The organism is Paenibacillus turpanensis (assembly GCF_011421635.1).
Classification (GTDB): domain Bacteria; phylum Bacillota; class Bacilli; order Paenibacillales; family YIM-B00363; genus Paenibacillus_AK; species Paenibacillus_AK turpanensis.
This window is the reverse complement of record NZ_WTLI01000010.1, coordinates 115,343-172,737: the sequence shown is the minus strand read 5'-3', so window position 1 is coordinate 172,737 and position 57,395 is coordinate 115,343. Positions and strand designations below refer to the sequence as shown.

At 50.8% G+C, this 57,395-nt stretch carries 60 protein-coding genes and 2 riboswitches (2 of these 62 running past the window's edge); of the genes, 48 read left to right on the top strand and 12 right to left on the bottom strand.

The window, feature by feature from the left end:
- Both zapA and GQS10_RS11395 read left to right on the top strand, forming a co-directional pair.
- Positions 1-554 carry the 3' end of a cell division protein ZapA gene (zapA, locus tag GQS10_RS11400; protein WP_166242153.1) on the top strand. It extends 562 nt beyond the left edge of the window, so the window shows 554 of its 1,116 coding nt (coding positions 563-1,116); the start codon falls outside the window, past its left edge; its stop codon occupies positions 552-554.
- Positions 551-1,084, top strand: coding sequence for a CvpA family protein (locus GQS10_RS11395; RefSeq protein ID WP_166242151.1), 534 nt, complete (start codon positions 551-553; stop codon positions 1,082-1,084). Before zapA ends, GQS10_RS11395 begins: the two co-directional genes overlap by 4 nt.
- A gap of 27 nt (positions 1,085-1,111) precedes the next feature.
- Here the strand turns inward: GQS10_RS11395 and GQS10_RS11390 are convergent, their stop codons facing one another.
- From GQS10_RS11390 to GQS10_RS11380, 3 genes are all read right to left on the bottom strand, one after another.
- On the bottom strand, positions 1,112-1,780 hold the full coding sequence (locus GQS10_RS11390; protein ID WP_166242149.1) for an SDR family NAD(P)-dependent oxidoreductase: 669 nt from the start codon (positions 1,778-1,780) through the stop codon (positions 1,112-1,114).
- A 218-nt stretch (positions 1,781-1,998) separates the two neighbouring features.
- On the bottom strand, positions 1,999-2,373 hold the full coding sequence (locus GQS10_RS11385; protein ID WP_166242145.1) for a cupredoxin domain-containing protein: 375 nt from the start codon (positions 2,371-2,373) through the stop codon (positions 1,999-2,001).
- A 344-nt stretch (positions 2,374-2,717) separates the two neighbouring features.
- Positions 2,718-3,077 (bottom strand): phage holin family protein, encoded by a 360-nt coding sequence (locus GQS10_RS11380; protein WP_166242143.1) that lies wholly within the window; start codon positions 3,075-3,077, stop codon positions 2,718-2,720.
- Between the two features lie 132 nt (positions 3,078-3,209).
- Between GQS10_RS11380 and GQS10_RS11375 the strand changes: the two genes are divergently transcribed.
- Positions 3,210-5,582 (top strand): endonuclease MutS2, encoded by a 2,373-nt coding sequence (locus GQS10_RS11375; protein ID WP_341805053.1) that lies wholly within the window; start codon positions 3,210-3,212, stop codon positions 5,580-5,582.
- A 60-nt stretch (positions 5,583-5,642) separates the two neighbouring features.
- Here the strand turns inward: GQS10_RS11375 and GQS10_RS11370 are convergent, their stop codons facing one another.
- Positions 5,643-6,524 (bottom strand): NAD-dependent epimerase/dehydratase family protein, encoded by an 882-nt coding sequence (locus GQS10_RS11370; protein WP_166242140.1) that lies wholly within the window; start codon positions 6,522-6,524, stop codon positions 5,643-5,645.
- A 184-nt stretch (positions 6,525-6,708) separates the two neighbouring features.
- On the opposite strand from GQS10_RS11370, the gene GQS10_RS11365 reads away from it, so the two are divergent.
- From GQS10_RS11365 to GQS10_RS11240, 26 genes are all read left to right on the top strand, one after another.
- Positions 6,709-7,383, top strand: coding sequence for a PspA/IM30 family protein (locus tag GQS10_RS11365; protein WP_166242138.1), 675 nt, complete (start codon positions 6,709-6,711; stop codon positions 7,381-7,383).
- Positions 7,384-7,453: 70 nt separating this feature from the next.
- Positions 7,454-7,873: a DUF350 domain-containing protein gene (locus tag GQS10_RS11360; RefSeq protein WP_166242136.1), complete on the top strand. Its 420-nt coding sequence runs from the start codon at positions 7,454-7,456 to the stop codon at positions 7,871-7,873.
- A 122-nt stretch (positions 7,874-7,995) separates the two neighbouring features.
- Complete coding sequence (locus tag GQS10_RS11355; RefSeq protein WP_166242134.1) at positions 7,996-8,508, top strand: hypothetical protein; 513 nt, start codon at positions 7,996-7,998, stop codon at positions 8,506-8,508.
- Positions 8,509-8,683: 175 nt separating this feature from the next.
- Positions 8,684-10,018, top strand: a complete 1,335-nt coding sequence (locus tag GQS10_RS11350) for an MFS transporter (protein WP_166242132.1) — start codon at positions 8,684-8,686, stop codon at positions 10,016-10,018.
- A 97-nt stretch (positions 10,019-10,115) separates the two neighbouring features.
- Positions 10,116-11,039: a cysteine synthase A gene (cysK, locus tag GQS10_RS11345; RefSeq protein WP_166242130.1), complete on the top strand. Its 924-nt coding sequence runs from the start codon at positions 10,116-10,118 to the stop codon at positions 11,037-11,039.
- 179 nt (positions 11,040-11,218) lie between these two features.
- A complete protein-coding gene (locus tag GQS10_RS11340; protein WP_166242128.1) occupies positions 11,219-11,506 on the top strand; it encodes a GNAT family N-acetyltransferase in 288 nt (95 codons plus the stop codon).
- Between the two features lie 86 nt (positions 11,507-11,592).
- The gene (locus tag GQS10_RS11335) at positions 11,593-12,084 is read left to right on the top strand and encodes an Lrp/AsnC ligand binding domain-containing protein (RefSeq protein ID WP_166242126.1); all 492 of its coding nucleotides are present in this window, start codon (positions 11,593-11,595) and stop codon (positions 12,082-12,084) included.
- 23 nt (positions 12,085-12,107) lie between these two features.
- The gene (locus tag GQS10_RS11330; protein ID WP_166242124.1) at positions 12,108-13,301 is read left to right on the top strand and encodes an aminotransferase class I/II-fold pyridoxal phosphate-dependent enzyme; all 1,194 of its coding nucleotides are present in this window, start codon (positions 12,108-12,110) and stop codon (positions 13,299-13,301) included.
- 85 nt (positions 13,302-13,386) lie between these two features.
- Entirely contained in the window at positions 13,387-13,587 is a 201-nt protein-coding gene (locus tag GQS10_RS23140; RefSeq protein ID WP_166242122.1) for a Spo0E family sporulation regulatory protein-aspartic acid phosphatase, read from the top strand.
- A gap of 38 nt (positions 13,588-13,625) precedes the next feature.
- Positions 13,626-14,171 (top strand): hypothetical protein, encoded by a 546-nt coding sequence (locus GQS10_RS11320; protein WP_166242120.1) that lies wholly within the window; start codon positions 13,626-13,628, stop codon positions 14,169-14,171.
- 68 nt (positions 14,172-14,239) lie between these two features.
- Positions 14,240-14,433, top strand: a riboswitch (cobalamin riboswitch).
- Positions 14,434-14,610: 177 nt separating this feature from the next.
- On the top strand, positions 14,611-15,582 hold the full coding sequence (locus GQS10_RS11315) for an ABC transporter substrate-binding protein (protein ID WP_341805052.1): 972 nt from the start codon (positions 14,611-14,613) through the stop codon (positions 15,580-15,582).
- A gap of 10 nt (positions 15,583-15,592) precedes the next feature.
- A complete protein-coding gene (locus GQS10_RS11310; protein ID WP_166242202.1) occupies positions 15,593-16,633 on the top strand; it encodes an iron chelate uptake ABC transporter family permease subunit in 1,041 nt (346 codons plus the stop codon).
- A 14-nt stretch (positions 16,634-16,647) separates the two neighbouring features.
- Positions 16,648-17,439: an ABC transporter ATP-binding protein gene (locus tag GQS10_RS11305; protein WP_166242118.1), complete on the top strand. Its 792-nt coding sequence runs from the start codon at positions 16,648-16,650 to the stop codon at positions 17,437-17,439.
- The gene (gene cobT, locus GQS10_RS11300) at positions 17,436-18,491 is read left to right on the top strand and encodes a nicotinate-nucleotide--dimethylbenzimidazole phosphoribosyltransferase (protein WP_166242116.1); all 1,056 of its coding nucleotides are present in this window, start codon (positions 17,436-17,438) and stop codon (positions 18,489-18,491) included. The genes GQS10_RS11305 and cobT overlap by 4 nt, the downstream gene beginning before the upstream one ends.
- A 54-nt stretch (positions 18,492-18,545) precedes the next feature.
- Entirely contained in the window at positions 18,546-19,124 is a 579-nt protein-coding gene (gene cobU / locus GQS10_RS11295) for a bifunctional adenosylcobinamide kinase/adenosylcobinamide-phosphate guanylyltransferase (RefSeq protein ID WP_166242200.1), read from the top strand.
- Positions 19,125-19,224: 100 nt separating this feature from the next.
- Complete coding sequence (gene cbiB / locus GQS10_RS11290) at positions 19,225-20,319, top strand: adenosylcobinamide-phosphate synthase CbiB (RefSeq protein WP_166242114.1); 1,095 nt, start codon at positions 19,225-19,227, stop codon at positions 20,317-20,319.
- Entirely contained in the window at positions 20,286-21,128 is an 843-nt protein-coding gene (gene cobS, locus GQS10_RS11285; protein WP_166242112.1) for an adenosylcobinamide-GDP ribazoletransferase, read from the top strand. Before cbiB ends, cobS begins: the two co-directional genes overlap by 34 nt.
- Before the next feature lie 82 nt (positions 21,129-21,210).
- Complete coding sequence (gene cobD / locus GQS10_RS11280) at positions 21,211-22,314, top strand: threonine-phosphate decarboxylase CobD (protein ID WP_166242110.1); 1,104 nt, start codon at positions 21,211-21,213, stop codon at positions 22,312-22,314.
- Complete coding sequence (locus GQS10_RS11275; protein ID WP_166242108.1) at positions 22,307-23,911, top strand: cobyric acid synthase; 1,605 nt, start codon at positions 22,307-22,309, stop codon at positions 23,909-23,911. Before cobD ends, GQS10_RS11275 begins: the two co-directional genes overlap by 8 nt.
- Positions 23,912-23,951: 40 nt before the next feature.
- On the top strand, positions 23,952-24,554 hold the full coding sequence (locus GQS10_RS11270) for a cob(I)yrinic acid a,c-diamide adenosyltransferase (RefSeq protein ID WP_166242106.1): 603 nt from the start codon (positions 23,952-23,954) through the stop codon (positions 24,552-24,554).
- On the top strand, positions 24,541-25,500 hold the full coding sequence (locus GQS10_RS11265) for an RluA family pseudouridine synthase (RefSeq protein WP_166242104.1): 960 nt from the start codon (positions 24,541-24,543) through the stop codon (positions 25,498-25,500). The genes GQS10_RS11270 and GQS10_RS11265 overlap by 14 nt, the downstream gene beginning before the upstream one ends.
- Positions 25,501-25,503: 3 nt before the next feature.
- Complete coding sequence (locus GQS10_RS11260; protein WP_166242102.1) at positions 25,504-25,860, top strand: arsenate reductase family protein; 357 nt, start codon at positions 25,504-25,506, stop codon at positions 25,858-25,860.
- Positions 25,861-25,894: 34 nt separating this feature from the next.
- Entirely contained in the window at positions 25,895-26,986 is a 1,092-nt protein-coding gene (locus GQS10_RS11255; RefSeq protein ID WP_341805051.1) for a site-2 protease family protein, read from the top strand.
- A 61-nt stretch (positions 26,987-27,047) separates the two neighbouring features.
- Positions 27,048-27,263 carry a small acid-soluble spore protein Tlp gene (gene tlp / locus GQS10_RS11250; RefSeq protein WP_166242100.1) on the top strand — a complete coding sequence of 72 codons (216 nt, stop codon included), beginning with the start codon at positions 27,048-27,050 and terminating at the stop codon, positions 27,261-27,263.
- Between the two features lie 186 nt (positions 27,264-27,449).
- On the top strand, positions 27,450-28,628 hold the full coding sequence (locus GQS10_RS11245; RefSeq protein WP_166242098.1) for an aminotransferase class I/II-fold pyridoxal phosphate-dependent enzyme: 1,179 nt from the start codon (positions 27,450-27,452) through the stop codon (positions 28,626-28,628).
- A gap of 20 nt (positions 28,629-28,648) precedes the next feature.
- Entirely contained in the window at positions 28,649-29,551 is a 903-nt protein-coding gene (locus GQS10_RS11240; protein ID WP_166242096.1) for a 5'-3' exonuclease, read from the top strand.
- 29 nt (positions 29,552-29,580) lie between these two features.
- Here the strand turns inward: GQS10_RS11240 and GQS10_RS11235 are convergent, their stop codons facing one another.
- Entirely contained in the window at positions 29,581-29,871 is a 291-nt protein-coding gene (locus tag GQS10_RS11235; protein ID WP_166242095.1) for a hypothetical protein, read from the bottom strand.
- A gap of 87 nt (positions 29,872-29,958) precedes the next feature.
- Positions 29,959-30,249, bottom strand: coding sequence for a DUF3055 domain-containing protein (locus tag GQS10_RS11230; RefSeq protein ID WP_166242093.1), 291 nt, complete (start codon positions 30,247-30,249; stop codon positions 29,959-29,961).
- Between the two features lie 192 nt (positions 30,250-30,441).
- Here GQS10_RS11230 and GQS10_RS11225 point away from each other — a divergent pair, with 192 nt between their 5' ends.
- On the top strand, positions 30,442-31,449 hold the full coding sequence (locus GQS10_RS11225; protein WP_166242090.1) for an HRDC domain-containing protein: 1,008 nt from the start codon (positions 30,442-30,444) through the stop codon (positions 31,447-31,449).
- A 36-nt stretch (positions 31,450-31,485) separates the two neighbouring features.
- On the opposite strand, the gene corA is transcribed toward GQS10_RS11225, so the two are convergent.
- Positions 31,486-32,421 carry a magnesium/cobalt transporter CorA gene (corA, locus tag GQS10_RS11220; RefSeq protein ID WP_166242088.1) on the bottom strand — a complete coding sequence of 312 codons (936 nt, stop codon included), beginning with the start codon at positions 32,419-32,421 and terminating at the stop codon, positions 31,486-31,488.
- A gap of 305 nt (positions 32,422-32,726) precedes the next feature.
- Positions 32,727-32,854, top strand: a riboswitch (SAM riboswitch).
- Between the two features lie 80 nt (positions 32,855-32,934).
- Here corA and metA point away from each other — a divergent pair.
- The 16 genes from metA (at position 32,935) to serC (ending at position 51,497) form a co-directional block, all read left to right on the top strand.
- On the top strand, positions 32,935-33,870 hold the full coding sequence (gene metA, locus GQS10_RS11215; RefSeq protein WP_166242086.1) for a homoserine O-acetyltransferase MetA: 936 nt from the start codon (positions 32,935-32,937) through the stop codon (positions 33,868-33,870).
- Between the two features lie 35 nt (positions 33,871-33,905).
- Positions 33,906-35,066, top strand: a complete 1,161-nt coding sequence (locus GQS10_RS11210) for a PLP-dependent transferase (RefSeq protein WP_166242084.1) — start codon at positions 33,906-33,908, stop codon at positions 35,064-35,066.
- 76 nt (positions 35,067-35,142) lie between these two features.
- Positions 35,143-36,279, top strand: a complete 1,137-nt coding sequence (gene mqnC, locus GQS10_RS11205) for a cyclic dehypoxanthinyl futalosine synthase (protein WP_166242082.1) — start codon at positions 35,143-35,145, stop codon at positions 36,277-36,279.
- 191 nt (positions 36,280-36,470) lie between these two features.
- On the top strand, positions 36,471-37,370 hold the full coding sequence (gene ytxC, locus GQS10_RS11200; protein WP_166242080.1) for a putative sporulation protein YtxC: 900 nt from the start codon (positions 36,471-36,473) through the stop codon (positions 37,368-37,370).
- A gap of 353 nt (positions 37,371-37,723) precedes the next feature.
- A complete protein-coding gene (gene thrS / locus GQS10_RS11195; RefSeq protein WP_166242078.1) occupies positions 37,724-39,661 on the top strand; it encodes a threonine--tRNA ligase in 1,938 nt (645 codons plus the stop codon).
- Positions 39,662-39,770: 109 nt separating this feature from the next.
- Complete coding sequence (locus tag GQS10_RS11190; RefSeq protein ID WP_341805050.1) at positions 39,771-40,502, top strand: 3D domain-containing protein; 732 nt, start codon at positions 39,771-39,773, stop codon at positions 40,500-40,502.
- Positions 40,503-40,594: 92 nt separating this feature from the next.
- Positions 40,595-40,726: a hypothetical protein gene (locus tag GQS10_RS23490; protein ID WP_279537983.1), complete on the top strand. Its 132-nt coding sequence runs from the start codon at positions 40,595-40,597 to the stop codon at positions 40,724-40,726.
- Between the two features lie 171 nt (positions 40,727-40,897).
- The gene (gene liaF, locus GQS10_RS11185) at positions 40,898-41,845 is read left to right on the top strand and encodes a cell wall-active antibiotics response protein LiaF (protein WP_166242076.1); all 948 of its coding nucleotides are present in this window, start codon (positions 40,898-40,900) and stop codon (positions 41,843-41,845) included.
- A 26-nt stretch (positions 41,846-41,871) separates the two neighbouring features.
- On the top strand, positions 41,872-42,285 hold the full coding sequence (locus GQS10_RS11180) for a YugN family protein (protein WP_166242074.1): 414 nt from the start codon (positions 41,872-41,874) through the stop codon (positions 42,283-42,285).
- Positions 42,286-42,393: 108 nt separating this feature from the next.
- The gene (locus GQS10_RS11175; protein ID WP_166242072.1) at positions 42,394-43,893 is read left to right on the top strand and encodes a S1C family serine protease; all 1,500 of its coding nucleotides are present in this window, start codon (positions 42,394-42,396) and stop codon (positions 43,891-43,893) included.
- A 196-nt stretch (positions 43,894-44,089) separates the two neighbouring features.
- Positions 44,090-44,791 carry a response regulator transcription factor gene (locus GQS10_RS11170; protein ID WP_166242070.1) on the top strand — a complete coding sequence of 234 codons (702 nt, stop codon included), beginning with the start codon at positions 44,090-44,092 and terminating at the stop codon, positions 44,789-44,791.
- A gap of 1 nt (position 44,792) precedes the next feature.
- Entirely contained in the window at positions 44,793-46,268 is a 1,476-nt protein-coding gene (locus GQS10_RS11165; protein ID WP_166242068.1) for a sensor histidine kinase, read from the top strand.
- A 52-nt stretch (positions 46,269-46,320) separates the two neighbouring features.
- Positions 46,321-47,262: a 4-hydroxy-3-methylbut-2-enyl diphosphate reductase gene (locus GQS10_RS11160; protein WP_166242066.1), complete on the top strand. Its 942-nt coding sequence runs from the start codon at positions 46,321-46,323 to the stop codon at positions 47,260-47,262.
- A gap of 247 nt (positions 47,263-47,509) precedes the next feature.
- On the top strand, positions 47,510-48,553 hold the full coding sequence (gene aroF / locus GQS10_RS11155) for a 3-deoxy-7-phosphoheptulonate synthase (protein ID WP_166242064.1): 1,044 nt from the start codon (positions 47,510-47,512) through the stop codon (positions 48,551-48,553).
- 266 nt (positions 48,554-48,819) lie between these two features.
- Entirely contained in the window at positions 48,820-50,244 is a 1,425-nt protein-coding gene (gene glnA / locus GQS10_RS11150) for a type I glutamate--ammonia ligase (protein WP_166242063.1), read from the top strand.
- Positions 50,245-50,402: 158 nt separating this feature from the next.
- Complete coding sequence (serC, locus tag GQS10_RS11145) at positions 50,403-51,497, top strand: 3-phosphoserine/phosphohydroxythreonine transaminase (RefSeq protein ID WP_341805049.1); 1,095 nt, start codon at positions 50,403-50,405, stop codon at positions 51,495-51,497.
- Positions 51,498-51,659: 162 nt separating this feature from the next.
- On the opposite strand, the gene GQS10_RS11140 is transcribed toward serC, so the two are convergent.
- A complete protein-coding gene (locus tag GQS10_RS11140) occupies positions 51,660-52,379 on the bottom strand; it encodes a response regulator transcription factor (protein ID WP_166242059.1) in 720 nt (239 codons plus the stop codon).
- Positions 52,380-52,506: 127 nt separating this feature from the next.
- On the opposite strand from GQS10_RS11140, the gene trmL reads away from it, so the two are divergent.
- Positions 52,507-52,971 carry a tRNA (uridine(34)/cytosine(34)/5-carboxymethylaminomethyluridine(34)-2'-O)-methyltransferase TrmL gene (gene trmL, locus GQS10_RS11135; RefSeq protein ID WP_166242057.1) on the top strand — a complete coding sequence of 155 codons (465 nt, stop codon included), beginning with the start codon at positions 52,507-52,509 and terminating at the stop codon, positions 52,969-52,971.
- A gap of 253 nt (positions 52,972-53,224) precedes the next feature.
- Positions 53,225-53,476, top strand: coding sequence for an AbrB/MazE/SpoVT family DNA-binding domain-containing protein (locus GQS10_RS11130; RefSeq protein ID WP_166242055.1), 252 nt, complete (start codon positions 53,225-53,227; stop codon positions 53,474-53,476).
- 369 nt (positions 53,477-53,845) lie between these two features.
- Here GQS10_RS11130 and GQS10_RS11125 read toward each other — a convergent pair whose 3' ends face one another.
- The 4 genes in view from GQS10_RS11125 to GQS10_RS11110 are tightly spaced (at most 6 nt apart) and all read right to left on the bottom strand, a layout consistent with a single transcriptional unit that may run on beyond the window.
- Entirely contained in the window at positions 53,846-54,925 is a 1,080-nt protein-coding gene (locus GQS10_RS11125; RefSeq protein ID WP_166242053.1) for a phosphodiester glycosidase family protein, read from the bottom strand.
- Positions 54,922-55,353, bottom strand: a complete 432-nt coding sequence (locus GQS10_RS11120; RefSeq protein ID WP_166242051.1) for a hypothetical protein — start codon at positions 55,351-55,353, stop codon at positions 54,922-54,924. The genes GQS10_RS11125 and GQS10_RS11120 overlap by 4 nt, the downstream gene beginning before the upstream one ends.
- A 6-nt stretch (positions 55,354-55,359) precedes the next feature.
- A complete protein-coding gene (locus GQS10_RS11115) occupies positions 55,360-56,976 on the bottom strand; it encodes a response regulator (RefSeq protein WP_166242049.1) in 1,617 nt (538 codons plus the stop codon).
- On the bottom strand, positions 56,973-57,395 hold the final stretch of the coding sequence (locus tag GQS10_RS11110) for a cache domain-containing sensor histidine kinase (RefSeq protein WP_166242047.1). Its footprint extends 1,410 nt past the window's final position; 423 of the gene's 1,833 nt are visible here — the last part of the coding sequence; its start codon lies off the right edge, out of view — the gene reads right to left on this strand; its stop codon occupies positions 56,973-56,975. Before GQS10_RS11110 ends, GQS10_RS11115 begins: the two co-directional genes overlap by 4 nt.

The following is a 57,395-nucleotide window of genomic DNA, read 5'->3' as shown; positions in this document are numbered from 1 at the left end:
CGGATCTGGAAGCGGTGCAAGCCAAGCTTCACAATCAGAAGCGGGAACGCGAGGCAACCGAGGCGAAGGCCAATGCGCTGCGGAACGAGCTGAACAAGGCGCAGGCTGGAGAGCAGGAATCGCGGGCGAAGCTGGAGCAGGTGCAGGCGAGCGCTCGTGCGCTGCGCGAGGAGATGGAGGCTTTGCATCTTAACGTAGTAAATCTTCAGGATGAGCGTGATACCGCGAGATCTGAGCTGGATTCCACACGCAAGACGCTGCAATCCCTCCAAGCTGAGCTGGAATTAGCACGGAGTGAAGAGGCACAAGCAAGGCGGCAATGCCTTTCACTGGAGGAACAGAACAAGCGGCTGCAGCAGCAGTTTGCTGCTTATCAGGAAGAGCAAAAAGCAAAGCAAGCGGAAGCTGCCGCGGCGCTGGAAGACGATTCCCTCGCTGAGAAGCTGCGCTTGCTGCAAATTGAATACGATAAATTAAAAGCAGAGTATAACGAATGGATTGAAATTTTAGAGAGCAGCAGCGCCCCGGGAGGCGGGCAAGGTGAGCCGTCTTGAACACGGTCGATGCGCTGCTCGCCGTTTTTTTCGCAGCGGCCTTTATCTTTGGCTTCCGCAAGGGCTTTATCGGGCAGCTCGTATCGGCGCTAGGCTCGGTGCTGGCTCTGCTGTGCGCCTACTTTTTTCATGACGACATCCAGCCTTGGACGTTGTCTTTTTTGCCTGATTTGGCGGCAGTCCCTGCGTTTCAGCCCTACGCACCGATCTACACCGGCCTTCGGCTGGATCATTGGATCGGAAACGCGTTGTCATTTGCACTCGTATTTTTCGCGGTGAAAATTGCTCTGCTGCTTGTCGGCGGCCTTCTTGAGCTGCTGGCCAAGGCGCCAGGACTTCGTTTGGCGAATCGATCGGCCGGAGCCGGCCTTGCTTTGCTGGAGGCGCTTATTATCAGCTGGCTGGTGCTGCATCTACTCGCTTTTATCCCTTCGGAAAGCTTACAAGAAAGTCTCGCCTTCTCAAAAGGTGCCGATTGGCTGCTGACGAAGCTTCCCACTTGGTTTTCTTTCGATTATTTCTTCCATTGAAGAAGACGGGCAGCCTCTCCCTTAGTGCTACGACGCTGCGTGAATTTGTTTACTCTGGGGCGCAGCAGCCAGCTCCAAGAGCGCTGGAACAACAGCTTCCGGATCTTGTCCGGTGGCGTGCATCCCCGATTTTACGGTACCCGGGTTAAATAATGCAGCGGTAATGCCATAATCGGCTTCTTCATCGATCGTCGTTCTTGTTAAAGACTCGACCCCCGCTTTGCTTACACTGTATGCCGCATATCCGCCAGCCCCGTTGGCCGCTAAGCCGGACGTAATATTAATGATTCGTCCCGCACGATGCTTTCTCATCACCGGAAGCACCGCTTTGGTGGCCAGGAAAACTCCTGTCAAATTCGTTCCAATTTGCGTATTCCATGCTTCAAAGGTTGTATCCGCCAGAGCATTCGTTTCTAAAACGGCTGCGTTGTTGATCAGTACATCAATCGTTCCGAATTGCTCAACAGCTTCCATTACAATCCGCTCTGAGGTTTCCGGTACCGAAATATCCCCTTGGACAATGATCGCCTTTCCGCCAAAATCCTCGATCAAACGTTTTACCTCAAGCAGCTTGCTTGATCTTCTTCCATTAAGTACGACTGAAGCGCCTTCCTTTGCAAATAAAGCTGCCGCCGCGCGACCGAGTCCTGTACCTGCTCCTGTAATAACGATAACCTTTCCGTCCCATGCTCCCATGAATTCCGACCTCCCGGGTGTGATTTATACGTAAGGATATCAGAAAGACTAGCTTGCAGGAAGGGGATTTGGCGGTTTTGAGCTATCAATTTTTCTTATGGGATTTCTCAGGCACGGCTCATAGAGCATGGAAATTCATGCTTATGAATGACAAAAAAACCGCCGAAAGGGCGGTTTTGCTAATAATTAGCTGAAAGCTAATAGAGTGTCGGGTTGAATTATTCAACGATAAGCTTGGACACCATCGTGCTGTGGCCGGCGCCGCACATTACGTTACATACGATTTGATAAGTGCCTGGCTTGTCCAATACGATCGATTTCGTTTGTCCCGCTTTCAGGCTCACGTTCAGGCCCTTGATATCAATGCCATGAACTCCTTCTTTATTTACGAGAGAAAGATTAACGGTATCGCCTTTTTTGAAGCGGTATTCTTCCTTATCGAACTTAAAGTTTGTCGCAGTAATCGGAACGTCAACGACGGTGCCGTTAGCTGCAGCCGCATTAGAAGGGGCCTCAGACGATGTACCGCCTCCGCAGGCAGCGAGAGTGAACATTAAAGCAGCAGTAATTACGGCAAGAAAATATTTTTTCATGAGAAAAGTACCTCCATGTAGAATGTGATTTTGTTTACACTAGTACTGATATCTTAACGTATCAGATGCGTTTGAAACGTGACAAAGCTGCAAACATTATGAACGTTTCAAGAACGATTGTTAACAATTTTGATTGTCTTTTCGTATTTCAGCAGCTTAGAAGTCGCGGCAGCTTCTAATCAATCGAAGGCAGGCGAAGAGAGATACATTTTTTTAATTGATGTTTAGTTAGTGAATTGCACTATGTATGTAGCGCGAAGGCATTAACAGTATGTACATGTATATATGTCCTAATAATTCAGAGAGAAAAATCAGCCCGCGGAACGGACTGATTTCCAAAAAAGTTATTTTGCCTCGCGGCGCCCGCCTTCAAACGGTGTGGCCACAGGCGTAAACAAATCGATAATGCCAATTACAAGAGCGGCCACAAGTGCCCCAAACAACGAAACATCTACACCGCCGACAATAAATTGCGCGGCCCAAATGACCAAGGCGCTAACAAGAAAGCCCACGATGCCTCTGCCAAAAGGGGAGATGCGTTTTCCAAAAATGCCCTCTAAGATCCAGCCGGCAACGGCAATAAATAAAGCAAGCATTAATGCGCTCCAGAAACCGCCGACCTCAAACTGCGGTACAACAAAACCGACGAGCATCAGCACTAGCGCTGATACGACAAAGCGGATTACATGTCCCAAAAAGCTCATGGATACACGGCCTCCTTTTCGTTTTAGTGGTGCATATTTTATTGTCCCCGTATGGATGCGGCGTATGAGTGGAAACTTTCTTACAAAGGCCTGTTTGGATATAATAGGGGACGACGAGAGGAGTGCCTGAAGTTGAATACAAAAGTCATGTCCGTATTGGAATACGATAAAATTATAGAACGCTTGCGGGAGCATGCAGCCACATCACTCGGAAAGGCGCATGTGGATGAACTGAGTCCGAGTGGGAATTTGGAAGAAGTGAAGCATCGTCTGAAGGCGACCGACGAGGCGGTGCTTGTGGAGCGGCTGAAGGGCAGCGTTCCGTTCGGAGGCATTCGTGATATTCGGGCTTCTCTTCATCGAGCCCGGATTGGCGGGATGCTTAATGCATCCGAGCTTCTGGATATTGGCACCACGATCGGCGGAGGGCGAAAGCTGAAACGGTTTTTACTGGCTATGGGGGAAAATGGCCACAGTCTGGACGTACTCGTTGCTCTTTCAGAACAAATTGAGGATTTAAAAACGCTGGAAGACGAAATCCGCCGCTGTATTGATGAAAACGCCGAAGTCGTGGATACGGCGAGTACAGAGCTTGCTTCAGTGCGCCGCGAGCTGCGAAACGGCGAAGCGCGTGTGCGGGAGAAGCTGGAGCAGATGGTGCGTACGCCATCGGTGCAGAAGATGCTGCAGGACGCTTTAGTCACGCTGCGTGGAGATCGCTATGTGCTGCCGGTGAAGGCCGAATACCGATCGCATTTTGGCGGTATCGTGCACGATCAGTCTTCCTCTGGAGCAACGATGTTTATTGAGCCGGAAGCGGTTGTGACGATGAACAACCGGCTTCGTGAGCTGCGGGGGCAGGAGCAGCGGGAAGTGGAAAAGGTTTTGTCCATGCTGACCGGCAAGGTCGCCGAGGCGGAACAGCCGCTGCTGATTAACGTCGATGTGCTGGCGCAGCTTGATTTTATTTTTGCTAAAGCGGGTCTGGCTCGAACCATGAAAGCGAGTTTGCCGATGATGAATGACCGCGGCTTTATGAAGCTGAAGAAGGGACGTCATCCTTTAATTAGCCTGGAGCAGGTCGTTCCGCTTGATGTGGAGCTGGGCGGGAATTATACGGCGATTATCGTGACAGGGCCGAATACCGGCGGGAAAACCGTCACGTTGAAAACGGTCGGCCTGCTTAGCCTGATGGCGATGTCCGGGCTGTTTGTTCCTGCAGAGGAAGGCAGTCAGCTATGCGTGTATGACGCAGTGTACGCGGATATCGGCGATGAGCAGAGCATTGAACAAAGCTTAAGTACATTTTCCAGCCACTTGAAAAATATTATTTCGATTCTGCGCGGGATGACGCCAAAAAGTCTTGTTCTGCTCGACGAGGTTGGAGCGGGAACGGATCCCTCCGAAGGCTCGGCCCTAGCTATATCGTTATTGGAATATATTTCGAATATGGGCTGCCGTTTAATTGCGACAACCCATTACAAGGAGCTGAAGGCGTATGCCTTCGACCGTAAAGGCGTCATAAACGCCAGCATGGAATTTGACGTGGCGACGCTGTCGCCGACGTATCGCCTGCTGGTCGGCGTGCCGGGGCGAAGCAACGCGTTTGCGATAGCCGAGCGTCTCGGGCTGCCGAAGCCGATCATCGAGCGCGCGAAGGGCGAGGTCGGCGAGGACGACCAGCGCGTCGAGTCGATGATCGCGTCGCTGGAGCAAAACCGGCTCGGCGCGGAGGCGGAGCGGGCGGAGGCGGAGAAGCTCCGCCGCGAGGTGGAGCAGCTGCGGCGCGAGCTTGCGCGCGAGCGCGAGAAGCTGGACCAGCAGCGCGATAAGCTGCTGGAGAAGGCGGAGCGCGACGCGGACGAAGCGGTCGCGAAGGCCCGCAAGGAGGCGGAGGAAATTATCGCTGATCTGCGTAAGCTCGCCCTCGAGGAAGGCGCATCCGTGAAGGAGCATAAGCTTATCGCCGCACGCAAGCGCCTCGAGGAGGCGTCGCCGAAGCTTCGTAAGAGCGGCTCCGGCGGTGCCGCCGCGAAGCGGGAAGCGGCGCAGGTGCAGCCTGGCGATGAGGTGCGGGTAATTAGCTTTAATCAAAAGGGCTACATCGTGGATGAGCCGAAAAATGGCGAGGTAACGGTTCAGCTAGGAATCCTGAAGACAAAGGTAAAACTAACCGATATTGAGCTTCAGCAGACTGCAGCTGCAGCAAAGCCAAAGCATCAGCCGGTGGCAGCGGGGGTAAAGCGTACGCGGGATGAAAATGTCCGCACCGAGCTTGACCTGCGCGGCGCAAATCTAGAGGAAGCGATGATCGAGGTCGATCGCTTCCTAGATGAGGCGATGCTCAGCAACATCGGCCAGGTTTACATCATCCACGGCAAAGGCACAGGCGTGCTGCGCACGGGGATTCAAGAATTTTTGCGCAAGCACAAGCACGTGAAATCGTACCGTTTGGGCAATTACGGTGAAGGTGGAGCGGGTGTCACTGTCGCTGAGTTTAAATAAGTGAAAATCCTGGAAACCCATCTCTTCCGCTGGAAGGGATGGGTTTTTTTCCGTTGCTGGCTACTTCAAATACTCACGAATCCCCTTCGCGAACGGAACAAGCTGCTCACCATACACATCAGGTGCAGTATTACGGCCGCGCACAATGTTTTCCTCCAGCAGCATCGTCAGTTGATGCCGCGTGATGGGGAAAAACGGGAAACGATCCATTGCATATATAACCGGCTTCATTATTGCAAGCGGAGCATGTACAAGCCTTACCTTTCGATTCAACGCCTCTCCGATTTCCCGAAGCATGGCGTTGTAGGTCAAAGCGTCCGGGCCGCCAAGCTCGTAGCACACATCGCTTGGCCCTCCTTCCGCCGCCTTCACAAAGAGACTGGCGACATTGCGTAAGGAAACCGGCTGAAGGCGGTAGTTTCCGTCTCCGATCACGGGAGTGAGCGGCATTCGAACCAATCCGGCCAGCATATTCACAAACTCGTCCCCCGGACCAAAAATGACGGATGGCCGAAATATGACATAAGGAATGCCGGAGCCTGAAACCATCCGCTCGGCTTCGTATTTGGTGCGGTGATACGCGCTAACCGCTCCTTCCCGTGCTCCAAGCGCGCTCATATGTACAAAGCGGCTAATTCCCGCTTTCTTTGCTGCCGCAGCAAGCTGCTTGGTGCCTTCCAAATGGATGCGCTCAAAGGTTACTCCCGCAGCTGGCTGCTCGCGGATAATTCCGACCAAATGAATGACGGCTTCGCATTTTTCCAAGGCTTGAGTATAGCTTTCTGGTTGTAACAGATCGCCGCATACTTCTGTAATGTTATGGCGTCCTGCCAAGGCCCCCGTTTTTCTTACGAGAGCATAGACGTTATGCCCATTTGCAACAAGTGCCTCCATCATGGCTGAGCCTACGAACCCGGTACCGCCCGTTACAAAAATGTTCATGTCGTCGTACTCCCTCCTGGAATCTCATCACATCGTTCATAGCGTTTTCGTTCATTCACACCGTTAGTATAGTCGAAAATACAAAGCATTTCGCGGCGCAAAGAACATTTTTTTCAATGATCTGAAACCTTCGCCAGACGTCTCCCGTAAGAAGCTGTGAGAAGATAATCGGGAGGAATACCAAATGGGCATTTTCAAACGTTTGCGTGATATGACAATGGCTTCGATTAATGATTTGCTGGATAAAGCAGAAGATCCGATCAAGATGCTTAACCAATACTTGCGTGATATGCAGGACGATATTCAGGATGCAGAAATTGCAGTAGCGAAGCAAATCGCGATTGAGAAGAAATTTAAGCAGCAAAAAGAAGAAGCGGCGGAAATGGTCGATAAGCGCGCGCAGCAGGCAATGACTGCACTTGAGCAGGGCAATGAGGATTTGGCACGCCGTGCACTGCAGGATAAGAAAGAGCATCAAGCTCGCTTAGACGAAATGACCCGCCAATACGACATTGCAAAGGCGAACGCGGATCAGCTTCGTGCACAGCTTCAAGAAATGAAAGATGAATTTACAAAAATGAAAAACAAAAAGGATCTGTTGGTTGCCCGTGCGGAAGCGGCTAAAGCGCAAAAGAGCATCAACCAAGCGATGTCCGGATTCGGTAAAGACAATGCAGCAAAAGGCTTCGATCGCATGAGCGAAAAAGTAATGCAGCTGGAAGCGGAGGCGGAAGCAAGCAAAGAGCTTCGCAGCGAAAGCAAGAGCTTGGACGACGAATTTGCATCTCTTAAAACAAATGACGGAATTGACGATGAGCTGGCCGCATTGAAGGCACAACTTGCCGCGAAGAAACAATAAATGGTTTAATAAAGAGACTGGAGGATAATTCCGACAGTCTCTTTCGGTGTGTAAAGGGGTGAGCGCTGGGATGAATGAAGAGGTGGATATTTTGATTTCGAATCCTTATGTAGAGACGCTGGCTTTCTTTTCGGTGGCAGTGCTCTCGCTGGTTGTGTTTCTTGCTGTCTTCGAATTCGTTACAAAATATAACGACTGGCACGAGATTAAGCGCGGAAACGTGTCGGTAGCTATGGCGGTAGGCGGCAAAATTTTCGGGATATGCAACATATTCCGCTTCGCGATTCAAAATAACGATACGATTTATCAATCCTTGCTTTGGTCCACCTTCGGCTTTATTTTATTGCTGGTTGCCTATTTCATCTTTGAATTTTTAACGCCGGTGTTTAAAATTGACGAGGAGATCCAAAAGGATAACAAAGCGGTCGGCTTGCTGGCCATGATGATTTCCATTTCCATTTCCTATGTCGTAGGGGCAAGTGTTTCTTAAAAAAGGTGGGCGAAAGTGAAATGAAATATTTATGGGGGACGCTGCTGGCCCTAGCAATTATTTTCATGGCGGCAGGCGTTTATTATTTTGTGAATCATGCAATGTAAAAGGGGGCTTTCAGGTTGGAATCGACAATTTGTCAATGGTGCGATACCGAAATCGTGTGGGACGAGGAAATCGGGCCGGAAGAAACCTGTCCTCATTGCTTTAATGAGGTAGGAAATTACCGGACTTTAAAGGTAAATGTAGACAATGACCGCGACGTGGAACGCGAAGAGGAGCCTGAGGATTCGTCTTGGAACTTCGGACCGGTTACATGGAACGAGGATGAGGACGAAGAACTTGCGGCGAAGCGTGCGGAGGATGAAAGATACCGCAAACTGCGCAGCGCAGCCAGGGAATATACCGAGTCGCAGGAAGAGGCGCCGGAGTGCGCGGAATGCCGCGAATTTATGGTACAAGCCGGGGTTCGTACGGTAGAAGGAAATGGGTTTACAGCGACTGTCCCGCCGGGGGTCAGCAAGCCTTTCTTGGAAACGCCGTTTGAGCTTGCAGTGTTTGTATGCCCTTCGTGCTTCCATGTTTCGGAAAAGCTTTCCCCAAAAGACCGTGAAAAGCTATTAAATCGTTTTTAAAGCTAAAAAACGAATGCTGTTTTAAGCCGATCGGATCGCCGATTCGGCTTTTTCCTTTTTTTAGACTGGGGTTTGGACCATTCGCAAGTTGGGTAGCTTAATGTAAAGCAGCAGTACGCGCAGTATTGACACAATTAGAGGTAGCACCAACTAGACCAGTCATAGGGTGAGGCGAATGCAGCAATCGAAACCGAAAAAATGGATTGGCACTCGTTCGGACTCGCAGCGTGCCTTTGTCTCAAGGAGTGTTTCCGAATCGAAACCCACCTCAAAAGCTTCGAGTTCTGCTCGTTCCTCTATCCAGCAGGAAGGAGCATTTGACGCACAAGTGAAGCTGCTTTTGGTGGTTCACGGCATGCTTGCGGCGGCCAACGCCTTGTCGGGAGCTTTTGTCAGCGTTTATTTGTGGAAGCAGACCAATGACTTTTCTCTCGTCGGATGGTTTGCTTTGGCTACTCAGGTAACGAATGCGCTCACGTTTTTTACTGCCGGAAAATGGGCCAAGGAAGGAAACAAAATGAATCTCCTTCGCCTTGGCATTGCGCTTTCGGCCTGCTTTTATTTCATCGTTCTTTATTTGGAAGAGGCGGCGGTACATTATGTATGGCTTCTCGGAGCGGTGCAGGGAATGGCCACCGGGTTGTTCTGGCTGTCGTTTAATGTGGTTTATTTTGAAGTAACGGACCGATTTACCAGAGACCGTTTTAACGGCTGGGCCGGTTTGCTCGGATCAGCATCGTCCATGATTGCGCCCTGGATTTCCGGCATGCTTATTGCCACATTGGGGAGCGAGTCCGGATACCGGCTTATTTTTTCCATTTCATTAGGAATTTTTGTGGTTGGCGTTTGTGTATCGTTCTTTTTGCATCGCAGACCTCCAGATACGGAATATGAATGGTGGTTTGGTTTTCAGAAGCTTCGGGAAAAAGGAAACCTGTGGCGGGTGCTTATTCCTGCTCTTGCAGCCCAAGGCGTACGCGAAGGGGTATTTGGGTTTGTTATCGGCATTTTGGTATTTATCGCGACACAAACTGAGCTTCAGCTCGGTAATTATTCGCTGATTACGTCAGCCGTTGCTTTACTGGCGTTCTGGATTACCGGCAAATTTTTGCGGCCGAAGCACCGCGGCTATTCGATGCTGATCGGCTCCGTGGCGATGACCGCAGTAATTCTGCTGTTTTTCTGGGAGCTAAATTATCTCACTTTAGTTATTTTTGGTATTGTTGTTGCGTTATTTTATCCAATGTATGGAATTCCGCTGACCTCTCAGGTTTTCGATTATATTGGAAAAGATGAAACGAGTGCCCGGCATCGAGTCGAGTATGTGGTACTAAGAGAAATTGGTCTGAATCTCGGACGAATTTTCGGCATCGTCGTTTTTATTGCGGTTGTAAGCTACACGGCGTCACCTTTAGCTTTGAACGGGCTTCTGCTCTTTGTAGGAAGCTTTCCGATTGTTGCATGGCTTTTTATGCGTAAAGCCCTTAAGCGGAGTGCGGAAGGCTCTTAGGGAAATCCAAAATATCAGCAGCTCGGGTTTCTCCACTTTGCTGTTCTTGGTATAATAGGGAACAGTGAATTGAGCAGCTAAGGAGCGTTAGAAGATCATGGCATCGAGAATCGTAAACAATGTAACCGAATTGATCGGAGGAACACCGGCTGTTCGGATTAATCGTTTGCTCGGCCCGGATGCGGCCGAGCTTTATGTTAAGCTGGAGTATTTTAATCCGAGCAAAAGTGTAAAGGATAGAGCCGCTTATAATTTGATCGTACAGGCGGAGCAGGAGGGGCTTCTCGTTCCGGGCTATTCCACGATCATCGAGCCGACGAGCGGCAATACGGGTATCGGTCTGGCGATGAATGCGGCAGCCAAAGGCTACCGAGCGATCTTGATCATGCCGGATAATATGACCAAGGAACGGATCAATATATTAAAAGCTTACGGCGCGGAAGTGGTGCTAACCCCTGCAGCCGAGCGGATGCCGGGAGCAATCCGCAAAGCCGAGGAGCTGCGTGAAACGATTCCTGGAGCGTTTATCCCGCAGCAGTTTGAGAACCGCGCGAATCCGGATATTCACCGCACGACGACAGCGCTCGAAATTATTGAGCAAATGGATGGGCGGCTCGACGCCTTTGTTGCAACGGCGGGAACCGGCGGGACGATTACCGGAACCGGTGAGGTATTGAAAGAAAAGCTTCCGGGACTGGAGGTACTCGTCGTGGAACCGCAGGGTTCGCCAGTGCTGTCAGGCGGCCAGCCGGGACCTCATAAGCTGGTGGGGACGAGCCCGGGCTTTGTACCGTCGATTTTAAATACAGAGGTTTATGATCAGATCGTACAAGTGTCGGACGACGACGCGCTGCAAACGACGAGAGACCTTGCTAGACTTGAGGGGATACTCGTCGGTCCGTCGGCTGGAGCCTCGGTGTGGGCAGGAATGCAGGCGGCTAAGCGGCTTGGAGCAGGGAAAAGAGTGTTATGCATCGCGCCGGACACCGGTGAGCGTTATTTGAGTATGGATATTTTTTAATAATAGGACAAGGTATCAATATGAGCTTGCTGGCATAGCGTAGATCTTGGAGCGGAAAAATGCGCCCGAGTGATACGCTATTTTTTTGTTATGAAATGAACCCAATGAAGGGGTTGCATAAAAATTCACGTTAGTGTATATTTATTACTAAGAAGACGGATTGTAAGGGAGAGATACAGGTGAAGATCGCATTTGATTGTCAGGCTCCTGTACGCGAACAGCTGGATGCTTTATTGACGAACAGCGGCATTGAAGCGGAAATGGCAAAGCCCGGTACAGCCCCAAAACATATAGAATGTGTAATATCTGCGTACGATCAGGGAAGATTAGTTGGAGTAGGGAGCCTGCTGGACGATGGTTCGATAGAAATCGTCGTAGCACGCGAATATCGTCACCGGGCGATCAGCGAGCCGCTGGGGAAGCTGCTGACGGCCCGCAGCAAAGCGGCAGTTAAAGTAACGTCATAAAATCAGCGTGAAGCTCCGGCTGGGGCTTCTTTTTGTTTGCATTTCGTTGTAATATGGGTAGATAACTGTGTAGGAGGTTTGATTTCGTGGACGGGTTAAAGCTGAAAATTCTAGAGCTGCTGAAAGAAGACTCTCGCCGGAGCGCCGGTCTCATCGCAACGATGCTGGGTGAAACGGAGGAGGCGGTACAGGCGGCCATTAGGCAGCTGGAGGACGACAAAACGATCGTGAAGTATGCGACAGTCGTGAACTGGAGCAAGGTCGACGACGAGAAGGTTACGGCCCTGATCGAAGTTCAAATGACTCCTGAACGCGGCCGCGGCTTCGATGCGCTGGCTGAGCGGATTTATTTGTATCCCGAGGTCCGCAGTCTGTACTTAATGAGCGGAGCATATGATCTGCTGGTAGAGATTGAAGGGAAGAACTTAAAGCAGGTCGCTTCTTTCGTTTCAAGCAAATTATCGACCTTGGAAGGCGTACTTTCGACCAAAACCTATTTTATTTTGAAAAAATATAAGCAGGACGGCTTCGTTTTTGAGGATCATGAAGGCGATCACCGTATGCTCGTTTCACCCTAAACCCCTGCAAAGGATGAGGAATAATGGGAACACAAAACCAAAGTGTGAAGCCCCGTGAGATGAAGGATTATTTGGCGCCGAGAGTCCGGGATATTCCTCCATCGGGCATTCGGCGGTTTTTCGATTTGGTAAGCGGCAGCAAGGATATTATTTCCCTTGGTGTCGGCGAACCGGATTTTGTTACTCCATGGAGAATTCGCGAGGCAAGCGTGTACGCGCTGGAGCAAGGAAGAACAACGTATACGCCGAATGCGGGTCTGCTGGAGCTGCGGGAAGAAATTGCGTCTTATTTGCATAACAGCTTTGAGCTAAACTATGAGCCGAAAAATCAGATTATCGTCACGGTCGGCGGAAGTGAAGCGATTGATCTTGCTTTGCGGGCGCTGATTGAGCCGGGGGATGAGATTTTGATTCCCGAGCCTTGCTACATTTCGTATTCGCCGATTGCCACGATTGGCGGCGGGGTCCCGGTAGGAATCGAAACCTTTGCCAAAGATAAGTTTAAGCTGCGTGCGGATGCGCTGGAGCGGGCGATCACACCGAAATCCAAGGTGCTGATTTTATGCTATCCAAGCAACCCGACAGGCGGCATCATGACGAAGGAAGACTGGGAGCCGATCGCAAAGCTGGTGGAGAAGCATGATCTCATCGTCATTTCCGATGAAATTTATGCGGAGCTTTCGTACTCTGGCAAGCATGTATCCTTTGCTGCAATGCCGGGTATGGCGGACCGGACTATTCTGGTCAGCGGTTTCTCCAAAGCGTTCGCGATGACAGGCTGGCGGATGGGCTACATGTGCGGGCATCCGGATTTGATTGCCGCAATGCTCAAAATTCACCAGTATACGGTAATGTGCGCGCCTGTCATGGGTCAGGTGGCGGCGATCGAGGCGCTCCGCAACGGGATGGAGGAGAAGGACCGAATGGTCGAATCCTATAATCAGCGCCGTCGTCTCGTTGTGCAGGGCTTCCGGGACATCGGGCTTGCCTGTCATGAGCCGGAAGGAGCCTTTTACGCCTTTCCTTCGATCGAGAACACGGGCCTGAGCAGCGAGGAATTTGCCAGCCGGCTGCTGCTGGAAGGCAAGGTTGCCGTCGTTCCCGGACACGTTTTCGGGCTTGGCGGGGAAGGATTTGTCCGCTGCTCCTATGCAACCTCGGTCGAACAGCTGACGCAAGCGCTTGAGCGCATCCAAAATTTTCTTAAAACAGTTTAAATGGTTTTACAGCAAAAAAAGAATCCGTTATAATAATAAGTATTAAGCGGGTTAAGTTCCGCAATACACCTAAGGAGGGGATCCAGTGACGCAAAGCTTTCAAACGAGGTCGTTCATGGTCAAGCCGGGCAAATATTCTCGGCAAAGTTTAGCTGATGAAATTTACGCAATGCGACTTGCACTCGAACAATTTTCGCTGAAAGAACGGTCGCTATCCTCCGAGGCAGTCGTGGAATTAAGCGGGAAGCTGGATCGAAAGATTAACGAATATATGAAACTTGGGTAGAGCTGGCAACAGCTCTATTTTTCTGGGAGGAAATGATGGTGACCGAATCTAGAATGAAGCGGTTTACGGCGGTTTGGGCGGTGTGGCTTGCGGCGCTCCTGCTGCTTTCCGCTTGCGGCGGGCCGAAGGCGGACGTTTCGATTTTTTTAATGCCTGAAAACGGCGTGTCGATTGAAGCTGCGGAAAAGCTAAAAACGGCGCTTCACGAAATTGTCGGAGAATCGCCAACAGTTGAGCTGCGCACCACACCGGTGTTTGCACCGGAGAAGCTGGCTGTCGAGATTGCTTCCGCCGAAAATGGGATTATTATCGTAGGACGTGAAATTTTTGATGCATTTGCGAAGCAGGGAGGGTATGTGCTGCTTGAGGATATCGCCAATCCTGCGGACTATCCATCTGGAGTCGTAGAGGTTCCGGACCGTAACGATCAACTGGTTAAAGGCTTGTTCGGCATTCCGATGAACGGCTCCGTTTGGTTTAACCGGCTCAACTATAAAGGGCCTGAATTGTACGCGTTTATCCCGCAGAACGCACCGGATATCGAAAAGGCGAAGCAGGTGCTGAAGCGGCTCATGGAAAAGTAATGTCCCGGGGGATTGTCATCCCCGGGATTATTTTCTATAATCGACTCAGGTAAAGTACGGACAACCGAATGAAACCCAGCCCCACAGGTCCGCCGCGCAATACATGCCGACGGTTAATAGGGAAGTCGGTGCAAATCCGACGCGGTCCCGCCACTGTAAGCAGGGATGACGTCCCCATGATGTCACTGGCAGCTACGCCGGGAAGACGGGGCTATGTCTACCACCTGCAAGTCAGGAGACCTGCCTGAGGGGAAGCTTTGGAATCCTTCGAGGAAAAGGAGCCAGCTTTAGGGAATGGGAGCGCGTTTCATTATTTCATGATGTGAATCGTCTACATCTCCGACGGCTATGGCCCCTCTGTCTCGCGGCAGAGGGTTTTTCATGTTGCTGCCCGTCTTTGTCTATACATACAGCAGGAGTGTGGTTGAAATTGAAAAGCGTGAAGTTATGGTTATGGCTGGTGCTAGTCGCTGTAACCGTCGCCGGCTGCGGCGGTGCGAACAGCGGAGAGGTTACGGAAGCTCCGAAAGCGGTAGGCAGTGGAGCGGAAGCGGGCAAGGGCGCTGCCGATGCTTCTGCAGCGAATCAGAAAACCGTATATCCGCTGAAGGTGAAGGATGCTTCCGGCATCGAATTTACGTTTACGAAAGCGCCGGAGCGAATTGTTTCGCTGTCTCCAAGTGAAACGGAGGTATTGTTTGCACTTGGCCTTGGCGACCGAGTTGTCGGTGTGACGAAGTACTGCGATTATCCGGAAGAGGCAAAAGCAAAACCAAAGATCGGCTCGCTGCAGGGCGATGCGGAAGCGATCTTGTCGGCTAAGCCTGACCTTGTCGTTGGCGGCTTGTCCATTAATAAAAAGACGGTTGAGAGCTTGCGCGGGCTCGGCTTAACGGTTTTTACCGTGGATCCGAGAAATCTGGAACAGGTGTACGAACGTATTGAGCTGATTGGGCAAATCACCGATACGGCCGAGCAGGCGGAGAAGGTCATTGCCGATATGAAAGCGGAGGCGAAGCAGGTTGCTGATGCAGTGAGCGGCTTGAAGCCGGAGCAGAAGAAAAAGGTGTATGTTGAATTTTCCCCTGGCTGGACGGTGGGCAGCGGTGAGTTCATGCATGAGCTGCTCGTGCTTGCAGGTGGCATTAATGTTGCCGCGGATCAACAGGGCTGGGTCAAAATTAGTGAAGAAGCGGTCATTCAGAGCAATCCTGACGTCATTATTTATTCCAAGGGCGTAGAAAACCTGGAGTCGACGATCAAGGGAAGAAGCGGCTGGGACAAGATCGCGGCAATCACCGGCGGGCAGATGGTTGGTGTAGATGACAACCTGCTGTCTAGGCCGGGTCCGCGAGTGACCAAGGGCCTTCTTGCAATTGCCAAGGGTATCTATCCCGATTTGGTAAAGTAAGGACGTCATGATTAAGCTTCGATTGTGGCTTTGGGGAGGAGCAGGAATCTGCCTCCTCCTTCTGTCTATTGTCGTCACAGTGTCCATGGGAACGGCGTCGCTGCCGCTGCGGGAGGTATGGCGGATTTTGCTACATTCGGTTCCGGGCGTCGACGGCTGGATGATCCGTGACTGGGCGGATACCTCGGAACAAATCGTGATGAAGGTGCGTTTTCCCAGAGTGGTATTGGCTGTGCTTGTTGGGGCTGCGCTATCTCTTGCCGGAGCAGGCTTTCAAGGCGTACTGCGGAATCCGCTGGCGGACCCCTTCACACTTGGAGTAGCTTCCGGTGCATCGGTCGGTGCGGCAGCACTTATTTTATTCGGGATGCAGTACGCGCTGTTCGGTCAATGGACGATTCCAGCGGTCGCCTTCGTGACCGGGATGCTTAGCTTAATGGCGGTATTTCGTCTGGCCGGGGTACAGGGGAAGATTCGTACAGAAACCTTGATTCTATCCGGAGTCGTGATGCAGGCGTTTCTAGGGGCGTTCGTTTCCTTTATGGTTTCGTTATCCGACAGCGTCATCAACGAAATTTTGTTCTGGCTTATGGGAAGCATGGCGATGCGCGGCTGGGGCTTCTCGGCGGTGCTCGCGCCTTATACGGCAATCGGTCTTATTTTCTTGCTAGGGTATGGAAGGGCGCTTAATTTGTTTGAACTGGGAGAGAGGCAGGCTGCGCATCTTGGTGTTTATGTGCAGCGCACACGGTGGCTGGTGCTGGCGGTCAGCACGCTGTTAACGGCGGCGGCCGTTTCCGTTGCCGGTGTGGTTGGCTTTGTCGGTCTCATTGTCCCTCATTTGGTACGGATGATGGTTGGACCTGATTATCGGCTGATTTTGCCGCTATCTGCGTTATATGGTGGCAGCTATATGCTTTGGGCCGATACGGCTGCCCGAATGCTGATGAGTCCTCAGGAGATCCCGCTTGGCATCATTACTGCTTTTTTAGGAGCACCTTTCTTTGCCTTCTTGCTGACAAAGCAGAAAAAAATGGGCGCGGCGGCGTAGGAAGGAGGCAGAGCATGGAATTTGCGGCGCGAATAGACGGGGTGAGCAAGCGTTACGGCGGAGCGGCGGTACTGCAGCACATATCCTTTGAGGTGAAGCAGGGGGAGCTGCTCGGGATTATTGGACCGAACGGCAGCGGAAAATCGACGCTGCTGAAAGTGCTCTCGGGGGTAGATCAACCGGATGCCGGCGGCGTTGAGGTTGGGGGGAGGCCGGTAGCGGCTTACTCCCGTAAAGAGCTGGCGCGTTATATGTCCGTGCTGCAGCAGGAGCCGCTCCCTCTGAGTGCTTTTACGGTTAACGAAGTGGTCGAAATGGGACGGTATCCGTTTCAAAATTGGCTTGGAGAGGATACGCCGTCAGGCGCACACGTAGTTGAGCAGCTGCTGGAAAGGCTGGGGCTTGTTGTGCATGCGGATAAGAGGCTCAGTCAGCTAAGCGGCGGAGAGCGCCAACGGGTGGCGTTAGCGAAATCGCTGGCGCAGGAGCCGAAGCTGCTGCTGCTGGATGAGCCGACCACTTTTTTAGATATAGGATATCAGGTGCAGATGATGGATTTTGTATCGGAATGGCAGCACGAACGCGGATTAACGGTGGTAGCGGTGCTGCATGAGCTGAATATCGCCGCGCAGTATTGCGACCGGCTGATTATGATGAACCGGGGGGAAATTGCCGCAGCAGGGAAGCCGGACGAGGTGCTTGGAGAGGAACGGATCGAGGAAGTATACGGAACCAGGCCGATTGTCCTGCAGCATCCTGTCACAGGCAAGCCGCAGGTTTTATTACAAGGAGGAAAACGCGAATGAACCGATTGGATATGCTAATTGGCGGGCTTCAGCCCTTAGATCGGGAGGCGATGGCTTCCGCAATGCAGCAGCTTGACCGGCTGACGAAGCCGCCGGGCAGCCTCGGAAGGCTGGAGGAGCTGGCGATACAGCTCGCCGGAATTACAGGAGAGCTTCAGCCTGATCTTAGCCGCAAGGCGGTTGTTGTGATGGCGGGCGACCATGGGGTATGTGCAGAAGGCGTCAGCGCTTTTCCGCAGGAGGTAACGCCTCAGATGGTCCTCAATTTTTTAAACGGCGGTGCGGGCGTCAATGTGTTGGCCCGGCATACCGGGGCGGATGTGCTGTGCGTCGACGTCGGGGTGCTTGCGGATGTGGATCACCCGGAGCTTATTGTGCGTAAGGTGCGAAACGGTACCCGGAACATGGCGGTAGAGCCGGCGATGACGGAAAAAGAAACGGAGCAGGCGCTGTTGGTCGGGGTGGATCTGGCCAACCAGCTGAAAGATGAAGGGTACAGGCTTATTGCAACGGGTGAAATGGGTATCGGAAATACAACACCTAGTGCGGCGATGCTGTCTGTCTTCGCCAACCTGCCGCCCGAGGAGTGTGTCGGCCGGGGGACGGGGCTGAATGATGAGGCGGTGCGAAGAAAGGCGGAGGTTGTGCGCAGGGCCATTGAGATCAATCGCCCTCAGGCCGATCAACCGCTCGATGTGCTGGCAAAGGTCGGCGGTCTGGAAATTGCCGCTTTAACGGGCTTGATCTTAGGAGCGGCGGCCAATCGGATTCCGGTCGTCATCGACGGCTTCATCTCTTCGGCGGCGGCTCTGGCCGCGGTGCGTCTGTCCCATGGCGAAGTGACGAATTATTTGATCCCGTCGCATTTATCCGGGGAGCGCGGGCATACGCTTCAGCTGCAGCAGCTGCGGCTGAAGCCGATGCTGCAGCTTGATATGAGGCTTGGCGAAGGAACGGGAGCGGTGATGTGCTTTCCGATAATTGAAGCGGCGCTGAAGCTGATGAACGAGATGGCGACGTTTGACAGCGCCGGCGTTTCGAGTGGAAAATAAGAGCAACGCAGAGGACGAGGGCAAGCTCCGTCCATTCAGGAGGCACGGGTGAGTATGGTCGTATTGGTTACCGGCGGGGCACGGAGCGGGAAAAGCTCTTTCGCAGAGAAGTATGCAGCAAAGCTCGGATCGGAAGGGATTTATGTTGCTACAGCACAAGCATACGATGAGGAAATGCAGCATCGTATCGCGCTTCATGCAAAGCGGCGGAACGAGGCGGGGTTCCCTTGGCTGACGGTAGAAAAACCGTTTGAGCTAGCGGAGCTGCTGCAGCAAATTAATAAGGAGTCGAATCTGTTTCGCTTTGAAAAGCGTGTGATTCTCGTGGACTGCATGACATTGTGGCTGTCCAATTGGCTGCTGCGCTTTGAACACGAGGAGCAATGTGAAGAAGCGGTTATGCAGAAGATTGAGCGGATGTGCGAAGTGCTTCGCGATTATCAAGGGCCGGTCGTGCTGGTGACCAATGAGGTTGGTTATGGAATCGTGCCGGAATATAAGCTCGGAAGACGGTTTCGGGATTTGAGCGGCTGGATGAATCAAAGGCTGGCTTCGATCAGCAAGGAAGTGTTTCTGGTTACTGCGGGGATTCCGATTGAGCTGAAGAAGCAGGCGTACCGGTTTGAAGGATAGCGGTTTACGGATACAGGCAGGAGACGGGATGGAATGGCGTGGAGTGGTGAACGCACCCTGCTTACCGCTATTGTATACATACATAGGAGGAGAAGGCGCGATGCTCGGTTTGGGATATACCGTTGTGCAGGCGCTTTGGATGGCGGCTGCCGCCGTAGTGCTGGACCGGATGATCGGCGATCCGCGCTGGCTGCCGCATCCGGTGATTTGGATCGGTCGCTTGATTTCTTGGCTGGAGAAGCAGCTGAGAAGGGAGACAGTTCACACCGCCGAGGCGGGTGTAGTGTCGCGCAGCGGAGAAGCTGCTGCTGCTGAGCAGTTTGATCCTCGCTCGGATGACGAGGGGAAGTCAGCTTCGGACGAAGCGGGTTTCATGCTGCGCATTCGCGGCATAGCGTTAACGGCGATCACCGTTATGCTGGCTTTTGCTGTCACCTGGCTGCTTGTATATATTGCGCAGCGCGTTCATCCGTGGCTTGGCTTCGCCGTAAACATATGGTTTATCGCATCTACTTTAGCGGTTAAGGGTCTATCCGATGCGGCGATGCAGGTTTATCGGCCCCTAGTAGGCGGGGATTTGCCGGAGGCGCGCACGCAGGTCGGTTATATTGTCGGACGCGATACAGACCGGCTGGACGAAGCGGAAACGTCTCGGGCGGCCATCGAAACGGTGGCCGAAAATATCGTTGACGCTTTCGTTTCGCCGCTGCTTTACGCGGTGCTCGGGGGCGCTCCGCTCGCCATGCTTTATCGGGCGGCGAATACTTTGGACTCTATGGTTGGCTATAAGAACGCCAAATATTTGCATTTCGGCTGGGCATCGGCCCGTTGGGACGATGTGATGAATTATGTGCCGGCAAGGCTGACCGGGTGCCTGATGGTTGCCGTATGCTGGGCGCTGCCCGGCTATGAAGCAGGCGCAGGGCTGAAGGCATGGCGCAGCTTTGCGGGGCTTCATCCGAGCCCGAACAGCGGCATTCCGGAATCGGTGGCTGCCGGGGCTCTCGGCATCCAGCTCGGAGGCCGCAACGTTTACAGCGGACTCGTCAGCGAACGCGCGAGGATGGGCTGGGAGCGGCAGCCGATTCGTGCAGAGCACATTGTGCGCACGGTTCGGTTATTACACGGCGTCAGTGTGCTGGCGGCAGGAGGTCTTGTATTATGCGCAATAGCAGCCGTTTATTCGATTGGATAGGCGCAGCGGCCGCTGCATTTCAGTGGCTGACCCGATTTCCGGTCCCGCTGCAGGTGCCTTTTAGCAGTGACTTGTGCCGGCGAAGCGTCATTTTTTATCCGTTGGTAGGCGGCGCTGTTGGGCTATTTGTAGCGATAAGCTGTGCCGCTGCGGCATGGCTGCTGCCGGATGCTCCGGCAGGGGTCGTTGTCGCACTGCTGTGGGCTGCAATTACCGGGGCGCTTCATCTGGACGGTTTAATGGATACCGCGGACGGCCTGTTAAGCGGCCGCAGCAGAGAGCGGATGCTGGAAATTATGAAGGACAGCCGGGTCGGAGCGATGGGGGTTGTAGTAGCGGTCGCTGTACTGCTGCTTAAGGCATCCCTGCTTGTGGCACTGGCGGAGCAGTGGCGCAATGGTCATGCATTGTCTATCGCAGCCGCACTGTGCGCGATTCCGGTATGGAGCCGCTGGTTTATGGTGTGGGCGATCGCGTATTGGCCTTATGCGAGAGAAGGAGAAGGCATGGGCCGGTACTTTAGCGGCGTTGGGCGGCTCGAAGTATTGTTGTCGACCTTCACCGCCGTTATCGTAAGCGCAGGAATTGGATTTTGGGCGGCCGGAATTGGCGGATGGGGAGCAGCTCAAGGCATATGGCTGTTTTTAAGCGCCTTCTTTTTGCTGTCGATTACGATCGGTTTTTTACTAGGCTCTATGATTGCAAGAAAGCTCGGAGGCTTAACGGGAGACACCTACGGCGCGCTGAATGAGCTGCTCGAGACGGTGCTTCTGCTGATCTTTGTGATGGTGTTACATCAAGCGGCATAATTTTATTACATAAATATTTAAAGATTTTAAATGTAAGATAGCGATTCATCTACATCTATTTATGCGGAAAGGAAGTGGGGGCATGCTGGAAAAGTTCGGCCACGGGGGCGACCTGCGGACGGCGGTTGAAATGTTCGGCGGCACAGAGGATTCCTTTCTTGATTATAGCTCAAATATGAATCCGCTCGGACCCCCTGATATACTGAAGGAAATAGTTGCGGAGCGGTGGAAGGAAATCGACCGTTATCCAGATCCGGAGGCCCGCAAGCTGCGGCAGGCCATTTCCGAAGCCTACGGTGTTCCTTTGGATTGTATATTGGCAGGTAACGGGGCGGCGGAATTGATCGATATTACCGTTAGACTGCTGCAGCCCGTAACAGCAGCGGTCGCACGGCCGTCTTTTTTGGAATACGAGCAGGCAGCGCTTAAAGCCGGAGCAATCATTTATGACCTAAATCTTAAAGAGCATGAACAATTTGATTTTACTATAGAGCATCTACAGACGGCGGAACGCCATGCCGATGCGCTTCTGATCGGACATCCGAATAATCCGACCGGAAAAAAGCTATCGCAGAGTATTGTTCGAGCGATTCCTGCTTTAGAAAAGCCGGTGATGGTGGATGAGGCCTTCCTTGATTTTTCTGAATCCGAGCACGAAGAAACACTGCTGCGGGAAGCAGTATGTAATCCGAATATTTTCGTCATTCGCTCGATGACAAAATTTTATTCGATCCCGGGCCTGCGCCTTGGATTTATGGTTGCCCACCCGGAACGGATCAAAAAGCTGAAGGAGCTGCAGCCTCCGTGGAGTGTAAGCGCCCCGGCGCAGTGGGCGGGGGAAGCGCTGCTTGGCGCGGAGCAGTTCCGTAAAGACACCTTTGCATGGCTTCGCTCAGAAAGAGCGCATCTGACTGATCGACTGCGGGAGCTTGGACTTATCGTCTATGACAGCGACGCTAATTATTTGCTGTTTGCTATCGCCGAGTCGGAGCCGTTCCGGATGCCGGAGCTGCAGAGGGAAATGGGACGGCGCGGTGTGCTGCTGCGGGACGCTTCCACATTTAACGGTCTGAATGCTCGATATGGCCGAACCGCGATTAAAAGCAGAGAATCCAACGGAAGGATGCTCTCATGTTTATCCGATGCTCTACATGTTTTGCGAAACGGAGGAAAGAGCCATGAGTGAGCAGCGTACGGATTCGGAAACGTATCAAGGGCAAAATGCTGTTACGGCGTCAAAGAGAGCGCCTGTACTCATGCTGCAGGGTACCGCGTCCGACGTGGGAAAAAGCTTGCTGACTGCAGCGCTTTGCCGTTTTTTTGCAAATGAAGGACTGCGGGTCGCCCCTTTTAAATCGCAAAATATGTCGTTGAATTCCTACGTGACGCCAGATGGCAAAGAAATCGGCAGGGCGCAGGGGATGCAGGCGGATGCCTGCCGGACAGCGGCTACGACTGACATGAATCCGATTTTGCTGAAGCCGAAAAAGGATATGATTTCGCAGGTTGTGGTCCACGGCAAGCCGTATAAAGACCTTGACGCTCGCACTTATCGTGAAAAGTATTTGCCCGAAGCGGAGCAGGTGGTTAAGGAAGCACTGGAGCGGCTACGGGAATCGTATGATCTCGTATTGATCGAAGGAGCAGGCAGTCCCGCCGAAATTAATTTGAAGGATCGGGATATTGTGAATATGAGGCTGGCCGGTTGGGCGGATGCTCCGGTGATGCTGGTATCGGATATCGACCGCGGGGGCGTATTTGCTTCCATCGTCGGTACACTGGAAATACTGACACCGGAAGAGCGGGATCGGGTGAAGGGATTTATTATTAATAAATTCCGGGGCGACGTTTCGCTGCTGCAGCCTGGGATCGAGTGGCTGGAGCAAAAAACGGGTAAGCCGGTATTGGGTGTCATTCCATACTTGCCCGGACTCGCTCTTGAGGATGAGGATTCCGCATCGCTTGATCAAAAGCTGGAGCAGGCCCCTCCGCTGCGGGAGGGGCAGTTAGACATTGCGGTTGTACGCCTGCCCCGCATTTCTAATTTCACTGATTTTGACGCGCTTGCGGATGAAGCGGACGTGCGCCTTCGCTATGTCTCCTCGGCGAAAGACTGGGGGGCGCCGGACGCCGTCCTATTACCCGGAAGCAAAAATACGGTTGATGACCTGTTATATATCCGGGAAGCAGGTTTGGAGCCGCTGTTGAAGGAGCATGCAGCGCGCGGCGGTGCGCTTGTCGGGATCTGCGCAGGATATCAGATGCTGGGCCAGGAGCTGCATGATCCGGAGCATCTGGAATCGGATCGGACGCATACTGAGGGGCTCGGATTTTTTCCAACGGTTACCACATTCACACCGGATAAGCGAACGGTGCGCGTTTGCGGCACAACGCTCTCAAGCTGGGGTGAAGGGATGGATCTTCCCGTCTCCGGCTATGAGATCCATATGGGCCGGACGCAATTTACGGCTCCGGTCCGCCGCTTGTTTCAAATTGCCCCAGAGTTCCCCGAGAACAATGATGCGCCTCCAGATCCTGTAGAGGAAGGCGCAGTAACGGCGGAAGGCAATGTGTGGGGAACGTATATCCACGGAATATTGGATAATGATGCGCTGCGGCGCGAGTGGCTCAACCGGGTTCGGATCAAAAAGGGCTGGCGTAAAGAGGAATCAGCGGAAGGCCTTGGGTACCGCGCAAAACGGGAGCAGCAGTTTGACCGGTTGGCAGAGCATGTTGCTAAGTATTTGGATATGGATAAGGTTCGAAAGCTGATTCATACATAATTCCAATCTCTGATAGAAACCATGTATAGGAGGATTTCGTATGAGAATCTATACTCGCACCGGGGACGCCGGCCAAACGGGAGTGATCGGCGGAAGAGTCAGCAAGGATGACTGCAGGGTGGAGGCATACGGCACCGTTGATGAACTCAATTGCTTCGTCGGTCAAGCGGTCAGTCTGATTACGGAATCGGGCTCGGATCGATTTGATGATTTGGCCGAGGATTTAACTCGGATCCAGCAGGAGCTGTTTGACTGCGGCGCGGATCTTGCGATCCTGAAGCCGGAGCTGCGGCCCTTCCGATTGAAGGCGGAGGCGGTCGACGCGCTGGAACAAATGATTGACAAGTACGATGCGGAGATGCCGGATATTACGCGCTTCATTTTGCCAGGCGGAACGCTTCTCGCTTCCACTCTTCATGTGTGCCGCACCGTATGCCGCAGAGCGGAGCGCAGAGTGGTGACGCTGGCCGCGAAGGATGTCATTAATGATGACGCTCGAAAATATTTAAACCGGCTGTCCGATCTGTTCTTTACCGTCGCCCGCTTGGCGAACCACCGCGCAGGGGTGAGCGGCATTGAGTATGAGCGCAGCGCCGAGGTATTCCGGAGATCGCGAAACAAGGAGAACAATGAACGAAGCTAACGGGTATTACGATCCTATTACATATCAAGTAACGCAGCAGGAAGAGGGATGGACGGTCAAAGCGGTATTAGACCGCAAGCTGAAGCTGTCGAAACGGATGCGGGTCCGTCTTAAGACGGTGGAAAATGGAATTACACTCAATGGAGAAGCGTGCTATTTAAGCAAACCTGTGCGTGCCGGTGATGTTGTGGCGATCCGAATGGAGCAGGAAACGTCGGACGACATTTTGCCGCAGGATATTCCGCTGCATATTTTGTACGAGGATGAGCAGCTGCTCGTGGTCAGCAAGCCGGCCGGCTTAATCGTTCATCCGACGAGCGGACATTATCTGAACACCTTGGCGAACGGCGTCGTGTATTATTGGCAGGCCAAAGGCGAAAAATACCGTTTCCGCCCGATCCACCGGCTGGATCAGGATACCTCAGGCGTGCTGGCCATTGCGAAAAATGCTTATGCCCATCAGATGGTCTCCGAGCAGCTGAAAAAAGGGACCGTGGATAAGCTGTATCACGCGATTGTATTTGGTTGTCCCGATCCTGCAGAGGGGACCGTTAATGCCCCGATTGATCGAAATCCTGAGAATCCGCATGAGCGGATTGTGATTGAATGCGGGGCGCACGCGATTACCCATTATTCGACGGAGAGGGTATTTATCGACGCCGCACTGGTTAAGGTGAGGCTGGAAACCGGGCGAACGCATCAAATCCGGGTGCATATGAAATATATCGGCCATTCCATCATTGGCGACCAATTTTATGGCATTGCAAGGCCAAACGAAAGCAGGGAGGAGCGGCATCAATGGATCGGCCGCCAGGCGCTGCATGCGTCGCTGCTTGCCTTTGACCATCCGATCAGCGGAGAGCGGTTAGTGCTCGAGGCGCCGCTGCCGCAGGATATGTCTGAATTAATTACGAGGCTGGAACAGCTGGATGAAACGGAGCGATAAACGATGAACCTGACTATTTATCAATATCCAAAGTGCAGCACCTGCCGCAATGCAGTCAAGTGGCTGGAAGCACAAGGGCATACGTTAAATAAAATTGATATTACGCTGAACCCTCCGTCCAAGGAAGAGCTGAAGCAAATGACAGCGCAATCGGGTTTAGAGCTGAAGAAATGGTTTAATGTATCGGGCGAGGTTTACAAGGAAATGCAGCTCAAGGATAAGCTTCCTGCAATGTCTGAGGAGGAGCAGCACGCGCTGCTTGCGTCGAATGGCAAGCTCATTAAGCGACCGATAGTGACTGACGGCAAGCAGGTAACCGTAGGGTTTAAAGAGGAGCAGTTCGAGCAAACTTGGAAATAAAAGGTGTTTAGAAAAGGAGCATTCTGCACAGCGCGTGACAACGGAGGTGGGCGGATTGGCGGAAGAAAAGAAGAAAAATAAGCGTTCATTATGGATTTTTACCGCTATTGGCCTTTTCCTGCTTTCCAAGGGAAAGACAATTTTGGCGTTATTGAAATTCAGTAAATTCGGCGGGGCACTAATCAGCATGTTCATTACGATCGGTGCGTATGCGCTGTTATTCCCTGTAGCATTTGCTGTAGGGCTGGTGATCATGATCTTTATCCATGAGATGGGACATGTTCTGGCCGCGAAGCGGAAAGGGCTGCCGGTGACCGCCCCGGTGTTTATCCCGTTTCTGGGCGCGTTAATCATGATGAAACGCAATCCGAGAGATGCCGTGACGGAGGCGTATATTGCGATCGGCGGGCCGGTGCTCGGTACAGTTGGGGCCGTCCTGTCGCTGGTGCTGGGAGTCCTGCTCGATTCCCCGCTTTTGCTAGTTATCGCGCAGGTTGGCATTTTTCTTAATCTGATTAATCTTCTCCCGATCCATCCTCTGGACGGCGGACGGATATCAACGGCGGTGACACGGTGGCTTTGGCTTGTCGGGGTTATCGGCGGGTTTATCGTCATCGTCATGATGGAGCTTTGGATCTTTCTTATTTTTTGGGGTTTGTTTGTTATCGAGCTTTTCGAAAAGTACGTACGCCGCCGCGGCAAAGGAAAACCTTTTGTACAATATGCGAAAGCGGAAGTGCCTTTGGAGCCCCTGCTGGAACAGGGCATTATGATACCGGGTGAGCAGCATCGCCGGGAGCTCCCGCTGGTTACGTACTCCAATCTCGATGGAACGCAATGGGTGGAGGTTCATTGGGAGCTTCTAGGGCTCCATGAAAAGGCTGCCCTTCCTAGAGCGTCGCTGGTCAAAAAAATTTCGGTTACCGGAGTGGAGCGTCAGATGGGGGAGTCGCCTAAGCTGGTCGTTTCCCTTGAAATCGAAGCGCAGGCGTATGAAATCGATAATTATTACGAGGTCCCTCTTAAGGCTCGAATCGGCTTTGGAATTGCTTATGCCGGATTAGCCGCATTTTTAATCGGGATGCTTTCGTATATTGAAAGTCTGGGAATCCCGAAGATTTATTGATTGGATTCCTCCCCGCTGAGCCATACTAATTTCGGCTTAGACGGAAAGGAGGGATACAAAGATGGCAAAACCGGATAACCGTGCAGACAATGTGGAAAAAATGCAGGAAATGATTCAGCACACCCAAGAAAATATGCACGAAGCGCAGGAATACCTGAATGAATTCGGGGATGAAATGACTGCCGAGCAGCGCGGCAACATGGAAGAGAAGAATGAGCGCCGCCGTGCCAGCATTGAGAAATTCCGCGAAGAAATTAAAGATGAAGCACACAAATAATTTCTAGCGTGAATTTTTTGTTGAAATGTGGATTATTGCAGCCTTAACCCTTACTTTAGGGGTTAGGGCTTTTTTGCATGCGGAAGGAAAGAGATGCACAAGTCAGCGAGGAAGAACTTACAAGCAGGAGTTGACAGCCAAGAAAGAGAATTAAATGATGTTATTTTATATGTGTGGAGGTTCTTCATGAACACAATCGGATCTGCCCGACTGCAGCTGCTGGGGTCAGCGATATTTACCGAAATGGCTCAATTAAAGCAACAGGTGGCCAGTCAAGGAATCGAGGTCATCGACTTAGGGATCGGAAGCCCGGATGGTCCGCCGCATCCGCGGATCCAGCAAGCGTTGGCTGAAGGAATTGCTCGGCAAGGCTTTTATGGATATCCTTCTTCGGAAGGCAGTGCACAATTTCGGGAAGCCGTTGCTGAATGGTATACATACCGATTCGGAGTAACGCTGGACGCGCAAACGGAGGTCCTTACCTTAATGGGCTCCCAGGACGGGCTCGCGCATCTGCCGATGGCTCTGGCTGATCCAGGCGAGCTTGCGTTAGTGCCGAATCCCGGATACCCGATTTATAACGCTGGTGTCGCTTTGGCGGGCATAGAGGCGTATCCATACCCGCTGCGCGAGCAGAATGGATATTTGCCGGATTTGGAACGTATTCCGGCCGATATAGCCCAGCGTGCGAAGTTTATGATTGTGAATTATCCGAATAACCCATTGGCTGCCGTAGCTGATCTTGCTTTTTATGAGCGGTTAGTTGTTTTTGCCCGAAAGCATGAAATCCTTATTGTCCATGACGCGGCCTATTCGGAAATGGCTTTTGACGGTTTTATTCCCCCGAGTATTTTGCAAATTCCGCAGGCGAAAGACGTCTGTGTCGAATTTCATTCACTCTCGAAAAGCTTTAATATGGCAGGATGTCGAATCGGCTTTCTTGTAGGTCATGCGGGTGCGGTCGGGGCATTAAAGGCATTAAAAGCAAACATTGATTACGGGGTCTACAGTGCGGTTCAGCATGCAGGTGTAGAGGCCCTTCGTTTAAGCATAGAAACCGGCTATAAGCCGGCGGCCTTGTATGAGGACCGGAGAAATGTGTTTGTCCACGAGTTTCGACAATTCGGCTGGGAGATTCCTTCGCCAAAAGCTACCATGTTTTTATGGGCGCGAATTCCCGAGGGTGGAACATCTCGACAAATTTCCCGGGAAATTTTACAAAACACGGGGGTTGTCGTCATTCCTGGGGACGCGTTTGGGTCCGAGGGTGAAGGATATGTGCGAATCGCACTTGTTCATGATAAGGAAACGCTTCAGGAAGCGGCCTTACGAATCGGAAAATGGTTTACAAGTTTGCGACAATAGCTTGAAGGAGGAATTTAACAATGGAAGCAGCAATGAATTCAGATACGCCTCAATCCGAAAAGCATTTGATGCTGATTGACAGCTTCGCGCTTTTATTCCGGGGGTACTTCGCAACCGCGGTAACCGGGAATTTAATGCAAACCTCAACGGGTCTTTATACAAATGGGTTATACCAGTTTACAAGATATATGATGGATGCCATCAAACGCTTCAAGCCGACGCATGTCGTTTGCGCTTTCGATATGGGGAAAACAACCTTCCGTACCGAAAAATATCCGGAGTATAAAGCGCAGAGGCAGTCGCCGCCGGAGCCTCTCATCCCGCAGTTTGATAAGCTTTGGGAGCTTGTCGAGGCATTTGATATTCCCGCCTTCGGTATATCCGGCTATGAGGCCGATGATTTAATCGGATCGATTGCGAAGCAGGCATCAGGCGAGGGGGTCAAGGTTTCGATTTTGACCGGTGACGGAGATTCGGTGCAGCTCATAGACGAGAACACACAGGTGCTGATGCTGAAAAAAGGCTTTGGAAATTATGAAGCAATTACCCTCGACAATCTTTATGAGCTTAAAGGGGTTAAATATCCACATCAAATCATTGAGCTGAAGGGCTTAATGGGCGATGCCAGCGACAATATTCCGGGCTGCCCGAATGTTGGTCCTAAGACGGCACTCAAGCTGCTGGAGCAGTTTGAAACGATCGATGGCATTTACGCACGAATCGACGAGGTCGCCGGCAAGCTTAAACAGCGCTTGATCGATAACAAGGATTTGATTTACATGTCCAAGGAGCTCGCGACGATCCAAACGGATATCGAGACGCTTTTCGTATTGGAGCAGAGCGAGTGGGGCTGGAATAAGGAAAAGCTGCAGGCGAAATTCGAAGAATTCGAGTTTAAGTCCCTCATTCGAACCATCGCGTAGCGCAGTATTGGGTAAAAAGAAAGCCCGGACTAATCGTCACGGGTTTCCACAAACGTTTCATCTTGATTTTCATCATGTGTTTGATGACCTGGAGGGAACTGCCGAGGCATCCCTTCGTGCAGCTCGCGGTTTTCATACGCAAACCGGTTTGGAGGCCGTTGATCGACACGCCATGGCGTGCTCTTCCCAAGGATCTCCTCATTGGTGGAGGCACCGTAAGGGCCTTCAGGAAATTCTTCCGCTGCCAAATCGTTTCGCATGGATTCGACGGTGCTTAGGTCCGTAGTCTGTTGACGGTCTTCTTCCAAAAATCCGTTCATCAGCTGTTCAGCCCCTTTCCGAGTCCAATCGTAATGGGAAGGATCCTGCTTAGTATGCGATCACCGGAAGGGAATGATAACTGGTAACTACAGGTCGGAGAAGTTGACCGGACCGACAATGCCGGATAAGAAATCGGCTAGCTCTTCTGCTTCTTCCTCTGTTAGCTTGAAGGTATACTCCAAATACCCTTCTTCCTCCAAATCGTCGGGACCGATAATCGCCGAGATGTTTCGCTGCAAATCGACGACCAGCTTTTTGCCGTAAAATCGGTTCGTTGTAACAATCGCTAAATCAAAACGGCTCAGGTTGTCGGTGACGAAGGTGACAAACCGGGTGCTCGTTTCTTCCGTGCTGTCGGATAAATAATCAAAGGACATTGCGGACACCTCATTTTTGACCATAATCGCTTCGCTTTGGAAGCCTCCTTAGTATAACATAATTTGCTATTGTGGCGTTTTCTACAATATGGTATGATTTGGCTAATACTAACGAACGGGGAAGCACCCTTTTATGCCTTTGGCGTAAAGGGGTGCTTTTTTGCGTGGTTAGAAAACAAAGGAGGGTTATCTATGAATTTCGTGTTTTTGAACAGCCTGGAGCGTAAGACGGAGGAGGACCGGGCAAGATCGGCGCAAATTTCGATTTGCGAAGAAGCAGGCAAGTGGTACGTGATTTGGAATGAGCCCGGCAGGGCGGATGGGGAGGAGCAATCGGTTTGGTATGAGGGAGATTGCTGGGAGGATATGCTGGCCTGCTTCCGCACAGGCATTCGTGAGAAGATGGATTTCGGCTTTGTGCCGATGATCGATACGGCGGCGGAACCGATCGTGATCATGTCGGATCGTGCAAGGCTGGTAAACGCGATGGAATATTATAGCGAGCGTTATGTAAATGAAGAAGGCTACGCTGCACTGCGGAAGTGGCGGAATGAAACGGCCGCCAAGCTGAAGAAGACGCCATATCTGATTGCAACGAATCGCGTATTAAAGATGATCGCTGTTTTCCTGCCGCAGACGGAGGAGGAGCTTATGCAAATCCCAGGACTTGGTGCGAGAAAGGTTGAGCTTTACGGGCAGGATATCTTAACCATGACAAATCGGGAAAACAGGGAGTCTGCTTTTCCAGTGAACTGGATATTAGATCAAATTGATGAAAGAGAGTTTCATTCTTGGATGGGACGACAGCAGGAACAAAAGCTGAAAGATGCTGAGAACAGAGGGGTAATCAAGGCAAAGCTGCTGGAAGGGATGGTTAACGGGGCAACAGCAGCGGAGCTTGCAGAAGCGTTGTCGCTAAATGTGAGGCAGGTTACGGTTTGGGCGGAGCAGCTTGACGAGGAAGGATACGATATTGATCCATTTTTGGTGACGGAGCTATCGGCAGTGCCTGAAGAAAAAAGGGAGGAGGCAATTGCGGCTTTTCAGACGGAGGGCCATCGTTATTTGAAGCCCGTTTATCAAAAGGTATATGGTGAAAGCCTAGGCGCCAAGGAAATGGAGCGGGCGTATGATTGGCTTCGTTTGTTAAGGCTGCGTTATAAGAAGCAAAACAGCAAGGACTCCACAGCGGTTTCATAAATCAGTTACATATGGGACAAAAAAAGAAGGAGCGGCTCACAGCCAATCCTTCTTTTTGAATATATAGAACATTCCGCTGCCCAATAAGATCATAAACGCTACGATAAAGTATTCCGCATATTGCGTATGAATTCCCGGCAGGCTGTCAAAATTCATTCCGTAAATTCCGGTAATAAATGTAAGCGGCATGAATATGGTTGTAATGGCGGTAAATACGCGCATGATTTCGTTCGCGCGGCTGGAAAGGCTGGATTGGTAAGCTTCTCGAAGGTTGCCCATCAGGTCGCGGAACGTGTCGAACGTTTCAGATATTTTTACGGCGTTCTCATGAATGTCGCTAAAGTATTTTTGCAGCTTATCGTCAATTAGCTTGAGGTCGCGTTTATTAAGCATGAGAATAAGCTCTTTTTGCGGACCCAGCACCTTTTTCAACCATAAAATTTCACTTCGCAGGCTGATAATTTCATTCAAATGAGATTTCTTGGTCCGCATGAGAATGTCTTCTTCAAGCTTCTCGATTTTGGCTTCGATTCGGTCAGCGACCAAGAAATAGTTGTCGACAACCAAGTCAACCAGGTGGTAAAGGAAACGGTCCGGGGAATGGACTTCCTCTTCCCAAAGGATGGGTTTGACGGAGCGAACCTCATGAATTTTTTGCTTCGTAACCGTAATTATAAAATGACGTCCTAAAAAAATGTTCAATGCGCGAAGGAAAATTTCTTCATCATCAAAACGGATGCTGTTGATTACGATAAAATAATGATTCTCGTACAGCTCCAGCTTCGGCCGTTGTTCTTCCTCCGTAAGGCAGTCCTCGACGGCCAAATCATGTAAATGAAACATCGTTTGCAGCGTCTCTAAATCCTCAACCCCTGCATCGATCCAATAAAATCCGCTTTCGGGCGGCAGCAGTGCAGCTGCTGCGTTCTCGATTTGCGTAAAGACCCCGTTCTGCACTAGACGAACTTTCATCCCGTTTACGCTCCTTTCGCTTCACGGGAAAAGGCGCATTAAGCCGCTGGCAATAAACCGAATAGGCTGGCTGCCGCCGTCTTCCCGCTTGCAAGTATGAATTGGGTACTGCCGATTGTAGATCGCGGTCGGTCGCCGTCCATTCTTGGTTCACCCCTAATTTCAAGTATTTGAATTATTGGCTTTTGGCTTTATGCCTATGTGCATTGATAGTATACCGCCGCAGGAACAAGGATTCAAGAAAAACAATCTTGACGTTAAACTGCCTAACCGATATGATTATAAGTATTCAAATAGGATATTAACTCTTATCAAGAGTAGGTGGAGGGACTAGCCCGATGAAGCCCGGCAACCGACTTGACCCCGATTATAGGGGCTAGGCACGGTGCTAATTCTTGCGGAAGCAATTGTATTGACTTCTGGGAGATGAGAGAGGATAACGGCGATTGCACCGGACCTTTCTCATGGAAAGGTCCTTTTGCTTTATATATTCCTAAGAAAGTGGTGGTTCCCATGCCGATCAAAGTTCCGGACCATTTACCGGCCAAAGAAATCCTGACAAACGAAAACATCTTCGTCATGGATGAATCGCGGGCTTATCAACAGGATATTCGCCCTTTGCGCATTGTGATCCTAAATTTAATGCCCACGAAAGAGACGACAGAAACACAGCTCCTTAGATTGATCGGCAATACGCCGCTGCAAATTGAAGTGACGCTCATTCATCCGCAAAGTCATGTTTCAAAAAATACATCGCAAGAGCATCTGCAGGCATTTTACAAAGTGTTTGACGATATTAAGCATGAGCGCTTTGACGGAATGATCGTTACAGGCGCCCCAGTCGAGCTGATGGAATTTGAGGAAGTGAATTACTGGAAAGAGCTTACTGAAATCATGGATTGGGCCAATGAAAATGTAACCTCTACGATGTACATTTGCTGGGGGGCTCAAGCCGGACTTTATTATCACTTCGGCGTTCCGAAATATACGATGGAAAGCAAAATTTTCGGGGTTTTCCCTCACACGCTGACAAAGCGCAACATAAAGCTCACCCGCGGGTTTGATGAAATGTTTTATGTACCGCAATCCCGCCATACGGATGTAAGACGCGAGGATATCGAAAAGGTGGAGGACATTGAAATTTTGGCCGAAGCCGAGGAATCGGGCGTGTATCTCGTTGCGACGAAAGACGGGCGCCACATATTCGTTACCGGTCACTCGGAATACGATCCGCTCACCTTGAAATGGGAATATGACCGGGATGTAAATAAGGGGCTTTGTATCGACCTGCCGCGCAATTATTTCCCGGATAACGATCCGACAAAGACTCCGAGAGCGCAGTGGAGAGCGCATGCTAATTTGCTTTTCTCCAATTGGTTAAATTATTACGTATACCAGGAGACACCATACGAGCTGAGTGTTTACGAAACGAATACGGCAGCTAAATAACATAAGTTCAAATTAGAGGACGGAGGAAGGAAGTAATGAGAATCGAAAGTAAGCTTGCACAGATCGGATCCGTTTCGGAGCCGGTAACCGGGGCGGTTAGTTATCCGATTGTGCAGTCAACGGCGTTTCGCCATCCGAAGCTGGGACAGAGCACCGGCTTTGATTACGCCAGAACGAAGTCGCCGACCCGCAAGGTGCTGGAAGAAGCTGTAGCAGAATTGGAAAGCGGTGACGCCGGCTTTGCCTGCAGCTCCGGGATGGCGGCGCTGCAGACGGTATTCGCGATGTTCCGTCAAGGCGATCACCTCATTGTTTCTTTAGATTTGTACGGCGGGACTTACCGTCTGCTTGAGCAAATTATGACGCGCTTTGGCGTGACGGCTTCCTATGTCGATACGAACAATATCGATGAGCTGGAGGCCGCTCGAACGCCGAATACGAAGGGACTTTTGATTGAGACGCCGACGAATCCGCTTATGATGATTACCGATATTGAAGCGTCATGTGCGTGGGCGCGCCGTCACGGCATTGTCTCGATTGTTGATAACACGCTGCTGACTCCTTACTTCCAGCGTCCGATTGAGCTTGGTGCGGATATCGTCGTGCACAGCGCCACCAAGTATTTGGCCGGGCACAACGATGTGCTCTGCGGCTTGATTGTAACCAAAGGCGAAGAGCTCTCGAAGGAAATCGCCTTCCTGCACAATTCCATCGGCGCGGTGCTTGGACCGCAGGATTCTTGGCTGCTTATGCGCGGAATGAAGACGCTGGCGCTGCGGATGGAACGCCATCAGCATAATGCAACGGTGATCTCCAACTGGCTGCGTTCGCATCCGATGGTTGCGGAAGTATTTTACCCAGCGCTGACCGATCACCCGGGGCATGAGATTCAAACCAAGCAATCCTCCGGCAATACCGGTATTTTTTCCTTTAAAATGAAGGATGCGCGTACGATCGAACCGATCCTCCGGTCGATTAAGCTGATTGCATTCGCCGAATCGCTTGGCGGTGTGGAATCCTTGATGACCTACCCGGCGGTGCAAACCCACGCGGATATTCCGGAAGAAATTCGCCGGAAGGTTGGCGTTGACGATCGCCTCCTGCGGTTCTCCGTCGGTATTGAGCATTCGGACGACCTGATTGCCGATTTGGAGCAAGCTTTTGCGAAGGCGGCCGAAGAGCTCAATCAGCAGTGACGGAAACAATTGCCCCTGAATGTTCATTAGCCGAATTCTAGCTTTTATGTTAGGATTGGGGGCAGGGAGGGATCTCATGAGCGATATCGATCATATTTTAGATAAAGCGCTGCGCGGTGAACGGCTTGACTTCGACGATGGGATGGCGTTGTTTGCCTCCAATGAAGTCGAAAAGATCGGACACGCGGCGAACATCATAATGCAGCGCCGGCATCCGGAGCCGATTACAACCTTTGTTGTCGGCCGGAATGTCAACTATACCAATGTTTGCGACGTGTACTGCCGTTTTTGCGCGTTTTACCGTTCGCCGGGTTCAAATGAAGGGTATGTGCTGCCCAACGAAACGATTCTGGAAAAAATCCAGGAAACGGTAGATGTTGGCGGTACGGAAATTTTAATGCAGGGCGGAACGAATCCGAATTTGCCTTTTTCCTATTACACGGACTTATTAAAGCAAATTAAGGCAAGATTTCCTCAAATTACGATGCATTCCTTTTCGCCGGCAGAAATCCGCAAGATGGTGGATGTATCCGACGGCTTGACGCTGGAGCAGGTTATTCGTGATATCCACGCTGCCGGCTTGGATTCTCTTCCTGGCGGCGGTGCGGAAATCCTCGACGACCGGACGCGTAAAAAAATTAGCCGCTTAAAGGGCTCGTGGAAAGACTGGATCGAGGTTATGGAAACCGCCCACCGAGTCGGCATGAATACAACAGCGACGATGGTTATCGGCTTTGGGGAATCGCTGGAAGAGCGGGTGCTGCACCTGCTGCGTATCCGAGAATCGCAGGATAAATGCCTTACAAACAACTATCCGTCCAAAGGGTACTTAGCCTTTATCGTTTGGACGTTCCAGCCGGATAATACAAACCTGAAGGCAGAACGCCTTGGACCGGAAGAATACTTAAAAGCATTGGCGATCGCCAGATTAATGCTCGATAATATCGATAACTTCCAATCGTCGTGGGTGACCATGGGGCCGGAGGTTGGAAAGCTCTCCCTTTCTTATGGAGCGAACGATTTCGGCAGCACGATGATGGAGGAAAATGTCGTCTCGGCGGCTGGCGCGACACATAAGGTAAACATTGATCTCATTCTCAAGCTTATTCGCGAAGCGGGGAAAATTCCTGCCCAGCGGAACACCAAATATGAAATTTTACGAGTGTTCCACGAGAATGAATCGGTCGATAAAGACTTTGTGATGCAAAACTAATCCAACGTGAAGGACGAAGCAGATCTGATCTGCTCGTCCTTTTTTTACTGTCTCGAACAGGTGGAAAACTGTACCATTTGATCGCGTGGAAAAATATTATTTTTCATAACCGGATGTCCGCTTCCATATGTTAGATCGTATATATGCTAATCGAGAGCCATATACTTTAACAGACGGAAGGGAGTGAGGTCATGGAGCTTTTTACCATAAATATTAAAGAAATGAAATCAGAGGCATCTGCCCTTTGGATTCAGCAATTGTCCGAGCGGCTGGCGTCTTTACATACAACTCTTAATCAAGATGGGCCGAACCTTGTCGTACGGGGGGAACTGCCTCGTTTCCAGCTTGCGCTGCATGGAAAGAAAGTGATTCGGGCCATCGCTTCCGCTTGCACCGAATATGTTCTCGACCAGGAAATGCTGCTGCTTCGCCAGCTTTTAATGAAAGAGTACCAATATAAGAACGAAGAAGAGCTCGCCGCTATTGAAAAGCATGCAAAGCATTTAATCGATCTCACCTCGGAAGAGGAAGAGAATACAGGGCTGGATATTGGGCAAAAACGCGCAAAGAAAATCGAACAGGCCTTTCAGGAATATTTGGAGGAGCATACGCTGCTTATTTTGGAAGGGTTTATCCGCTTTCGTTTGCAGCATTATCACGAAGAATTACGGGAAATGGCGGAGTATGCCGTAGATGAATACATCATGGATCAGCAGTATCAGGAATTTATCTCCTTGCTGAAATATTTTGTGTACATTCAGGATGCCAAAATTCCGATAGCTCATTTGGTCCATCAGGGGGAGCGGGACTTTGTTCTTTTGAATGAACAGATGAAGCCGATTGAGACCGAACAGATGGATCAGTTCGTAGTGGAATTGATCGATAAAGAAGTGAATTATGAAGACTTGATCGTCAGTACATTAATTTCCGTTTCTCCGCAAAAAATATTTATCCACACCCGTCATCCCGATATGCAGGTCATCCGTACGATACAGCAAATTTTCGAAGATCGGGCAAAGCTGTGCACGTACTGTAATTTTTGCAAACCGCTGCTTGGAGAGCGTAATCATAAGGACCAAATGTCCCCTTGACCATGCAAAAATGAATTGATATAATTCACATGCATAAAGCTCATTTTTTCAAAAACGATGATCAAAGATACGGGCATTGGAACGCGCGGCTCAGAGAAGGGAACCATGGCTGAAAGCTCCCTCCGAAGCACCAGATGACCTACCCCTTTGAAGTGTGACGCGGAACAAGCCGGAGTTCGATAAGGCTTAAGTAAGCATCGACGGCGCCCGCCGTTACCGGGTCTGAGCATTCAAGCGGCGTACTCCGCATGGATGGAAATCAGGGTGGAACCACGAACGCAAAGCATTCGTCCCTTTTACGGGAAGAGTGCTTTTTTTGATTTCTTAACTTAACGAAGGAGAGTGGAAGAACAATGGCAATTCAAGTTACACTGCCGGATGGAGCCGTACGCGAGTATGATGCTGGCGTATCCATTGAAGACATTGCGGCATCAATTAGTCCGGGCTTACGGAAGAATGCAGTAGCAGGCAAGGTAAATGGAAAAGTGGTCGATCTGGCACACACACTGTCTGATAATGCCTCCATCGAAATTGTAATGCCGGACAGCGAGGCGGGCCTTGAGGTCATTCGCCACAGTACAGCGCATTTACTCGCACAGGCGGTAAAACGGGTGTACGGTCAAACCGAGGTAAAGCTCGGGATCGGACCAGTCATTGAAGACGGCTTTTATTACGATATGGATCTAGACACTCCGATTTCGGCCGAGGATTTAGTGAAGCTGGAGAAGGAAATGGAAAAGATCGTTAATGAAAACTTGCCGATTCGCCGGGTTGAAGTGTCCCGTGAAGAAGCCATTCGGATTTACACGGAGATTAACGATCCGTTGAAGCTGGAGCTGATTCGCGATTTGCCGGAAGGCGAGACGATCACGATTTATGAGCAGGGCGAGTTTTTTGACCTGTGCCGCGGTCCGCACGTCCCTTCCACTGCCAAGCTTAAGGTGTTCAAGCTTTTGAGCATTGCCGGCGCATATTGGCGCGGTGATTCTAAAAATAAGATGCTGCAGCGGATTTACGGAACGGCTTTCTCGAAGAAAGCCCAGCTGGACGAGCATCTGGCGCTGTTGGAAGAAGCGAAGAAGCGCGACCACCGCAGACTCGGCAAAGAACTGAAAATATTTGCGTTTTCGCGCGAGGTTGGACAAGGCCTGCCAATGTGGCTGCCAAAAGGTGCGAAGCTGCGCCGCATTATGGAGCGTTACATTGTTGATCTGGAAGAAAAGCTCGGCTACAGCCACGTTTATACGCCGGTACTGGCAAATGTAGAGCTGTACAAAACGTCCGGACACTGGGAGCACTACCACGAGGACATGTTCCCGAAGATGACGCTCGACAACGAGGAGCTCGTGCTTCGTCCGATGAACTGCCCGCACCATATGATGGTGTACAAAAACGATATGCGCAGCTACCGTGATCTGCCGATCCGTATTGCGGAGCTTGGTACGATGCACCGTTATGAAATGTCCGGCGCATTGACCGGCCTGCATCGCGTACGCGCCATGACCCTGAACGATGCACACATTTTCTGCCGCCCGGATCAAATTAAGGAAGAATTCGCTCGAGTGGTGAATCTGATCCGCCAGGTTTACGAAGATTTCGGCATTTCGGATTACCGTTTCCGTCTGTCCTACCGCGATCCGAAGGATACGGAGAAGTATTTCCAGGACGACGAAATGTGGGAAATGTCCCAGCGCATGCTGCGCGAGGTTGTGGAGGAGCTTGGTCTGCCATTTTTCGAGGCGGAAGGCGAAGCGGCGTTTTACGGTCCGAAGCTGGACGTGCAAATCCGCACTGCGCTTAAGAAGGAAGAAACCTTGTCGACTGCACAGCTCGACTTCCTGCTGCCTGAACGCTTCCAGCTGGAGTATGTCGGTGAAGACGGACAGAAGCATCGCCCGGTGGTTATCCACCGCGGTATTATTTCGACGATGGAGCGCATGACGGCGTTCCTGCTGGAGAATTTCGCCGGTGCGCTGCCGACGTGGCTTTCTCCGGTTCAAGCACAGGTCATTCCGGTTTCGCAGGTGTACGATGACTACGCCAAGCAAGTTCAAGAAAAGCTTCGCGCAGCCGGCTTCCGTGTGGAGACGGATCTTCGCAACGAAAAGCTCGGGTACAAAATCCGTGAAGCACAGCTGGAGCGTTTGCCGTACATGCTCGTTGTCGGCGAAAACGAACAGTCTGCCGGATCGGTTGCGGTCCGCAAGCGCGGCGAAGGCGATATCGGCGTCCACAGCATTGAAGCGGTGGTAGCCATGCTGAACGAAGAAACGAAGGGCAAGCGTTACTAAGCAAGAACGGAATATAGCAGCTTTTATCGTACCTCTCCTTATTTTGGAACCCCGATGTATGAGAATTGGAAAATTCGGGCATCCTCCAAAGTAGGGGGAGGTATGTTTTATGTTTATTCGATTAGTTGCATTTTGGATGGTATTTCTTAGTACGTTGACGGCATTATCTTCTGATGGATTTCAAACAGCGAATGCAAGGATGATTGATGACGCACGCTTTGGGCGGCCGGCCGTCGAGCCGGTGTCATCACAAGTGGATCCAGTAGAAGCGGGCCGGATTACGCCTTTGGACAAAGTAACGGAGCGTATGGCGGTTCGTGTGCCTCGGGTTGAGCCATTAGATCCGGAAAAAGAATCCGGGCCAAGCATTCCGGCATTCCGAACGCGTGATCAGTGGATGGAGCTTGCGAAGGTCATTCCGTTTCTCCATAAGGATCAATTGAAAAAGCTTGAAGCGGTGGAAGTCACAGCTACCGGCTATACCGCTGGGAAGGAATCGACGGGCAAGGACCCGAGCCATCCGGAGTATGGGATTACTTATTCCGGCGTCAAGGTTCGTAAGGACGTCTTCTCGACGATTGCGGCTGACCCGAAGGTATTCCCAATTGGCAGCATTTTGTACATACCGGGTTATGGCTATGGGGTCGTTGCCGATATCGGTTCAGCGATTAAGGGCCGGAAAATCGATCTGTTTTATGAAACGCGCGAGCAGGTGTTCAGCCAGTGGGGCAAAAAGAAGGTTAAAGTGTTTGTCATTAAAAAGGGCAGCGGCAAGGTTACGGAAAAGGAAATGGACGCTTTAAACGAATTTACACCGAGCCTGCGTGTCAATTCATTATAGTCGGCTGTCTTAAAATGGAAAATTATTAAGCCTCAATGCGGACATACTATAGTTCGGGAGCTATCCCAACAATGTCCGGGAGGTGATTTCAGGTGGCAAAGAACAAGAAGAACAAAATGAATGTCAACGAAAATCAGTTCAACGCAGAAATGGCTGAAGAAGTAGCTGCAGCTAACAACGCAGGCAACGCAAAAGCTGCGAAAGCGAACCAAGCAAACAAATAAAATAAAGTAAGGCTTAACGATAACAGAAAGGAGCCTCCGGGCTCCTTTTTTAACGATAAGAATTATTAGTCATACATAGGATTTATAAGACAGCGGCTTCGATGTTCTTTCCAAGCTTCCCCGCGGTAAAATATGTTACAATATCGTTGGGGTTGGGAGGAATGAACATAGATGAAAGCTGAGTTTGTGAATCGCCTAATAATGTCCTTTCTTATTATCGGAGCAGGGGTTGTCCTTCTGCTGCAGCAAATCGGGTGGATTCAGTGGGACTGGGAGTTTCTGATTACCCATTTCTGGCCTGTACTTATCATTGCGCTCGGAATCCGCGGTTTGTTTACTCCTCGCAGGAGGGGACGGACATCGGGACTAGGCAGCTTTCTCCTGATCGTACTAGGCGCGTATTTTTTATGGAATGAGCTGACGGATTTAGAGATTGGCTTGGATTCCTTTATTCAGTTTGCGATGCCGGCTCTTTTAATATTGACAGGGGTTATGCTGCTGCTTCGGTCGGCAAGAAAGAAGCGAACTCATCCTTCTGCAGTGGAAGAAGAGCGTGACCCTATAGAACAAGTAAACACTGAACAAAGCATGAAGCCCGCTGCAGAGGATCGTACGGCTTCAGGCGAAGCTTCAAAGGAACAATCGGTACCCTTACAAGGGGAAAAGCAGGGTCCGGCGAATGAGATGCGTCCTCGCGATAATGTGAAGCAGCCGAATCACAGCAGCTTGTTTGGGGAAATTACCGTTGGTCCGGGCGCAGTTCCGCTAAAGCCGATGAACGTATCGCATTGGATGGGCAATGTGACGCTGAAGCTGGACGACGCGGTCATAAGCGACGGGGAAACGAAGCTTACGGTATCTTTGATGTTCGGAGATATCCGGATTATTCTTCCTCAGGATCACAGCGTGGAAGTGCGTCTTCAGGGAAATTCTTTGGCCGGTGATTTTCGTATGAACGACCGCTTTTCCGGAGGATTGCTGCGCAGCATCGATTGGCAGCCGGACGGGTTTGAGAAGGCCGAGCGGAAAATGACGATTCAAACGAACGTGCTGTTCGGCAGCGTTACGCTCCTGCGGCTGCCAAATACACATAAAACGGGTACGGAAGGCTCATCCTAGAAAAAACAAAAGGAGGGCCTTTCTTTATGCAAACCTTACAATCTACACTGGAAAACCATGAAACCATTATGGGGCCGGTTAAACAGGAATTAGAGGAGCTTGGCTTCACGCTGGGCGGTAATTGGGATTACGACCACGGTTATTTTGATTACGCGATGGATGAAGCAAATAAAGTTTTTCTCCGATTGCCGTTTAACGTTACGGCCGGTAGCCTCGACAGCGAAGCGGATGGGGAACGAACAAAGCTGAAATTTGGTACTCCGTTTGTGCTGAAGCATCTATATAACGAAGGTCTTGACGGCGAGGCGACAATCGGGGTGGCTCGATTCGTCATCGACCAGTTCCAGTCTCCGGTTAATTCCGATGCGGATTTGGCTGGCTATGAAGTTGACCAGGCGAAACAAGTGCTGAGAAAAGTGGAGGAAAGGCTCTTACAGTAGCGTTTTTTGCAATTTTACCTCCTTTTTAACTCGTTTTAAGGTTGTATTAAGGTTTAAAATGCATGATAGTTTCATAAGCTTTATGAGTTTTGAAGGAGGTAATCAAACATGGAAGATCATCGTAACCGTAATCGAGATTATAGTGATTTTTTTAAAGAACGTACTGAAGAATCGGAGCAAGGCCGCCAAGATCAAACCAGCACCGAACGCCCGGTTTATTATACTTATGACACTGCATCCGGCAGCTCCTATAGCCGGGAAGAACGGCAGCGCGTGGAGCTCAGCCCGGAGGAGGTCCAGCCGGAAGTGCCGCGTTATCCGGTTGCCGCAGGCGGCGGGGATTCCTTCGGCGGCGGACCGGTTGTTCCTGTCAAGCCGCAGTCCAGAAAATCGGGCTTCCGCAGTATGTTTTCCGCCTTCTTGGCCGGAGCACTCGTCGTTGGCAGCTTAATGTTTGTGTCTGACCGTTATGATTTATTTACAGCTCCGGGAGCGCATGCGCAGGCATCGGAAAGTGCTTCCGCACAGGTGACAGCAAACGGGGAAACGCTCGCCGCAGCTTCGGAGGTCGTTAGACCGAACAACATTGCTGCGATTGCAAGGCAGACGTCACCGGCAATTGTAAAAATCGAGACCTATACCACCTCAAGAGGTGCGATCCAGCAAAATCCGTTCTTCCAGGATCCGTTTTTCCGTCAATTCTTCGGAGATTCCTTCTCCAGCTCCCAGCAGAGCAAGCCGTCGAAGAAGCAGCAGTCGGGGATGGGTACAGGATTTATTTTTGAAAAATCCGGTTATATCCTGACAAATCAGCATGTTATCGACGGTGCGGAGGAAATCCTGGTCCAGGTGCAGGGCTATCAAGAGCCGTTGAAGGCGAAGCTGCTGGGCTCGGCGTATGAGCTTGACCTGGCGGTGCTGAAGATTGAGTCGGACAAAGACTTCCCGACGCTCAGCTTCGGCAGCTCCGATGCAATTAATGTCGGCGATTGGGTTGTTGCGATCGGGAATCCGTACGGCTTTGACCATACCGTAACCGTTGGCGTTCTGAGCGCCAAAGAGCGTCCGATTGATATTTCGGACAGCAGCGGCACACGCCATTACAAGCATTTGCTGCAAACCGACGCGTCGATTAATCCGGGGAACTCCGGCGGTCCGCTGCTGAACCTTGCAGGCGAGGTGGTCGGGATCAATACGGCCGTTAACGCAGAAGCGCAGGGTATCGGTTTTGCCATCCCGTCTTCGACGGTGCTCGAGGTATTGGATTATTTGAAGGAAGGCAAAGAGGTTCCAAAACAGCCTGAGCCTTATATCGGCATCGGTCTTTCCGATATTGATCAAACCTGGGTAAACGAGCTGAAGGTAGAGTCGACCGAGGGGGCTCTCATTACGCAGGTGCAGCGGGGAACACCGGCTGATAAGGCGGGGCTCGAAATTTACGACGTTATTCTCGAGGCCGGCGGCAAAAAGGTGAAATCGACTGCCGAGCTCATCGAAGTGATTAAAGCGGCTAAAATCGGGGAGCGTATGACGATGACGATTTCGCGAGATGGCCAGAAGATCGAAGTCGGCGTCATCATCGGCGATAAAAATGCGCAGCAAAATTAACGGCTGAAGAAGCATAAAGGAAGAAGCGGAGCCAGCGTGGAAGCTGTGTCTTCGCTTCTTTTTTGTATAATAGGGATAGAGGACGAGGCAGGGAATACGGTGGATGCCGGCTGGATAATAACAAGACAGGGCATGCCGCTTTTTGAAGGAGTGCAGGACAGAGAGAGCGAAGATGACCTAAAGGAAGGTGTACTGGATGACACGGGAGAAGATTTTGGTAGTTGACGACGATGAGAAAATTACTTCGATGCTGAGGAGAGGGCTGGCTTTCGAAGGTTATCAAGTTTTTATCGCCAATCACGGGCTGGAAGGATTACGAGTAATTTTGGAAGAAGACCCGGATGCGGTCATTCTTGATGTGATGATGCCCAAATTGGACGGCTGGGAGGTGTGCCGCAGAATTCGGGAGGGCGGCAGCGAGGTGCCGGTGTTAATGCTGACCGCCAAAGACGAGGTAGGAGACCGGGTAAGGGGACTTGACCTCGGGGCAGACGATTACTTGGTTAAGCCGTTCGCGCTAGAGGAACTGCTTGCCCGTGTTCGGGCGCTGCTTCGCAGAAGAACGAGCGATCGCGGGGATGATGCGGGAGCACGCCGGTTGAGCTTTGAAGATTTGGTGATGGACCTCGATGCCCGCGAGGTTGTTCGGGGAGGGAAGCTGGTCGAGCTTACCACGAAGGAATTTGATTTGCTTCATTTATTTATGCAAAATCCGAAGCGGGTGCTTTCCCGTGATATTATTATGGAGAAAATTTGGGGCTACGATTACAGCGGAGAATCCAATGTTCTTGAGGTTTATATCGCCATGCTGCGGCAAAAAACGGAGGAGCACGGGGGACCGCGTCTGATTCAAACGGTAAGAGGAACCGGTTATGTTTTAAGAGGGGAGAAGCATTAGCATGTCGATTCGCTCCCGGCTGACCCTCTGGTATTCGGCCATTCTGGCGGTCACCTTGGTCGTGTTCGGCATTGTGGTCTATGTTTCGCTATCTTATTTGTTATACGATAACCAAAAGCAGCAGGCGATTCGCGTCAGCCAGGAGCTGGAGCTGCAGATGAAGCGGGCGAGCTTTATTTTCCGCGGCCAGCCTTATATGCGTTTACCGGAAATGAATGAATTCCGGTATAACGGCTTTTTTCTGCAAATTGTCGACAGCACGGGTCAGGTGCAGAGCAGTAATTTGCGTTCAGGCGTTTCGCTGCCGGTGCCGGACAAGCTGAAAACGGGGGGAGATCCTGGAGACGCGTTCTTTGAAAATACGACGATCGAGCCGTACCCGTTTGTGTTTCTTGTGTATAATAAGCCGATTTATTTCGGCGAAGGAGGCTCCGAGCAGTTTGTCGGAGTGCTGCAGGTAGCAGCGACGGTTGACGATATTGTGAATGCGCTGCAGGCGCTGCGGGTAACGCTGGTGCTGATTGCGTTTGCCACCGTGGTGCTGGCTGCGTCCATCGGCTGGTTTTTATCGCGCAAAGCGCTTCGGCCGATTGAGCTGGTCATCGATGCAGCGGACCATATCCAGCGGGATGTCGATTTGGATAAGCGGATCGAGTACAAGGGTCCGCATGATGAAATCGGCCGGCTAACGGCAACGATCAACGGCATGCTTTCGCGGATCCAAACGGTATACACCGATTTGGAGCAGGCGTACCGTGCGCAACGCCGTTTTGTTTCCGATGCGTCGCATGAGCTGAGGACGCCGCTCACGACGATTCGCGGAAATGTGGAGCTGCTGGAAAAGATGTGGAGGAAGGTTCAAGCCGAAGGCAGGGCGGAGGATGAGGAGCGGGTTGCGCTCACGCTGGAAGCGATGCACGATATTTCAAGCGAAGCGGAACGCATGAGCCGCTTAGTGAGCGATTTGCTGGCGCTGGCGAGGGCGGACGCCGGCTATGAAATGCGCAAGGACCGGGTGGAGCTGCGGCCGCTGCTGGAGGACGTCATTCGCCGCGCCGGATTTTTGCCGCGCACGGCGGAGTGGGTTACGGGCGACCTGTCGCCTCTGGATGGGGTGTTTGTTACGGGCGATAAGGATTACTTGCAGCAGCTTGTATTTATCTTTGTGGAAAATGCGTTTAAGTATACGAAAGAGGGGCACGTGATGCTGGACTCGCTCGTGCGGGACGGTCGCGCGGGCATTCGGGTCAGCGACACCGGAATGGGCATGGATAAAGAGGATGTGCCGCATATTTTCGACCGCTTTTACCGGGCGGACTTGTCGCGGGGAGAAACGGCTGGTACGGGCCTTGGCTTGTCGATTGCCAAGTGGATTATCGATGAGCATCGAGGCGCTGTAGAAGTCGTTACGCAGAAGGGGAAAGGAACGACCTTTATGATTTGGCTCCCTCTTCATTTTCAAGAAGTCGGGGAATAAGGTATAATGGGCGGAGCAAGCAGGATTGTTACCCGAAAGGCGGTGCTCATAGATGGAAGTCTTAAAAATATCTCCGCGCGGTTATTGCTATGGAGTGGTGGATGCGATGGTGCTCGCGCTTCAAACCGCCAAAAACTTAGATTTACCGCGTCCAATCTATATACTAGGCATGATCGTTCATAACAGCCACGTTACGGAATCTTTTCGTAAAGAAGGCATTATTACACTGGACGGTGAAAACCGTCTGCAAATCTTGGAGCAGATCGAAGGGGGCGGCACCGTAATTTTGACCGCCCACGGCGTTTCTCCGGAAGTACGGAGCAAAGCTCGCGAGAAGGGCTTAACGGTTGTTGATGCGACCTGCCCGGATGTGACGAAGACGCATGACTTGATTCGCGAGAAGGTGGCCGACGGCTATGAGGTCATATATATCGGCAAACGCTCCCATCCGGAGCCGGAAGGGGCAATAGGAGTTGCGCCCGGCCAAGTGCACTTGATCGAGAAGGAAGAGGAAATTGATCAGCTTAACGTTTCCGCTGAACGGATCATAATTACGAATCAGACGACGATGAGCCAGTGGGATATTAAGCATATTATGAATAAGCTGCTGAGGAAGTTTCCGAAAGCGGAAATTCATAATGAAATATGCCTGGCGACCCAAGTGCGGCAGGAGGCTGTAGCGGAGCAGGCGCGCGAAGCCGATGTGACCATCGTTGTCGGCGATCCGCGCAGCAACAATTCCAACCGACTGGCGCAGGTGTCGGAGGAGATTGCCGGGGTTAAGGCGTACCGTATCGGTGACTTAAGTGAGCTGAAGACAGAATGGCTGATGCATGCGCGCAAGGTTGCGGTTACGTCCGGGGCCTCCACGCCTACGCCGCTTACGAAAGAAGTGATTAGCTTTATCGAAGCGTTCGACCCATTGCATCCGGAAACATGGGAGCTGAAGCGAACCGTGAATTTTGACCGTTTGCTGCCGGCCGTGAAGAAGTAGAGACAGCAGACGGGAACGGAGAGCGGCAATTGCTGCGCAGTCGCAGCACTAAGGGCTATAAGAGCCGTAAGGGTAAAGTTCAAATTGCGCGGCATAAGAAAATACGGACAGTAAAATCGTAAGGTTCATACCGAGCGTGTTCACAACGAAAAAAAACAGTTGACGGACATGCTCCTTTTTGTTTATAGTTACTTTAGTGCTTAAAAGCGTATAAGCGTTGAAGTACAAAATCGAGGAGTGAATGAACATGATCGCTATTTTAGGAAAACATGTTACTGACGAACGCATTCAAGAGATTGTGGAATATATCGAAAAATATGAAGTGAAGGCGCATGTTTCGAAAGGAACGGATAAAACGGTAATCGGCCTGATCGGCAAGGCGGACCCGAAGCTGGTTGAGCATATGCGTCAGCTTAAAGATGTAGAGAACGTTGTGAAGATTTCCAAGTCGTATAAGCTGGCAAGCCGTGATTTTCATCCCGACAATACGGTGATTAATATCAAGGGAGTTGAAATTGGCGGCGAGCAGCTTGTGATTATGGGTGGTCCTTGCGCGGTAGAAACGCCGGAGCAGATTGATGAAATCGCGAGCCTTGTGAAGGCGGCCGGCGGTCAGGTTCTTCGGGGCGGCGCGTTTAAGCCGAGAACGGGACCTTACAGCTTCCAAGGCGTCGGCGTGGAAGGCTTGCAGATGATGGCGGAAGCGGGACGCAAGCACGGCTTGCTTACCATTACGGAAGTGATGACTCCGGAGTATGTTGATGTGTGCGCGGAGTACGCGGATATTTTGCAGGTAGGCACACGCAATATGCAAAACTTCGACCTGCTGCGGAAGCTGGGTACGATTCAAACGCCTGTCCTCCTAAAGCGCGGATTTAGCTCAACCTACGACGAGTGGTTGAATGCGGCGGAATACATTTTGGCCGGGGGCAACCCGAACGTAATGCTTTGCGAACGCGGCATCCGTACATTTGAATCGTATACTCGCAATACCTTCGATCTGGCGGCGATCCCGGTTATGAAGCAGCTGAGCCACCTGCCGGTCATCGCGGATCCGAGTCATGCGACAGGACGGCGCGAGCTGGTGGAGCCGATGACAAAAGCAGCCGTTGGCGCGGGAGCGGACGGTTTGATCATTGAAATGCATACGGACCCGGACAATTCCATGACAGGTGACGGCGTGCAGTCCCTTTTCCCGGATCAGTTCGCGGCTCTTCTCCAGGATCTTGAGAAGCTTGCTCCGTTCGTCGGCAAACGTTTTGATACGAAGAAGCAGCCGGTAACGGTATAAACCGCATATCACGGTGATAGAAACCGGATCGTTCCCAATTCAATGATTGGGGACGGTCTTTTCCTTTTGTCACAGATCACCCTATTTTGAAATATTGGACAAGCTGTTCACTAAAGTGTAAGAAAACATAACACCGTCGTAAAAAATACCTTACATACATATTGACGGAATATATTGCTCGTTTTATAATAACTCCAAGACGTCTCGATAAACAAGAACGTTAGTGGCTTATAATTTAAATAATGTTCGGAATTAGGAGGGGTAACATGTCAGTTGAAAATGTTTTGAAATTAATTAAAGAGAATAATATCGAATGGGTGGATTTTCGTTTCGTAGGTTTGTCCGGTAAAGCTCAGCACATTTCGGTACCCGCGGTAGAAGTGGAAGCTGAGACTTTTGAAGTCGGCGTTGCATTCGATGGTTCTTCGATCCCAGGCTTCCGCGGCATTGAAAACTCCGACATGGTGATGATGCCGGTTACGGATACGGCATATATCGATCCTTTCACGCAGCATCCGACATTAATTATTATGTGTGACATTTATACGCCGGAAGGCGAGCGTTACGATCGCGACCCGCGCGGTATCGCTCAAAAGGCGGAAGAATATCTGCAAACAACAGGCATCGGTAACGCAGCTTACTTCGGTCCTGAATCCGAATTTTTCATTTTTGACGATGTTCGCTTCGAAACGGGCATGAACAAGTCCTTCTTCGAAGTAGATTCCGAAGAAGCAGCTTGGAACACAGGCCGTAAAGAAGAAGGCGGAAACCTTGGGTACAAAGTACCGGTTAAGGGCGGCTACGTTCCAGTTCAACCGGTCGACACGCAGCAGGACCTCCGCAGCGAAATGTGTCGCTTGATGATGGAAGCAGGCATCCGCATTGACCGTCACCACCACGAAGTGGCGACTGCAGGTCAAGGCGAAATCAACTTCCGTTTCGACACTCTTACTAAAACAGCTGATAACCTATTGAAATATAAATATATCGTTGCAAATACTGCACGCCAATACGGCAAAGTAGCTACCTTCATGCCAAAGCCTCTGTTCGGCGACAACGGAAGCGGTATGCACGTACACCAGTCCATTTTCAAAGACGGCACTCCGTTGTTCTACGAAAAAGGCGGATACGGCAACATTTCCGAAATGGCAATGTACTATATCGGCGGTATTCTGCACCACGCTCCAGCTCTGATCGCTTTCACGAACCCAAGCACAAACTCGTTTAAGCGTCTGGTTCCTGGCTACGAAGCACCAGTTAACCTTGTATTCTCCAAGGGTAACCGTTCTGCGGCAGTTCGTATCCCAGTTGCTTCCGTTACTCCGAAAGCAGCTCGTATCGAATTCCGTACGCCGGACTCCACTGCGAACCCGTACCTTGCATTCGCGGCAATGCTGATGGCTGGTCTTGACGGAATCAAGAACAAGATCGACCCTCGTAAGCTTGGCTATGGTCCAGTTGACAAGAACATCTATGAGCTTCCTGAGTCTGAAAAAGGTGATATCCGCAGCGTACCTGGATCCCTTGAAGAAGCGATTGACGCGCTTGTTGCAGATCATGAGTTCTTGCTTGAAGGCGGCGTATTCACGAAGGAATTCATCGATAACTACGCTGAACTGAAGCGTTCTGAAGCGAAGTCCGTTGGAATCCGTATCCATCCGTACGAGTACAACCTGTACTTCGACTGCTAATCTGCAATTATCTTCGAAATCATACCAAAAACCGTGTAGGACACAAATTCTACACGGTTTTTTTCTTGATATGGTAAATGCGAAATATTCCCTTGAACGGGCCCTTCAATCTTGCTATCATAACGATAACGAATCCGAACCTACGGACAAATAGAGGAGTGGAAGCAGTGAAACGTGCGTACAATTTTAATGCAGGACCGGCTGCCCTGCCATTAGAAGTTTTGCAGCAGGCACAAGAGCAATTTGTCGATTTTCGCGAAACCGGCATGTCGATTATGGAAATGTCGCATCGCGGCGGAGTTTATGAATCCGTACATAATGAAACAATTGATTCGCTGAAGCGCATTTTGTCGATCCCTGACGGATACCAAGTGCTCTTCCTGCAAGGCGGGGCAAGTACACAATTCGCGATGATTCCTATGAATCTGCTGGGTGCGGACCAAACGGCCTGCTACATACACACGGGGAGCTGGGCGGATAAAGCGATTAAAGAAGCGAAGCTTATTGGCAGCACAGTAGTTGTGGCCAGCTCGGAAGCTGACAAATTTACGAAGACGCCGGATGTAAGTGGGCTGGAGCTGCCGGAGAATGCGGCTTATCTGCACTTAACTTCGAATGAAACCATTGAAGGCGTTCAGTTCAAGCAATTCCCTGACACCGGATCGGTTCCACTTATTGCGGATATGTCCAGCGATATTTTGAGCCGTCCTCTTGAGGTTTCCAAGTTCGGCATGATTTACGCGGGCGCTCAGAAAAACCTCGGCCCATCGGGCGTAACCGTTGTTATCGCCCGCCAGGATCTGGTGGAGAACAGTCCGAAGCATGTTCCGACGATGCTTCGTTACAGCACGCACACGGCAAACAACTCCCTGTATAACACTCCTCCTTCATTTGGAATTTATATGGTCGGACTTGTCCTGAAATGGATCGAGAATCAAGGCGGACTTCTAGGCGTTGAAAAGAAAAATGCGGAGAAATCAGGCTTGATCTATAATGCGATCGATGGAAGCGGCGGTTTTTATCGCGGGGTAAGCGATCTTACCAACCGCTCCATGATGAATATTACGTTCCGCTTGCAAAACGAGGAGCTGGAGAAGCAATTTGTAAAGGAATCCGAGCAGGCCGGGTTTGTTGGTCTGAAGGGACATCGCAGCGTTGGCGGCTTGCGTGCATCGGCTTATAATGCGGTTCCTTACGAGGCGTGTGAGGCGCTTGCACAGTTTATGAAGCAATTCCAAGAAAAGCACGGGTAACGAAAAACAAGCACGGTGAATCTTATAGAACTCTTAAATGTGCCGTCGTAAACACGACGGCACATTCACTTTTAGTGCAGGCTGGAGCTGGACAAACATAAAGAACCGCCGTTGCTCGGGAAGAGCGTACGGCGGCGGGTTGCAGTTGATTCGCGATGTTATCTAAGCAAAGCTTGATTCTTTCGGTACCGAAGGCTCCGTAAGTTTGTATCCGACATTTCGAATCGTTACAATATACTCTGGGCTGCGCGCGTTTTTTTCAATTTTGTCGCGCAAATGGCTGATATGCACATCGACAATTCGAGTATCTCCGAGGAAATGGTAGTCCCACACCCCATGCAGCAGCTGCTGTCGGCTAAGTACTTTTCCGCGGTGTTTGAGCAGGAAGAGTAGAAGCTCAAATTCTTTAGGAGTTAAGTCAACTGGATTGCCTTCGACATTAACCGTCCGTTGTTCAGGATCGATAGTTAAGCTTCCGATGGCAATCGGTTTATTCTCATTGGATGGCGGCATGATATTGATGCGGCGAAGAATGGCTTGAATACGGGAAATGAGTTCCTGGGGGCTGAACGGCTTTGTCATGTAATCGTCGGCCCCGTTATCCAATCCGGCAATCTTATCGGATAAATCCTGCAGGGCGGTAAGCATCACGATCGGAACCATGTTGTTCTGACTTCTCAACTTGCGGCACACTTGAATTCCATCCATCTTTGGCAGCATAAGGTCCAAAACAATCAGATCAGGACGAAATTGTTTAATGACTTCGAAAACGGCTTCTCCGTCGTATACGCACATGACGTCGTAGCCTACCAGCTTCAAGTTAAATTCAATCAGCATGGAGATCGATGGTTCATCATCGACTACAAGAATTCTTTTTTTCATCAGATCACCTTTTTAAGAGGGTATGCTTCTATTATGAAGCCCCTCTATCATCCGCATATTAAGATTAAGTAAAACCAATGTAAAATCAATGGGCTTCTATAAAGTGAAATTGTGGAGGATGACAATCATGGCTTTTCATATTGTGTTAGTAGAACCGGAGATCCCTGCAAATACCGGAAACATTGCACGTACCTGTGCAGCGACGGGAACACACCTGCACTTAGTGCGGCCGCTCGGCTTCCGTACGGACGACGCAACGCTGAAACGGGCTGGGCTCGATTATTGGTTTGCAGTGAACATTCATTATCACGACTCTTTTGATGAGGTTTTGCAAGCTTACCCGGAAAGCCGGTTTTTCTTTGCGTCAACGCGTGCGAAGCTGCCTCATTCCGGGTTTGAGTATAAGGATGGGGATTTCTTTGTATTCGGCAAGGAAACAGCGGGACTGCCGCAGGCGCTTCTTGATCGTTTTCCGGAAACATTAATTCGTATTCCGATCAGCGGTGATGTCCGTTCGCTAAATTTATCGAATTCTGCCGCAATTGTAATATACGAAGCACTGCGCCAAATAGGATATCCTGGATTGTCCTGAGCCAATGGTAACGATGGAGAGAAAGATGGAAATGGGAATTTTTGTTCTTGTATTGTTACAGCTTTGACACAAAAGGGACGATTTTAGGAGTTACGTTAGAAGCTGTGAACAAATGTCAAGAAAAAAGCAACTATTTATTGCCGTTAAAAGCATGAAATAGCCTATTTTTGAAACGCGTCAAATGAACTGTCCATAGTACCAAAGTAGAGGTAGAATAGGTTGTGAGAGGGAAATTATCCATTGGGGTGAGATCATGAAACCAGCTGGTGTAGTACGTAAAGTAGATCAACTTGGACGCATTGTGCTGCCGAAGTCGCTCCGCAAACGCTACCAAATGAACGAGGGCGATCCGGTTGAAATTCTAGTTTCCGGCGATCATATTATTTTAGAGCGTTATCGTCCAAAATGTGTGTTCTGCGGATCGATGGATGGAGTATCCGAGTACCGTGAACGCCATGTGTGCACGCAGTGCCTTGGCGAAATGAAGCTAATTGTGAACCGCTAAGCTAAGACAACGCACAAGGGTTCCATCATTGGCAGCGGCCAGTTGATATACAACCTTACCATGCAAGACGTACGCAACACAAAAAAAACGACTCACGAGGAGTCGTTTTTTTGTTGTATCCAAACGAGAACACTTATCGGATCAAAGAATTATAGGCCTTCTGTTTTATCGTCGTTATAGGCAGCCGTCAAGATCGCAACAATAAACATTGCCAACACGATGAAAATAATCCAACTGGCGCTGGTCATGAGTAATAACCTCCTGAAGCTTATATTGTTTGTATTATACCCCAGTAAACAGCAATTGAAAATGCGAATTTGGGGAGAAAACGCAAAATGTTGTGAACAACGCTTACAACGCAATCTGTTCTCATTCAAAAAAGAGAAAATGAGTCGCCAGCGGTCGCAGTTTTCCATCGGAAGGACGATTAATAATATCTTGCCCCCAAATTAGGGAGGAGGAGCCTCCTCCGTCTAAATTATAAGCGTCCATAACGCCAAGCGAAATGAGCTTATCTTGCAGCTCAGGCAGAGTGGCACCGGAATTGCCGTTTTCGTCATATCCATCGGTTACGAGAAATAAAAGCTGATCGTTCTTATAATTGGCAATGACGGTGCGGGGCGCACGCCGAGGAGATGTGAGCCACATGGAAGGAATTTCTTCCCTCATACCATTCCGTAAGAGAATAGGGACGAAGGTAGCGCCGAAAACCGGTTCCAGCTTGTCCAAGTCCTCCTGCTTTGAAAACTTCCCGCCGATCAATTCACGCTTCTTATTTAAACCTACAAAAAATAAATCCTCAAAGGTCGGCTCGAAGCCGTACACATACTTTCCGTCAAGCATTGTCGTGCTAAGGGGAAACCGCTTTCCGGTCCGCGGCTCATCAGCAAAGCCGCCCGCATTAACTCCTGCTGCAGCACCGTAACGGCTAACCGCACTAAGCGTCGTTTCCGAGCTGCCAAGCTTGTCCTTTCCCAGTACCATTTTCATAGCCGAATCGCTTTTTAAGGTTACTTTTAAGGCATGGCCCCGATAAGTAGGCTCGACAATTTCAAACAGCTTTAAATCAATATTCGGTGAAGAAAGGGTACGAATCGGATTTCCGCCAAGCAAAGCGGTGGTTCGGGCATCGAGGATCTGTGAAGGCACAAGAGACAGCTGCGTTACTTGATCCTGCAAGCCCTTGAGCTCGTTCCCGCTTTTTTGATAAGCTTCCAACACTCCGTTCATGGATTCGCCGATAGCGGAAGCATTTCCGGTTGCTTGCTCCAACGAGCTGTTCAGCGGTCCCGCAGCAGCAGAAGGGGCCGCTGCAGGGAGAGAAACCGACGAGGGCTCGGGTATTGTTACGGTCCAATCGGCAGCGGCAGCGGCAAACATCAGGACGCCAAAGAACGGAGCAGTGAGGAGCAGGAAATAGCGGTTGACCTGCTTCACAGTGAGGTTCATTGTAACATCTCCATTTGCTTCTGCAGCGCATTCAGCTGGTTTTTCAGCTCTTGAAGCTGTGTGTACAGCTGATTGCTATTATCGGTATTGGCATTAGCGTTATCCTTGGCGAATGCGAGAAGATCGTTTAACGCATTAATTTTTTCCTGCATCTTGGCGATTTCAGCCGTAAATGCGGCCTGTGTCTGCTCGAGCTGGAGCGTGTATTGCTGCTGAACGGCTTCCAGCTGAATCGCGGTTTGCCGGGATATTTCATTTTGCAGCTGTCGTTTGACGTAGTCGGTATAATAATAGGCCGTAGTAAAGCCTGCCGCGATGAGTAAAACCCATGCTACGAGAAAGCCCTTATAGGAGCGCTTCTTCGCTCTCCCCTCCGAAATTCCGGTATAAGAGGGAGCTGCTGCTGGTCCGGCTGGAGTATTCATCATGATGAATCACCTCGTTATTGATTTTCGGAACTCTCCGGGAGTCATTAATTTCGCCTTCTTGAACACTTTGCTGAAGTATTTTTCGTCTTGATAACCGACCATTTCCGCAACCTCGCTAATTTTCAGAGCTGGATTAGCCAGCAGCACGCATGCCTTCTCCAAACGGATCCGTGTCAAATAGTCGGATAAGTTTTCCTGGAACTCTTGCTTAAACTTACGTGAAATATACTCTCGGCTCAGGAAGAAGTGCCCGGCAATATCCTGCAGTGTAATATCCAAATGGAAATTGGATTCGATATACTTGGCGATCTCATGGATCACGCTGCCGCTTCGCTGCCGGTTTTCGGTTACACGCTCCGCGAGGGTGACCAGCAGATTGCCAAGCTGCTTCTCCCATACCGCAAGGGACAGACGCCCCTCCTCATCCTGCGGGGCTTGAAGCGGAGGGTTTTCGATATAAGGCATATCCGCCTCGTTATCGTAAAGCTCCTTCATCCAGTGTGATTTTAATACGGAAAACTCATGCCACCATAACTCAAGCTGTTCCGGCGTTATGGAAGGCAGCTTGCGGATTTCGCCGAACCATTTGGCAAGCTCCTGCCGAATCAGATTTTGATGCCCGCCGAGGACGGCAAAGCGGATATGATCGGAATAATCGGTCAAATGCACGCTGCGGAGGGCTGTTCTGCCGGCCGAATCTCCTTCGTATATTAGAATCCTTGGCTCCAGGGTCAGCAGGTTCCGCTGCTTTAAGGCAGTCTCCGCCTGCTTAAGCGATAAAGGAAGCTCCGCCGGAAACGTTACGACGGATCCGACTCCGATATTCAGCTTTGCATCAAATGTACGATAAATCCCCGTTAGAATTTGTTCGAGTAGAGCAGCGGTATGGTCAAACCCCGTCCACAGCACGATGCCAATTTCGTTCTCATGGTTCCAGTGCCGGAAGGCGTAGCCTTTGGTGCCGGAGAGAAGAATTTCATTGGCTACATTCAACAAAGAAAACATAAGCAAATCATGATTGCCGAGAAATTTTCGGTGCAGCGCAGCTGGCAGCATGTCCAATGTAAGGAGAGCAACCTGCGCCCGAACGGTGTCGGTACTTATGCCAAACTGCGCCTGCATGGTCTCAATTGCCTGATCATGTGACGGAGGATAAATAAGCAGGTTAGAAAACCATTTGTCCCAAAATACAGGCTTTAATTGGTTCATTTCGATCGACTTGCGACGGTCCTGCTCTCGAGCGGATTCCTCCATCCTCCAGCTGGAAACCGCTTTTTCTAATGCAGTCTGCAGCTGATCCGGGTCGATCGGTTTCAGAATATAGTCCTGGCCGCCGTATTTCATCGTGCTGCGCACAAAGTTAAAATCGTCATGCCCGCTGATGACAATGGTTTTGGATAACGGATGATAATGATGAATCCATTCCAAAAGCTCGACACCGTTAAACAGCGGCATCATCATATCGGTAAGAACGAGTTCGGGACGACTGGATTGAATGAGCTCGACTGCCTGCTTCCCGTTCTCAGCCTCTAAAATTTCAGTGACATCTAAGGTATCCCATGTGACCAGCAGCTTAATAGCTTCCCTGACATGCTGTTCATCATCAACGATTAGCACTTTCATGATGGCTCTCCTGCTTCTTTCGATAAGGGTATATGCAATGTAATTTTAAAGCCGTTCGGCTCCACTGTGTTTTCCGCTAATATGAGAGCTTCTTCTCCGAAAAATAGTCTTAGTCGGGCGGCTACGTTGACGAGCCCGATATGCGGTCGATCGCCGTCTCTAGCACTGCTAGAATCCGGACGATAAAGCGTCCGCTGTAAAATTTGCAGGCGGCCCGGGTCAACAGAGGGACCATTGTTCCAAATTGTAATAACGGTTTCCCCCGAGGTCGGGTAAAGCTTGGACGAGATGCGCAAAATCTCAGAGGCTGCCGTTGACTTTTCAGCACCCATCCCATGCTTGAAATAATTTTCGACGATAGGCTGCAGCACCATCTTGGGCACGGAAATATCCTGTGTGGTCTCTTCAATGTCAAATAT

Coding starts and splice junctions, on each gene's coding strand:
- GQS10_RS11305 (WP_166242118.1), top strand. CDS start 16,648: ATGGAATTTGCGGCGCGAATAGACGGGGTGAGCAAGCGTTACGGCGGA.
- GQS10_RS11275 (WP_166242108.1), top strand. CDS start 22,307: ATGAGTGAGCAGCGTACGGATTCGGAAACGTATCAAGGGCAAAATGCT.
- GQS10_RS11350 (WP_166242132.1), top strand. CDS start 8,684: ATGCAGCAATCGAAACCGAAAAAATGGATTGGCACTCGTTCGGACTCG.
- GQS10_RS11225 (WP_166242090.1), top strand. CDS start 30,442: ATGAATTTCGTGTTTTTGAACAGCCTGGAGCGTAAGACGGAGGAGGAC.
- GQS10_RS11190 (WP_341805050.1), top strand. CDS start 39,771: ATGTTTATTCGATTAGTTGCATTTTGGATGGTATTTCTTAGTACGTTG.
- GQS10_RS11370 (WP_166242140.1), bottom strand. CDS start 6,524: ATGAACATTTTTGTAACGGGCGGTACCGGGTTCGTAGGCTCAGCCATG.
- cobU (WP_166242200.1), top strand. CDS start 18,546: ATGGTCGTATTGGTTACCGGCGGGGCACGGAGCGGGAAAAGCTCTTTC.
- GQS10_RS11360 (WP_166242136.1), top strand. CDS start 7,454: ATGAATGAAGAGGTGGATATTTTGATTTCGAATCCTTATGTAGAGACG.
- GQS10_RS11130 (WP_166242055.1), top strand. CDS start 53,225: ATGAAACCAGCTGGTGTAGTACGTAAAGTAGATCAACTTGGACGCATT.
- GQS10_RS11260 (WP_166242102.1), top strand. CDS start 25,504: ATGAACCTGACTATTTATCAATATCCAAAGTGCAGCACCTGCCGCAAT.
- GQS10_RS11265 (WP_166242104.1), top strand. CDS start 24,541: ATGAACGAAGCTAACGGGTATTACGATCCTATTACATATCAAGTAACG.
- GQS10_RS11330 (WP_166242124.1), top strand. CDS start 12,108: ATGGGAACACAAAACCAAAGTGTGAAGCCCCGTGAGATGAAGGATTAT.
- cbiB (WP_166242114.1), top strand. CDS start 19,225: ATGCTCGGTTTGGGATATACCGTTGTGCAGGCGCTTTGGATGGCGGCT.
- GQS10_RS11180 (WP_166242074.1), top strand. CDS start 41,872: ATGCAAACCTTACAATCTACACTGGAAAACCATGAAACCATTATGGGG.
- GQS10_RS11240 (WP_166242096.1), top strand. CDS start 28,649: ATGGAAGCAGCAATGAATTCAGATACGCCTCAATCCGAAAAGCATTTG.
- mqnC (WP_166242082.1), top strand. CDS start 35,143: ATGAGCGATATCGATCATATTTTAGATAAAGCGCTGCGCGGTGAACGG.
- GQS10_RS11125 (WP_166242053.1), bottom strand. CDS start 54,925: ATGAACCTCACTGTGAAGCAGGTCAACCGCTATTTCCTGCTCCTCACT.
- ytxC (WP_166242080.1), top strand. CDS start 36,471: ATGGAGCTTTTTACCATAAATATTAAAGAAATGAAATCAGAGGCATCT.
- cobT (WP_166242116.1), top strand. CDS start 17,436: ATGAACCGATTGGATATGCTAATTGGCGGGCTTCAGCCCTTAGATCGG.
- GQS10_RS11120 (WP_166242051.1), bottom strand. CDS start 55,353: ATGATGAATACTCCAGCCGGACCAGCAGCAGCTCCCTCTTATACCGGA.
- cobS (WP_166242112.1), top strand. CDS start 20,286: ATGCGCAATAGCAGCCGTTTATTCGATTGGATAGGCGCAGCGGCCGCT.
- GQS10_RS11230 (WP_166242093.1), bottom strand. CDS start 30,249: ATGTCCTTTGATTATTTATCCGACAGCACGGAAGAAACGAGCACCCGG.
- GQS10_RS11380 (WP_166242143.1), bottom strand. CDS start 3,077: ATGAGCTTTTTGGGACATGTAATCCGCTTTGTCGTATCAGCGCTAGTG.
- GQS10_RS11115 (WP_166242049.1), bottom strand. CDS start 56,976: ATGAAAGTGCTAATCGTTGATGATGAACAGCATGTCAGGGAAGCTATT.
- GQS10_RS11140 (WP_166242059.1), bottom strand. CDS start 52,379: ATGAAAAAAAGAATTCTTGTAGTCGATGATGAACCATCGATCTCCATG.
- aroF (WP_166242064.1), top strand. CDS start 47,510: ATGATCGCTATTTTAGGAAAACATGTTACTGACGAACGCATTCAAGAG.
- cysK (WP_166242130.1), top strand. CDS start 10,116: ATGGCATCGAGAATCGTAAACAATGTAACCGAATTGATCGGAGGAACA.
- metA (WP_166242086.1), top strand. CDS start 32,935: ATGCCGATCAAAGTTCCGGACCATTTACCGGCCAAAGAAATCCTGACA.
- cobD (WP_166242110.1), top strand. CDS start 21,211: ATGCTGGAAAAGTTCGGCCACGGGGGCGACCTGCGGACGGCGGTTGAA.
- GQS10_RS11175 (WP_166242072.1), top strand. CDS start 42,394: ATGGAAGATCATCGTAACCGTAATCGAGATTATAGTGATTTTTTTAAA.
- liaF (WP_166242076.1), top strand. CDS start 40,898: ATGAAAGCTGAGTTTGTGAATCGCCTAATAATGTCCTTTCTTATTATC.
- GQS10_RS11365 (WP_166242138.1), top strand. CDS start 6,709: ATGGGCATTTTCAAACGTTTGCGTGATATGACAATGGCTTCGATTAAT.
- GQS10_RS11390 (WP_166242149.1), bottom strand. CDS start 1,780: ATGGGAGCATGGGACGGAAAGGTTATCGTTATTACAGGAGCAGGTACA.
- tlp (WP_166242100.1), top strand. CDS start 27,048: ATGGCAAAACCGGATAACCGTGCAGACAATGTGGAAAAAATGCAGGAA.
- GQS10_RS11385 (WP_166242145.1), bottom strand. CDS start 2,373: ATGAAAAAATATTTTCTTGCCGTAATTACTGCTGCTTTAATGTTCACT.
- corA (WP_166242088.1), bottom strand. CDS start 32,421: ATGAAAGTTCGTCTAGTGCAGAACGGGGTCTTTACGCAAATCGAGAAC.
- GQS10_RS11235 (WP_166242095.1), bottom strand. CDS start 29,871: ATGAACGGATTTTTGGAAGAAGACCGTCAACAGACTACGGACCTAAGC.
- trmL (WP_166242057.1), top strand. CDS start 52,507: ATGGCTTTTCATATTGTGTTAGTAGAACCGGAGATCCCTGCAAATACC.
- thrS (WP_166242078.1), top strand. CDS start 37,724: ATGGCAATTCAAGTTACACTGCCGGATGGAGCCGTACGCGAGTATGAT.
- GQS10_RS11270 (WP_166242106.1), top strand. CDS start 23,952: ATGAGAATCTATACTCGCACCGGGGACGCCGGCCAAACGGGAGTGATC.
- glnA (WP_166242063.1), top strand. CDS start 48,820: ATGTCAGTTGAAAATGTTTTGAAATTAATTAAAGAGAATAATATCGAA.
- GQS10_RS11170 (WP_166242070.1), top strand. CDS start 44,090: ATGACACGGGAGAAGATTTTGGTAGTTGACGACGATGAGAAAATTACT.
- GQS10_RS11165 (WP_166242068.1), top strand. CDS start 44,793: ATGTCGATTCGCTCCCGGCTGACCCTCTGGTATTCGGCCATTCTGGCG.
- GQS10_RS11160 (WP_166242066.1), top strand. CDS start 46,321: ATGGAAGTCTTAAAAATATCTCCGCGCGGTTATTGCTATGGAGTGGTG.
- GQS10_RS11210 (WP_166242084.1), top strand. CDS start 33,906: ATGAGAATCGAAAGTAAGCTTGCACAGATCGGATCCGTTTCGGAGCCG.
- GQS10_RS11245 (WP_166242098.1), top strand. CDS start 27,450: ATGAACACAATCGGATCTGCCCGACTGCAGCTGCTGGGGTCAGCGATA.